The sequence below is a fragment of the Bradyrhizobium sp. BRP20 genome, from assembly GCF_020194215.1.
GTDB classification, from domain to species: Bacteria; Pseudomonadota; Alphaproteobacteria; order Rhizobiales; family Xanthobacteraceae; genus Bradyrhizobium; species Bradyrhizobium yuanmingense.
Genome location: NZ_JADYVY010000029.1, coordinates 1 through 54838, shown reverse-complemented (window position 1 = coordinate 54838; position 54838 = coordinate 1). Strand labels below are relative to the sequence as shown.

The following is a 54838-nucleotide window of genomic DNA, read 5'->3' as shown; positions in this document are numbered from 1 at the left end:
GTCCCGTCCGCCCGCGAATTCCGCTATTGAAGGACGCGGCAATCGTTCCGTCCTCTCCGCGAGCATTCCGCGTTCGTCGATCCGTCTCGCCGGTGCGCAGGTTCAATGCAGCTTTACCTCCCGATCGCCGATCTTCCGGTCAACGTCTTCCTGGTGCTCGCCATGGGCGCGGCGGTCGGCTTCGTCTCCGGCATGTTCGGCATCGGCGGCGGCTTCTTGATGACGCCGCTTTTGATCTTCATCGGCATCACGCCGGCGGTCGCGGTGGCCTCCGTGGCGAGCCACATCGCGGCCTCCTCCTTTTCCGGCGCCCTCTCCTATTGGCGGCGGCGCGCGATCGATCCGGCGCTGGCGAGCGTGTTGTTATGCGGCGGCGTGACCGGCACGACGCTCGGCGTCTGGACCTTCACCCAGCTGCGGGCGCTCGGCCAGCTCGACCTGATGATCGCGCTCTCCTACGTCGTGCTGCTCACCACGGTCGGCAGCCTGATGTTCTCGGAAGGATTGCGCGCCTTGATGCGGACCCGGCGCGGGGCGCTGCCGCCGCGCCGCACCCACAACTGGATCCACGGCCTGCCGCTGAAGATGCGGTTCAAGCGCTCGAAGATCTATCTCTCGGTCATCCCCGTGGTGATCGTCGGCATCGTGATCGGTTTCATCGGCGCCATCATGGGTATAGGCGGCGGCTTCATCCTGGTGCCGATCATGATCTATCTCTTGAGGGTGCCGACCTCGACGGTGATCGGGACCTCGATGGTTCTCACCGTCGTCACCATGCTGTTCGCGACCATGCTGCACGCGGCGACCAATCACCTCGTCGATGCCGTGCTGGCGCTGATCCTGATGGTCGGCGGCGTCACCGGCGCGCAGTTCGGCGCCCGTGCCGGCCAGAAGATCCGCGGCGAGCAGCTGCGGCTGCTGCTGGGCTTGCTCATCCTCTCGGTCGGAATCCGCTTCGCGATCGAGCTGGTGATCCAGCCCTCCGATCTCTTCACCATCCGTGAGCTCGGAGTGAGCCGATGAGGCGCATGCTTCTCGCCATCGTCCTCGTCCTGCTGCTCGGCGGCGCTGCGCGGGCCGAGCGGCTGATTGTGTCGGTCTCGAATCACCGGGTCACGGTGACGCCGAACTATTCCGGCGAGGAGCTGGTGCTGTTCGGATCGGTCGAGAAGGATACGACGACGCCCGCCGACCGTACCGCCTACGATCTCGTCGTCACCGTGATGGGCCCGCGCGCCGACATGGTGACGCGGCGGAAGGAGCGCACCTTCGGCATCTGGATCAACACCGACTACCGCCAGTTCCTGCAGGTGCCGAGCTATCTCGCGCTGTTCGCCAACCGCCCGCTCGACGCCATCACCTCGCCCGAGATCGCGCGGCGGCAGCAGATCGGGCTCAACAACGTGCTGCTGACGCAGCGGGTCAGCGGCGACTTTGCCGACGTGGTGCCCAACGATGCGTTCCGCTCGGCCTTCATTCGCCTGCGCACCCAGCGCGGGCTCTACCGCGAAGACGGAAGCGCGGTCACGTTCCTGACGCCGACGCTGTTCCGCACCGGCATTCCGCTGCCCGCGGAGGTGCCGATCGGCACCTATGAGATCGAGATCAAGCTGTTCGCCAACGGCGCGTTCATCGGCAAGACCGAGACCGCGTTCGAGATCGTCAAGGTCGGCTTCGAGCAGTTCGTCGCCACCACCGCCCGCCAGAACGGCCTGATCTACGGCCTCGCCACCGTGGCGATGGCGCTGATGACGGGGTGGATGGCCTCGATCGTGTTCAGGAAGGACTAGCCCCCCGTCATTGCGAGCGCAGCGAAGCAATCCAGACTGCCTCCGCTGCGGCAGTCTGGATTGCTTCGTCGCAAGAGCTCCTCGCAATGACGATAGTGAACAGCGGGGCCTACACCTACACCACCGCCTTCGCCGGCCGCGTCACCAGATAGATGCCGAGCGCGACCGGAATGATGCCGAGCAGGTCGCGCGCCTCGATGTGCTCACCGAGCACGAGGAACGCGAACAGCATGCCGAGCGGCGGCATCAGGAAATGATAGGCGCTGGCGGCGGTGGCGCCACACGTCTTCAAGAGACGAAACCAGAGCCAAGAAGCGATGATCGAGCCGCCGAGCACGAGAAAGGCGAAGGCGCCGATCAGGCTCGGCGTATAGTCGATCGCGTCGACATCGGCGAAGGTGAGCGCGACCGGTGTCAGCACGATGCCGGCCGCGAGGTTCTGCACGCCATTGCCGATCCACAGGGATCCCTTCGGCGCCAGCAGCTTGAACAGGATGGTGCCGGCCACGATCGAAGCGAGCGAGGCCAGCGTGAAAACGATGCCGTGCAGCGAATCGGTGCCGACCGACAGGCGGTGCCAGACGATTGCGGTCACGCCGATGATGCCGAGCAAGAGGCCGCTCGCCTTGCGCCAGGTCATGCCTTCGCCGAGCAGCAGCGCGGCAAGGCCCGCGGTGAACACCGGATTGGCTGACACGATCAGGCCGCCGAGGCCGGCGGAGACCGATTGCAGGCCGGTGTAGCCGAGGCCGAGATAAAGCGCGTTGTTGGCGATGCCGAGCACGGCGAAGATCGCGACATCGCGCCACGACAAGGACCAGGCTTCGCCGCGGATCAACGTGGCACCCAGGATCAAGATGCCCGCGAGCGAGAAGCGCGCCGCGAGCAGGATCAGCGGCGGGCAATGGGTGACGCCGATCTTGCCGGCGATGAAGGCGTAGCTCCAGAGCAGGCAGAACAGGCCGATCGCGAGCGGCAATGTGTTGAAGCGGCTGCGGGGGGCGGGAAGCGAGGTCGCGAGCGACATGAGGGGCATTCTCGGATGTTCTTTTCTGCCCTCGATCTAGGGAGGCCGCTTGTCATTTGGAAATTAAATGATTAACTCGCGTCCAGTGGATTTCTTAATGGAGGCGGCCGTGCTCGATCTTGAGCTGCTGCGCAGCTTCGTCTCGGTGGTCGAGGCCGGCGGCTTCACCCGCGCCGGCGAGCGCGTCCACCGCACGCAATCGACCGTGAGTCAGCAGATCAAGCGGCTGGAGGAGGATGTCGGTCAGGTGCTGCTGCACCGCGACGGCAAGGACGTGCGCCCGACCGAGGCCGGCGAGCGGCTGCTGTCCTATGCGCGGCGATTGCTCTCGCTGGCCGAGGAGGCGCGCGACGTGCTGCGCCAGCCTGATAGCGATGGCGCGATCCGGCTCGGCATCCCCGAGGACTTTGCCGCGTACCGGCTGGCAAAACTGCTGGGCGCGTTCTCGCGCTCGCATCCGGGATTGCGGCTGGACGTGCGCGCCGACCAGAGCAAGCATCTCGCCCGCGATCTCCAACGCGGCGAGCTCGACCTTGCGCTCTACAAGCGCGAGGCTGGCGCGAAGGACGCGATCGCGGTGTGGCCGGAGCGGGTGCACTGGGTCACCAGCAAGAGCCACCCGGTCGACGTCAACGTGCCGTCGGTGCCGCTGATCGGCTTTCCGCTCGGCTGCATCTACCGCGCCGGCGCCATCCACGCGCTGGAAACGGCCGGCCGCGCTTGGCACACCGCCTACACCTCATCGAGCCTCGCCGGCATTCAGGCCGCGGTCGCCGCCGGCATGGGCCTCAGCATCCTGTCGGAGATGGCGATCCAGACCGACCACCGCGTGCTGACGGCGAAGGACGGCTTTGCGCCGATCAACAAGACCGAGGTTGCACTGATGGCTTCGCCGGATGCGAGCCCGGCGACGCTGCGGCTTGCGGACCGTCTCGCGGAGTTTTGCGATACGGTGCAGAGCAAGGCGGCTTGAGCTCACCAAAGCTCCTACGGCTCTCAATTCGCTGCGGATATCAGCTTGTCGCCGCACGCGCTTGCGTAGAACTTGCCGCCGCATTGGCGCTTGATCGCAGCGCAGCGGGCTGCGGGCGACGCCTTCTGCGGCACCGTGAAGCCGCAGCTGAGGCCGTCGGCGCTGCGACCGGTCGTGCCGGCGGCAAACGCCGCACTGGTGGCGCTGATGCAGACGACGAGCAGGGCCGCAGTGGCGATTTCGATCAGCAGTCTCACGGTCCGCTTCTCCACACTGATGGCTGAATCTTTCGTAATCTAGCACCGAATCTGGGTTTCTCCGTGCTCCTCCGGGTTCCCAATTCGGCCCATTCCTTGCATAAATTTGCGCCAGCGCAGTGCACGGCCACGCGGGCGACAGTTCCGGTGCAAGGGCAGGACGCGTAGAGTTGAGAGTTGTTTCGACCTAGGAAGTAACGGCTTTGCAGGATTCATCGTTCCAGCCCAGTTATCCGGCCCCCGGGCAGCCCATCGACGAACTCGCGCTGGCCGAGATCAAGGGCGCAATCCTGGCGAAGCTGCGCCTTGCCATCGGCAAGGACGCTGGCATGGCGACCAGGCACGATTGGTACCAGGCCGCAGCGCTCGCGCTGCGCGACCGCATCGTGCATCGCTGGCTCACGGCCGAGAAGCACAGCTACGACGCCGGCCGCAAGCGGGTTTACTATCTCTCGCTCGAATTCCTGATCGGCCGGCTCTTCACCGACGCGCTCAACAACATGGGCCTGCTCAAGATCTTCGAGGTCGCGCTCGGCGATCTCGGCGTCTCGCTGCCGGAGCTGCGCAAATGCGAGCCGGATGCGGCGCTCGGCAATGGCGGCCTCGGCCGGCTCGCCGCCTGCTTCATGGAGAGCATGGCCACGCTGTCGATCCCCGCGATTGGCTACGGCATCCGCTACGATTACGGCCTGTTCCGCCAGATCATCAATCAGGGCTGGCAGCAGGAATATCCCGACGAATGGCTGAGCTTCGGCAATCCCTGGGAATTGCAGCGACCCGAGGTGATCTACGACGTCAATTTCGGCGGCGGCGTCGAGCATGTCGACGACAAGGGCCGCGACCGCTCGATCTGGCATCCTGCTGAAACCGTGCAGGCAATCGCCTATGACACGCCAATCGTCGGCTGGCGCGGCCACCACGTCAACGCGCTGCGGCTGTGGTCGGCGCGCTCGCCCGATCCGCTCAAGTTAGATGCCTTCAACAAAGGCGATTACGTCAGCGCCAGCGCCGAGCAGGCGCGCGCGGAGGCGATCTGCAAGTTCCTCTATCCGAACGACGAGAGCCCGGCGGGCCGCGAGCTGCGGCTGCGCCAGGAATATTTCTTCGTCTCCGCCTCGCTCCAGGACCTGGTGAAGCGGCATCTCGCCTCCGACGGCCAGCTGCGCAACCTCGCCGGCAAGGTCGCGGTGCAGCTCAACGACACCCATCCGAGCCTTGCCGTCACCGAGCTGATGCGCATCCTCGTCGACCTCCACAATTTCCGCTGGGACGAGGCCTGGAAGATCACGGTCGCCACCCTCTCCTACACCAACCACACGCTGCTGCCGGAGGCGCTGGAGACCTGGCCGGTCGAGCTGTTCGAGCGGCTGCTGCCGCGGCATCTGGAGATCATCTACCGCATCAACGTGCAGCATCTGGCGCTCGCCGAAGCGCGTTGCCCCGGTGACATCGACTTCCGCGCCTCGGTCTCGCTGATCGACGAGAAGAGCGGCCGCCGCGTGCGCATGGGCCAACTCGCCTTCGTCGGCTCGCACCGCATCAACGGGGTCTCGGCGATGCATTCGGACCTGATGCGCGAGACCGTGTTCCACGACCTCAACCATCTCTATCCCGGACGGATCACCAACAAGACCAACGGCATCACCTTCCGACGCTGGCTGATGCTGGCGAACCCGAAGCTGACCGATTTGTTGCGCGAGAGCTGCGGCGATGCCGTGCTCGACGATCCGACCCAACTCTCGCTGATCGAGGCGCGCGCCAGCGACGTCGAGTTCCAGAAGAAGTTCCGCAGCGTCAAGCACCACAACAAGGCCCAGCTCGCCCGCCTGATCGGCGAACGGCTCGGCATCAGGGTCGACCCGGGCGCATTGTTCGACGTGCAGATCAAGCGCATCCACGAATACAAGCGCCAGCTGCTCAACGTCATCGAAACGGTCGCGCTGTACCAGGCCATCAAGGACGAGCCCAACGGCAATTGGGTGCCGCGGGTGAAGATCTTCGCCGGCAAGGCGGCGGCGAGCTATCGCTACGCCAAGCTGATCATCAAGCTGATCAACGACGTCGCCGAAATCGTCAACAACGATCCCGCGATCGGCGGCAAGCTCAAGGTCGTGTTCCTGCCCGACTACAATGTCAGCCTCGCCGAGGTGATCATTCCCGCCGCCGATCTGTCCGAGCAGATCTCCACCGCGGGCATGGAAGCCTCCGGCACCGGCAACATGAAGCTGGCGCTGAACGGGGCCATCACCATCGGCACGCTCGACGGCGCCAATATCGAGATCCGCGACCATGTCGGCGCGGAGAATATCGCGATCTTCGGCATGGAAGCCGGCGACGTGATGATCCGGCGCAAGCAGGGGCTGGATGCTTCCGACGTGATCCGCCGGTCGCCGAAGCTGCAGCGTGCCATCAACGCGATCGGCGCCGGCGAGTTCTCGCCCGGCGACCCCGGCCGTTTCGAATCCATCGCGCACGCGCTGCGTTACCTCGACCATTACATGGTGAGCGCCGATTTCGATTCCTACTACGAGGCGCAGCGCGCGGTCGATGCGCGCTGGCAGGTGGCGCCGGCCTGGACCCGCGCCTCGATCCTCAATGTCGCGCGCATGGCCTGGTTCTCCTCGGACCGCACCATCCGCGAATATGCCGAGGAGATCTGGAACGTGCCGGTCAATCCGACCACGCCGCTGCTGCCGAACCTGCGCGACGCCGCGGGCTGATTTTCCGCGGCGTGGAAGCGGCCTTACCTGCGAGGTTATTGCTTTAGCAGGATAGCCATCATATCACGGCTTGAGATTTTTCTGGCCGAAGTTGATCGTGCCTGTCGGCGAGTATGTCACCCCGGATGGGCAGCTTCGATTCCTCGTCATCTGTCCCGATGGGGACTGGACGTTGGGTTTTGACGGCTTCCCCTGGCACACGCACGGCAGCATCCTCGCCAGCCTCTCCGGGAAGGACGAGGAAACTGCCATCGACGGCTTCGTCGCCCACCTGACGAGCGGCAAGAGCATCATCGCTGTAAAGCGCATAGGAGGCTCGATCACAGACGTCTGGGTTACAGACGATCCAGCGGATGATGCCTTGAGTTCGCGGCAATATGGCCCCGATGACGAGACGATGGAGTTTCGTCGTTGGGACGGAAGCTCAGTAGAGGTCTAACCCATGCACGCCAAGCTCCCGCATCCCTTCGACGAGGCCACGCGCGTCACCGCCGGTGACTCGAGCTGGCAGGGACACACCAGCGACGATTACTGGGCCTTTGTCGGCCCGTTCGGCGGCGCCACCGCCGCGACCATTTTGCGGGCGCTGATCGAGCATCCGCAAGCCGCCGGCGATCCGCTCGCCCTCACCGTCAATTATTGCGCGCCGATCGCCAAGGGTCCGTTCGATCTCGACGTGCGCCTCGTCAAGGCCAACCGCTCCAGCCAGCACTGGAGCGTCGAGCTCAGTCAGGGCGGCGGCGAGGTCGCAACGCTCGCCACCGCCGTGCTAGCCGAACGCCGTCCGTCCTGGGAGCACAGGGTGGCGCAATATCCGGATGCCAAGCCGTTCGAGGAGACGCTGCCGTTCCCAAAAATCTCGGCATCCTGGGCCAACCAGTACGAATTCCGCTTCGTCGAGGGCGAGATGCGGATCGGCCCGCCGCAAGCCGAGCCCGCCAGCACCTACTCGAAGATCTGGATCAGCGACCGCACGCCGCGCAAGCTCGACATGCTGTCGCTGATGTCGATGTCGGACGCCTTCTTCGGCCGCATCTTCCACGCCCGGCGGGAGCTGGTGCCGTTCGGCACGGTGTCGCTGACGACCTACTTCCACACCGACGCCGAGGAGCTTGCGGCTGAAGACATCACGCGCGTGCTCGCGACGGCGGATTCCAAGATCATGCACAAGAGCTACGCCGACCAGAACGCCGAGCTGTGGTCGCCGAACGGCCGGCTGCTCGCGACCACGACGCAGATCGCGTATTTCAAGGCGTAGCTGCTTCCACAAACTCGTCATTGCGAGCGCAGCGAAGCAATCCAGACTGTCTCCGCGGAGGGAATTCCTGGATTGCTTCGCTGCGCTCGCAATGACGGTGCAGAGATATGGCGCCAACAAAAAAAGGGCGGCCTCTCGGCCGCCCTTTTGCGTCAAGATAGAGCGTTTACTCCGCCGCGAGCTTCACGTCCGGCGCTGCCGCGCGCACCTCGGCGTCCACCTGTGCTTCGAACTTGGCAAAATTCTTCTGGAACATGCCGACCAGCGCGCGGGCGGTCTTGTCGAACTCGTCCTTGTCCTTCCAGGTGTTGACCGGGTTGAGGATCTCGGCCGGCACGCCCGGCAGCGCGGTCGGGACCGCAAAGCCGAAATACTTGTCGGTGCGGAATTCGACGTTGCGAAGCGAGCCGTCGAGCGCGGCGGTGAGCAGCGCGCGCGTCACCTTGATCGGCATGCGCGAGCCGACACCATACTTGCCGCCGGTCCAGCCCGTGTTGACCAGCCAGCAATCGACATTGTGCTGGGCGATGAGGTCGCGCAGCATGTTGCCGTAGACGGATGGATCGAGCGGCAGGAAGGGCGAGCCGAAGCAGGTCGAGAATTCCGGCTGCGGCTCGTTGCCGAGACCGCGCTCGGTGCCGGCGACCTTGGCGGTGTAGCCGGACAGGAAGTGATACATCGCCTGCGCCGGCGAGAGCTTGGCGATCGGCGGCAGCACGCCGAAGGCGTCGGCGGCCAGCATCACCACGTTCTTCGGCTGCGGCGCGCGGCCGGTGCGCGAGGCGTTCGGGATGAAGTCGAGCGGATAGGCCGAACGCGTGTTCTCGGTCTTGGAGCCGTCGTCGAAATCGACGACGCGGGTGTCCTCATCGAGCACGCAGTTCTCGAGCACCGCGCCGAAGCGGGTCGAGGCGGCATAGATCTCCGGTTCGGCTTCCTTCGACAGCTTGATGCACTTGGCGTAGCAGCCGCCTTCGAAATTGAAGACGCCGTTCGGGCCCCAGCCGTGCTCGTCGTCGCCGATCAGCGTGCGGTTGGGATCGGCCGACAGCGTCGTCTTGCCGGTGCCCGACAGGCCGAAGAAGATCGCGGTGTCGCCCTTGGCGCCGACATTCGCCGAGCAGTGCATCGGCATCACACCGCGCTCGGGCAGATAATAATTCAGCGTCGTGAAGACCGACTTCTTCATCTCGCCGGCATAATAAGACCCGCCGATCAGGACGATCTTGCGGGCGAAATCGATCGCGACCACGTTCTCCGAGCGGCAGCCATGGCGTTTAGGATCGGCGCGGAAGCTCGGCATGTCGATGATGGTGAGCTCCGGCACGAAGGTCGGCAGCTCGATCGCCTCGGGGCGGATCAGCAGCGTGCGGATGAACAGCGAGTGCCAGGCAAGCTCGGTGAAGACGCGCGTCTTGATCCGGTAGGCCGGGTCGGCGCCGCCATAGAGGTCCTGCGCGAACAGGCGCTTGCCTTCGGCGTGCTTGAGGAAGTCCTGGTAGAGCGTCTCGAATTGCTCTGCGGTGATCGACTGGTTGCCGGCCCACCACATCTTCTTGTCGGTGGTGGCGTCGCGCACCGTGAACTTGTCCTTCGGGCTGCGCCCGGTGAACTCGCCGGTGTCGGCGCAGAGCGCGCCGTCGGCGGAGAGCACCGCCTCACCCGCTGCCAGCGAGTATTGATAGAGTTGTGGCGCACCCAGATTCCAGTGAACCTGCTTGAGATTCTTTAAGCCGAATTTGTCGGCGCCGAAGGCACCGTTGCGCACGCCCGTCTCTTGCACGAAAAATCCCTCCTAGAACCCGCGACATCAAGCGCGGCCAAGTTTGGCGCCGTCGCGATCACCGTGAATATGGGCCGTTCGGCCTCGGCTGAACGACCTAATAATGATGAACGCCGGCGTTGCCAAGCTGATCCCGCAGGATTTGGTTTATTCAAGGACCGCGCCAAACGCCGCGCATGTCAGCTCTGAAAGGCCGCATCGAGAAAGTGCGGATGATCGCGCAACCAAATGCACATCTGCGCGTTATGTCCGGTTATTGCGACGCACAATCACTGCGTCAACACCCCTATCTTACCTCGCCCTCTCCGATCAACGCGAACGGTCCCCACATCGCGGGATAAGCGTTGCGCGGCGACGAGGCGTCGTCGAGATAGGTTAACATCGCGCGGCGCAAGGCTTCGGCGCGGCCGAGCTTTGGCTCGTTCTTCAGCAGCTCGAACGTCGACGTGGTCAAGCGGGTCGCAGCCTCCGAATCCACGGCCCAATGCGACACCAGGAGCGCGCGAGCACCTGCGTAGAAGAACGAGCGCGCCAATCCCGACAACGCCTCGGCACCGGGCTTGTCGCCCGCGATGGTGTTGCAGGCAGACAGCACAACCCAATCGGCATTGAGCTTGAGCTGGGCCACTTCGCTCGCGGTGAGAAGACCATCGTCGAGCTCCGTCGGCTGGTCGGGGATGGAGAGCGCCAGCGAGGGCTCCCCCAATCCCTTGACGTCGCCGGCGACAAGGCCGTGGGTGGCAAAGTAGATGATGCCGTATTGGGCAAGCGCTGCACGCTTGAGCGTCGTTTCGCTGGCGTCGCGGCCGAGATGGATGTCAGCCTCGGCAGCGCCGACGTCCCTCGCCACCGCGTTCAATTCGTCGGCGGTATCGGGCAGCTGCGGCAGCGCCTGGGCCAGCCGCGCACGATCCACGCCCGCGCCGCGCCAGAAGTCGGCATAGGCGATCGTCGCGATGCTGCGTGCGGCGACCTTGCCGTTCGCGGCACGCCGGTCGGCAGGCCCTTCGGCTGCAGGGTTGAACACGGGATCGCCGAAACCGGTCATCGGCTTGACGCTTTGATCCCTGCGGGCAAAAGCGCGCAGCGATTTCAGGCTGATCACCGACGGCAGGACCGAAACGGCCTGACGCCGCAGCAGCCAGGCAGCACTGCGATAGCCCTCGAGCCGGTCCGGGATCGCAGCCTGTGGCTTCTCCGTGACCAGCAGATGAAACGGCATTGCGGTCAATGCCGCCGACGGCACGACCAGCAGGTTGCGCTTGTCCTTGGTCAGCGCCTCAACCGGGCCGAGCAGCGCGACATAGAGCTCGTTGGCAAGACCGAGGTCGAACAATCCCGATTTGCCGGATGCATCGCGCGCCTTGCCGACATCGAGCCCCCTGCGGAAGGCCGTGACCTTCTGTGCGACCGCGTCCGCTCCGAGCGGAATCTCCTTCCAGTCGACGCTCTCGCGCGTGATCGCGACGACATAGCTCCGCCTGTCGACGACGGAATAGACCACCATCGCCTCGTCGGACGCCAGCAGCGGCTGGATGTCCTTGACGGTCAGCGGCAGCGGGTTGGATAGCGAGGAATAGTCGGGAAACTCGACGGCGAGCGTCTTCTGCAATCCATTGCGCGCGCCCGCGATCGCCGCGATCCGCACGCGGCTGCGCTGCTCGGCCGCGACGTCGCGCTGCGCCGATGGCTTCGACACTGCAGCGATGATCGCCTTGTCGAGCGCTTCGGACTCGGCCGCGAGATCCTGATCCTTGCGCACGAGCTCGGCGAGCCGGTCGCTGCCGGCGGCGAGCCGCACCGCGAGCTTGTTCACGGCAGAAGCGGCAGAGGATTGCGTGCCGCGCTGGATCGCAGCGAGCGCATCGTCGAGCGCCTTCTCGCTCGCCAGCAGCGATTGCTGCCGTGCCGCGAACAGGATCGGCAGCACGACGCGCAGCTGCGCACGATTGGCCGCGAGCGTCTTCTGCGCCAACGGCAAGGCATCCGCCGTCCGCCCCGTCGCCTGCAGAAATTCGGCAAGATTGCTCGTCGAAGTCGCAACATCAGGGTGATCCGGCCCGAGCGCGCGTTCGCGGATCGCCAGCGCGCGACGATACAGCGGCTCGGCATCGGCAAAACGCTGCTGGTGCTGGTAGAGCCCGGCGAGATTATTGAGCGACCGTGCGACGTCGGGGTGTTCAGGCCCCAGCACCTTTTCGCGGATCGCGAGCGAGCGCTTGATCGGCGCTTCGGCACCGGCGTCGCGATTGAGGTCGCGCTCGACCTGTCCGATGTTGTTCAGGACCGTGGCGACCGCGGGATGCTCGGGACCGGCAGCCTTCTGATAGATCGCGAGCGCACGGCGGAACAGTGGCTCGGCATCGGCCGGACGCTGCTGCTTGGCGTAGAGCGTGGCGATATTGTTGAGGGATTGACCGATGTCGGGATGCTCGCGCGGCAGCGCCTTCTCGCGCACGGCAAGTGCACGCTTGAACAGCGGCTCGGCCTCTGCGAAGCGACCCTGCCGCTGATAGAGCGCGGCAAGATTGGTCAGCTCGGCCGCAACCAGGGCGTTGTCGGAGCCGAGCGATTTTTCCATGAGTGCGATCGCGCGCTTGTAGAGCGGCTCAGCCAGATCGTCCCGTCCCTGACCGGCATGGACCTGGCCGAGATTGTTCAACGCGCCCGAGAGATCGCGGCCGTTGTCCTTCTCCAGGCTGGCGACCATCGCCTGCGCCAACGGCAGCGCTTCCGAATATTTTCCGGCACCGATGAGCGCGTTGAGCCGCGCGCTCTCGGCGGCGAGACCTTTCTGCGCAAGGGCTGGCGTGGCGAGCAAGGTGGTGATGGCGAGCGCGAGAGCCGCCGTCCATGCCAAACGTTGACGCGTCATGACCCCTCTCGCTGCGAGCCCGAAAACCATCACGGTCATGGGTCGCGGCGATCGGTAGCCGCGTTCAAGCGGTTGCGCCCTGGTCCACCTTCGTGCGCGCTTCGCCAGCGAGACGGACCAGCATCTTGCGAAGCGCCGTGCCATCCGTCACCGCCTCCGGGAAGTCCAGCCGCAGCGTTGCCTGGCCGACCTGCATGTCGAGGCCTTCAGGATCACAGCCGGTACAGCGCCAGTCGCCCTCGGTGGCGCCGAGCAGCTTCGTGGCATAAAGATTGAGGGCGTCGCGATGGTCGGCGTTCATGTGCTCGACGGCGCCCTCCTCCGCCGCCAGCAGGTCCTCGGCGCCGGTGAGGTCCGTCAGGAATTGCTCCGGCTTGAGGTCGACGATCCGGCCAAAGCCGGCGACCAGATGTGTTCCCGTGGGCCGGATCCGGAAGAAGGAGAAATCCTTAAAAGAAACAAAGCCTTCTGCCGAGGGATGAGCACTCAGATACCGTCGCTGGAGCAGATCCTTGTTGGAATCGGCCTGCTCGGCCCGGCCGGACAGCATGATCCGGGCGCCTTCCAGGGGATCGCCGGCCGCGCGCTCGTCCAGCATCAGCGAGACCCTGGAGTCCGCGAGGACGTTCTTGGTGTGCACGGCGAGGCGCGAGATCAACAGGATCGGCGAGCCGTCGGGATGGCTGGCCAGATTGACCAGGGAACAATAGGGATCGCCGCTGCCGGCCATCAGCGTCGCCAGAGCCCCTTGCCGGGACCGCCTCAGCAGCGATTTGGCGAGCTTTGCGGGGTCGAAATCGGGGGTCGGTTGCATTGGCTTTCTCGGCTCAGGTGGTTGCAAGGAGGGTCTTTTTTCGGGTAAACGGGGGCCCGGTTATGGGTCGAGATGCGGCGAATCTGCCGTGTTTCGTGGAACTTGGTCACACTTCAGCCCAGCTTGCATTGCTCGGTGACAAGGTTCGAACGCCACTTCGGCACCCATGTATGCGGCGCATCACTGATTGCTCGCCGTTTCAAGCCACGACCCAAACGGAAAGCAGAAAGCAGAGAGGCTCATGCCCACAATCGCTTTGGTCGACGACGACCGCAACATTCTCACATCCGTCTCGATCGCGCTGGAAGCCGAAGGCTACCGTATCATGACCTACACCGACGGCGCTTCCGCGCTCGACGGTTTCCGCACCACCCAGCCCGATCTCGCCATCCTCGACATCAAGATGCCGCGCATGGACGGCATGGAGACGCTGCGCCGTCTCAGGCAAAAGTCCGACCTGCCGGTGATCTTCCTCACCTCCAAGGACGAGGAGATCGACGAGCTGTTCGGCCTCAAGATGGGCGCCGACGACTTTATCCGCAAACCGTTCTCGCAGCGTTTGCTGGTCGAGCGCGTCAAGGCGGTGCTGCGGCGCTCGGCGCCGAAGGATCCGACCGTCGCGCCGAAGGAGAACGACGCCAAGGCGCTCGACCGCGGTCTGCTGCGCATGGACCCCGAGCGCCATACCTGCACCTGGAAGAACGAGCCGGTGACGCTCACCGTGACCGAATTCCTCATCCTGCAGGCGCTCGCGACCCGGCCCGGCGTGGTGAAGAGCCGCAACGCGCTGATGGACGCCGCCTATGACGACCAGGTCTATGTCGACGACCGCACCATCGACAGCCACATCAAGCGGCTGCGCAAGAAGTTCAAGGTGGTCGACAACGAGTTCGAGATGATCGAGACGCTCTACGGCGTCGGCTACCGTTTCAAGGAAGCCTGAGGGCGCCTCCTCCACGGCGATCGAGAGCATCTCCGGTTCTCGTTCCATCGGGACGAGGATCGCTCTAGGATGCGGGGACCTTCGCACGGGCCGTCCTAACGCGGGCGTAAGCATTGCTTGACCGAACGCAGCCTGACCCTAACCAGAGCGCCGGGGATATCGCATCCGACGGCGTTCAGGAGCACGTTGCCGACAACAAGCCGCAGGGCTTCCGGCCGCTGAACTGGTTGAAACGCGCCGGGCAGTTCTTCTTCGCGCTGTCCTTCTCGAGCCTGACCCGCCGCATCGTCTCGCTCAACCTCGCCGGCCTCGTCGCGCTTGTGGCGAGCATCCTGTACCTGTCGCAATTCCGTGCCGGCCTGATCGACGCCCGCGCCCAGAGCCTGCTGGTGCAGGCCGAGATCATCGCCGGGGCGATCGCGGCCTCTGCCACGGTGCAGACCAACGCCATCACCATCGATCCCGACCGGCTGCTCGACCTCAAGCCGGGCGAGACCTATGGCGGCTCGGACGAGTATTCGCCGCTGGACTTCCCGATCAATCCGGAGCGCGTCGCGCCGGTGCTGCGCACCTTGATCTCGCCGACCAAGACGCGCGCCCGTATCTACGATCCGAACGGCAGCCTGCTGCTCGACAGCCGCAACCTCGAAAACGTTCTGCGCTTTCCGCTGCCTCCGCCGGCCGAGCAACCCGGCATCATCGAGCGTGGCAAGGTCGCGGTGCGCACCTGGCTGAACCGCGGCGACCTGCCGCTCTATCGCGAGCTCGGGCCCGAGAACGGCAACGGCTATGCCGAAGTGGGCGACGCCCTCCAGGGCCAGAAACGCTCGATGGTGCGGGTCAATGCACGCGGCGAGGTGATCGTCTCGGTCGCCGTCCCCGTGCTGCGCTCGCGTGCGATCCACGGCGCCTTGATGCTGTCGACGCAAGGCGACGACATCGACCAGATGGTCACCGCCGAGCGCCTCGCCATCCTGAAGGTCGGCGGCGTCGCCGCCGCCGTCATGATCATGCTGTCACTGCTGCTGGCGAGCACGATCGCAGGTCCGGTGCGCCGGCTCGCCGACAGCGCCGAACGCGTCCGCCGCCGCATCAAGGCCCGCATCGAGATTCCCGATTTCACCCGCCGCCGCGACGAGATCGGCCACCTCTCCGGCGCGCTGCGCGACATGACCAGCGCGCTCTACAGCCGCATCGAGGCGATCGAGATGTTCGCTGCCGACGTTGCCCATGAATTGAAGAACCCGCTGACCTCGCTGCGCTCGGCGGTCGAGACGCTGCCGCTGGCGCGCAACGAGAACAGCCGCGCCCGCCTGCTCGAGGTGATCGAGCACGACGTCAAGCGGCTCGACCGGCTGATCTCCGACATCTCCGACGCCAGCCGCCTCGATGCCGAGCTGCAGCGCCAGGATGCGATCCCGGTCGATTTGCGCCGGCTGCTGACGACGCTGGTGTCCGTCGCCAACGAAACCAAGCTCGGCCACGACGTCGCGGTCGAAACGCGCTTCGAGGGCCGCAGCCCGACCGACACCTTCGCCGTGAGCGGCCACGATTCCCGGCTCGGACAGGTCGTCTCCAACCTGCTCTCCAACGCGCAATCCTTCTCCGAACGCGGCAGCAAGGTGCGCCTCACCTGCCGCCGCGTTCGCTCCGAGATCGAGATCGTGGTCGACGACGACGGCCCCGGCATTCGCGAGGACGCGCTCGAGCGCATCTTCGAGCGCTTCTACACCGACCGCCCGCATCAGGGCTTTGGCCAGAACTCCGGCCTCGGCCTGTCGATCTCCAAGCAGATCGTCGACGCCCATGGCGGACGGATCTGGGCGGAGAACCGCCCTGGCCCGCCGGACGCCGACGGCACTCCGACAATTGCCGGTGCGCGCTTCGTGGTCAGGCTGCCGGCGCTATGAACGAAGGCGGGCCCAGCGTTCACGCCTCTGCCGTCAAGGTCGGGCCTTACGCCGTGCTGATCCGCGGGCCCTCGGGGTCCGGCAAATCGCGGCTTGCCTTCGATCTAATCATGGCGGGGCGCTCAGGCGTTGTGGAAAGGGCCGTTCTGGTCGGTGACGACCGTGTCCATCTGGCGACACTCGGCCACGAAATTGAGGTCCGCCCCGCGCCTCGCTTGGCGGGCTTGATCGAGATCCGGGGCCTCGGAATCCGCCGCTGCGACTTCGTGGAGCATGCGACCGTCGGTCTCGTGGTCGATCTGGCTGCAGCCGACGCGGAGCGCCTGCCGCCGGCTGAAGCCCTGAAAACCAGCATTTTTGGTGTCGAAATACCGCGAATCCCTGTTGCCCGCGACTATTCGCCCCTTCCCCTGGTTGTTGCGGCCTTGACCACTACCAAGAGTTCATCTTCCGTTAACCCATCAGGCGATTGTTTGAAGGGAAATGGTAACCATATGAATCCCACTATCGCGACCGAATAGACCGGCGCAGCTCCCCTCATCCATCCGTCTAGATTCAGGGAGATACGCAACATCCCCTCTTGCGCGGGGGCTCTGGATGGTCAAAGTGGCGCGTTCGTGCGGTGCACCAAAAGCGCCCGCGAGGAGTTTTCCGATGATTGGTCTAGTACTTGTGACCCACGGGCGCCTTGCCGACGAATTCAAGGCAGCGCTTGAGCATGTCATGGGCCCACAAAAGCAAATCGAAGCGATCACGATCGGCGCCGAAGATGATTCCGATCTCTGCCGAAGCGACATCATCGAGGCGGTCAACCGCGTCGATTCCGGCGACGGCGTTGCGATCCTCACCGACATGTTCGGCGGCACGCCGTCGAACCTGGCAATATCCTGCATGAGCCGGCCCAAGGTCGAAGTGCTCGCGGGCATCAACCTGCCCATGCTGGTCAAGCTTGCCAAGGTGCGCGAGGAGCGACCGCTGCCCGACGCGATCGCGATGGCGCAGGAAGCTGGCCGCAAATACGTCACCATCGCCAGCCGGGTGCTCGCCGGCAAATGAGCGAGGAGGCGCCACAAGCCGCGACCGGCGTGCCCGCGGGCGCGATCTCCAAGGATCTCCTGATCATCAACAAGCGCGGCCTGCATGCGCGCGCCTCGGCGAAATTCGTCCAGGCGGTCGAGCGCTTCGATGCGCAGGTGTGGGTGACGCGCGGCGGCGAAACCGTCGGCGGCACCTCGATCATGGGCCTGATGATGCTCGCCGCGGGTCCCGGCACGACGATCACGGTGGCGGCGGCAGGGACCGACGCCGAAGCCGCGCTCGCGGCGATCACGGAGCTCGTTGAAAGCAAGTTCAACGAGGAAGGGGTTTAGGCCCTTCTCTCACCACGCGGCCAGGTGCGCTCCCTCGCCCCGTACTTGCGGGAGAGGTGAAGAAATCACTTCCCCGGCGGCGCGAAGTAGATGTTCCAGCTCATCGACGGGCCGGCCTTGCCGTTGGTGAAGCGGCGCGTTGTCATCACGATGCGCTCGGCGTTGGGCGCAACCTCCGCCACCCATTTCTCGAACGCGGGCAGGCGGCCGTCGGTCGGATCGAACACGCCGATGAAGCCGTACTTCCTGGCGTCGTCGCGCGAGGTCAGTCCGGAATCCCAGGCCTCCAACGGCAGCAGCGCGGACGGATGATCCGGGCTGTAGAACACCAGCGGCTGGATCTGCTCCATCGTGCCGGCAACGACGGCCCAGCGCGAGCCGAAGCGGGTGTGCCAGGCCTGGGTCAATTCGCGCGCGAGCTCCGAGCGCGCGCCATAGATCTGGGCATTGCCGGCATTGGCCGCCATCTCGCGCGCGGCGATCCAGGGCGAAGCGGCGAGCGTCGCGGCGCTGAGCACGAGCCAGATCGCAGCGATGTTGAACAGCGCGGCGCTCTGCACGCGCAGCGTCGGGATCGCGACCAGTGCGAGCGGCACCAGGAAGAACAGCGAGATGCCCCAATCCGTCTTCATGTAGATGCTGAAGGCGAGCGCCCCGAGCGGCGGGCCGACTGCGACGATGGCCTGGACGATCCAGACATTCAGCGCCTGCGAGACATTGACCCCTGCATTGGCGCCACGCGCCCAGGCGCGCGTGACGATGCGCAACGGCGCAGCCAGCAGCAATCTGCCCCATGGCGGCACCAGCGCCATGGCCAGCGCCGCGAGCGCCACCGGCAATGCCAGCAGCGCGAAGTTGTGCAGCACATAGCCCGCGACGAGCTGATGCACCTGGGCCTTGTCCTGAAGGCTGTAGGTGTCGCCGGCATAGGTCAGCGGCACGAAATGCGCATCCGCCAGCCAGACGAGGTGCGGGATCATCGCCGCGACCATCGTGGCAATCGCGACCCACGGCGCGGGCGACGACAGGAAGCGCAACCGGTCGGGATGGATCAGCGCGGCGAGGCCGATCGCGCCGATCATGGTCAGCACCCAATATTTGGTCATCAGCGCCAGCGCGCCGGCAAGCCCGAGCAGGATTCCGGATTGCCAGCTCCGCTTCTCGAAGGCGTTGAGATAAGCGAGCACCAGGAGCGGCAGCGTGACGAGCTGCAGCAGGTCCGGGTTGTACTTGAAGCCCTTGAAATTGAAGATCGGGTAGAGCGCGATCATCACCACGACCAGGAACGCGCGGCGCGCATCCACCACGCGCAAGGCGATCAGCCAGCAGATCACCATGCCGACGCTCACCGTCGTCATCGCCAGCGCATAGGTCGCCCAGTCCGCCGCCGGGAGCGCCTTGAACCAGAGGCCCGCCACCCAGCCCGACAACGGCGGGTGCTTGCCATAGCCCCAGAGGAATTTCTGGCCCCAGCCCCAGGCTTCTGCGACGTCCATATGAACGTCCTGCGCCGCCTTCAGATTGATCAGGATGAAGGTCCAGAGCACCGCATGCAGGATGGCAAATTGGATCACCAGCCACAGGCGCGCCTCGGGGCGGACCGCACAGGCAACCAGGAAGGCCCGGAAGCGGTTGTAACTCAAGCGGGTCTTTGCCCGCGCTCCGGCAGTGGGAAGAGAGGTCGTGGACATGGCCGTGCGTAGCGCGTTTTGGCCCGTCATGGAATCAGCTTGGCGTGAACAAAGGCCCTGAAAATACAGCAATATGGTTGCCGCACGGGGATGTGAGTGGTATCCCGCGCCCATGACGACCGTCCCTATTTCCAACATCCGCAATTTCTCCATCGTCGCCCATATCGACCATGGCAAATCGACGCTGGCCGACCGCTTGATCCAGATGACCGGCGGCCTCTCCGACCGCGAGATGGCGGGCAAGGAACAGGTGCTCGATTCCATGGACATCGAGCGCGAGCGCGGCATCACGATCAAGGCGCAGACGGTGCGCCTCGCCTACCGCGCCAAGGACGGCAAGGACTACATCTTCAACCTGATGGACACGCCCGGCCATGTCGACTTCGCTTACGAGGTCTCGCGGTCGCTGGCGGCCTGCGAGGGTTCCCTGCTCGTGGTCGACGCCAGCCAGGGCGTCGAGGCGCAGACGCTCGCCAACGTCTACCAGGCGCTCGACAACAATCACGAGATCGTCCCGGTCCTGAACAAGGTCGACCTGCCCGCGGCGGAGCCCGAGAAGGTCAAGCAGCAGATCGAGGACGTCATCGGCATCGACGCCTCGGACGCGGTGATGATCTCGGCCAAGACCGGCCTCGGCATTCCTGATGTGCTGGAAGCCATCGTCACCCGCCTGCCGCCGCCGAAGGGCGACCGCGACGCGACCTTGAAGGCGCTCTTGGTCGACAGCTGGTACGACGTCTATCTCGGCGTCGTCGTGCTGGTGCGCATCGTCGATGGCACGATGAAGAAGGGCCAGCGCGTGCGCATGATGGGCACGGGCGCGGCCTATGACGTCGAGCGCGTCGGCTTCTTCACGCCGAAGATGCAGCAGGTCGAGGAGCTCGGTCCCGGCGAGATCGGCTTCATCACCGCCGCGATCAAGGAAGTCGCCGACACCCGCGTCGGCGACACCATCACCGACGACAGGAAGCCGGTCGCCGAGATGCTGCCGGGCTTCAAGCCGGCGATCCCGGTGGTGTTCTGCGGCCTGTTCCCGGTCGACGCCGACGACTTCGAGACGCTGCGCGCCGCGATGGGCAAGCTGCGCCTCAACGACGCCAGCTTCTCCTTCGAGATGGAGACGTCGGCTGCGCTCGGCTTCGGCTTCCGCTGCGGCTTCCTCGGGCTGCTGCACCTCGAGATCATCCAGGAGCGGCTGTCGCGCGAATTCGATCTCAACCTGATCGCGACCGCGCCGAGCGTCATCTACAAGATGAAGCTCACCGACGGCCAGGAGATCGAGATCCACAATCCCGTCGACATGCCCGACGTGGTCAAGATCGCCGAGATCGACGAGCCCTGGATCGAGGCGACGATCCTCACGCCCGACGAATATCTTGGCAGCGTCTTGAAGCTGTGCCAGGACCGCCGCGGCGCGCAGAAGGAGCTCACTTACGTCGGCTCCCGCGCCATGGTGAAGTACGACCTGCCGCTCAACGAGGTCGTGTTCGACTTCTACGACCGCCTCAAATCGGTCTCCAAGGGCTACGCCTCGTTCGACTATCACCTCACCGACTACAAGCCGGCCGATCTCGTCAAGATGCAGATCCTGGTCAATGCCGAGCCGGTCGATGCGCTCTCGATGCTGGTCCACCGCACCCGCGCGGAGGGGCGCGGCCGTGCCATGGTCGAGAAGATGAAGGAGCTGATCCCGCCGCATATGTTCCAGATCCCGATCCAGGCGGCGATCGGCGGCAAGGTGATCGCGCGCGAGACGGTGCGCGCGCTGCGCAAGGACGTCACCGCGAAATGCTACGGCGGCGACATCACGCGTAAACGAAAACTTCTGGAGAAGCAGAAGGAGGGCAAGAAGAAGATGCGGCAGTTCGGCAAGGTCGACATCCCGCAGGAAGCTTTTATTGCCGCGCTGAAGGTCGACAGCTGAGGCGAGGCTCAGGACGGGCCAGCCGGGTCGCCGGGGCCGGCAAACAGGCGCTCTCCCGACGGCAAACAAAAAAGTGCGAAAACAACCCCATGCACAGTAGCCGCCCCCTTGGCGGCATTGTGCTTTTTCGATTTTACGAAGTCGGTTTGACCCGTCGGGCAAAACAGGGGTATGGTGGCATCATCGAACGCTTGCCTCTCAGCCGTGTATCTATTCCTCGCCCCTCTTCGCGATCCTGATGCCCTCGATGATCCGGTCGCTCGGGTGCAACACGACGCGATCACCTGCAGCTAGTCCGGAGAGAACTTCGGCCACGCGGTTATTCCGGTGGCCGATGCGGACCGGGACAGTTCTTGCACGGCCGTTCTCGTCGGCGAAAACCGCCCATTGGTCGCCTTTTCGGAACAAAGCGCTCACCGGCACGGTCAGCGACTCGGTCGCGCTCCATGTCGTCACGTGAACGATAACACGATAGTCGTGCCCGAGCGTGCCCCACTTCTCGGGCGGGTCGGTGAAATCGATGGTCACGCGGACCCGCTGCTCCTCGGTGCCGAGTGCGGAGACTTTCAGGAAACCGGCCGGGTCGACCCGGACCACCTTTCCCGCGATGGGCTGACCGCCCCAGCCATCGATCCGGACCGGCGCGCCGACCTTGATCTGGACCGCGTCAGTCGAGAGCAGGTCGGCCACGACCTCGAGATCGAACGGGTCGCCGATATCAACCAGCGGCGTCCCGGGCAGAACCGTCGTCTCGCTGTCCTGGATGATCTTCAATACCCGTCCGCTTGTCGGCGCCAGCACACGGATGCAGCAGGTCGGCTCCGCGGGAGGGATAGCGCTTGCCGGGTCCATCAGCCGGGCCGCCAGGCTGGTCCGCACTGCGCGGCGCATCTCGACCTGGGCCTTGGCACCTCTCAGGGCGGCCTCGTTGGTGGCGACCTCGAATTTCGCCTTGTCGTAGGCCTGGGCCGAGGTGGATTGCGTCCGCAACAGCGTCTGCACCCGCTGGAACTCGGTCCGCGAAAAATCCAGCGCGGCTTCGATCCGCTGCACTTCAGCTTCCTGCTGCTGGATCGCGGCGTCTGCGGCCAGGACCTCCGCCTGCAGCTGATCGCGCGATCGCGCATCGATGAAGCCGGGCAGCGTCGGTTGCATCAGGGCGACGGTCTGGTTAGCGACGACGTCGTCGCCGACATGGAGCGAAGGCCCCTGCTCGCCGAGCGGATGCGAGATTCTCAAGACCTTGCCCGCGATCGGCGCCGACACCGTGTAGACGTGGCGCACGCGGGTCTTGCCGTCGTCGTCCGCCGTGACCTCGATCGGCCCCTTCGCGACGGTCGCGAGATCGACCAGAACCGGTCGGGGCCAGGCGAACCAAGCGAGCCCTGCGAGGATCGCAGCAGCGAGCGCGGCGCCGATGATGCGTTTGGTCCAGTTGGCGGGCATGGCTAATCTCGCGTCTTGAGGACCGCAACAAGGTCCAATCTGTCGATGCGTTCTCGGATCACGGCGGCGGAAACGATGGCGGCCAGCACCACGACGGACGTGGCGATCACGTAAGTCGAGTGCTCGACGACGAGGCGGACGCGCATCAACTCGCCGGCAAGGTTCGTTTTCATTACCCAGGCGAGGCCGTAGCCCATCAGCCAACCGGGCGGTTGGGCGATCAGGGTGAGGATGGCGAGCTCAAGCAGCAGGATGCGCAGCACCTCGCCGCGCGTGAAGCCGAGCACGCGCAGGCTGGCCAGTTCGCGCGCCCGTTCGGACAGCGAAATGCGCGCATTGTTGTAGACGACGCCGAACGCGATCACGCCGGCAAGGCCCGTGTAGATACTCGCCATCGTGGTGACGAGCAGCGCGACGGTCTTGCGGAAGTTCGCCAGCGAAACGCGCTGCAGCGCCACGCCGCCGACCGTCGGTATGGACTTCACCGCCGTGTAGAAGTCCTCCGTCCGGTTCTCGTCGAGGCTGAGATTGACGCTAGTGACGACGGGCGCCTCGCGCATCAGCTTGTGCAACGCCTCGATCTCCATCATGCCCCTAATCCCGAAGTAGTCCTCGACGGTCGCGACGACCGGCACCGTCACGGATCGCCTGGCGCCCTCCAACAGATCGACCTCGACGCTATCGCCTGGTCCGACGCCGAGGATATGCGCGAGCATGCCGGAGATGGCGAGGCCCGTCTCCGGCAGGATGACCGGCCGAAGCTCGACGTCGATGATGCGCCTGAGGTGGGCAGCAGCCGGTCGGCCGCTGATGACGATGCGCCGTTCGACGTTGCCGTGGCGGATCCGGACCGGCACCTCGCGGAACGGCTCGGCGGCGAGAACGCCCGGAAGCCGGCTCACCTGCTCCACGACATTTGCGATCCGCTTCTCGGCAAAGCCGATGGTTGCGTCCTGCCGGTCGGCGAGGAAGTAGGTCACATCGGTCAGATGCTCCATGCTGTCCCGCGTGAACAGCGAGACGACTAGGATCGCGGTGGCCAGCGCCATGCCGAGCGCCGTGAAGAAGGCCCGTACCGGATGCCGGGCGATGTTGCGGATCATCATCAGCGTCGGCTGCGACACGATCCGGTCGAGCTGGATGCGCGCCGAAAGCAGCCGGCGATAGACCGGCGGGGCCGGCGCCTGCATGGCGACGGCCGGGGGCAGCTTCACCACCTCGCGCAACGCACGGAATGCGCCGATCGCCGCAGCCGCCGCGCTAAGCGCACCTGCCGTGAGATAAACGTCCGGTGCCTTCGCGAACACCAGGAACGGAAAGTGGAAGAAGTCGCCGAACAGCGCGGTGACGTGCAAACCGAGCCAGGTGCCCACGATGCCGCCCAACACGATGCCGACCACGACGATGAAGGCAACGAACTTGAAATAGTGCAGCACGATGCTGCCGTCTGAATAACCCAGCGCCTTCAGCAGGCCGATCTGCTCGCGCTCGAGCGCGACCAGCCGGGTCAAGGTGAGATTGACGAGGAAGGCCGCGACCAGCAGGAAGATCGGCGGCAACGTGCGGCTCATGTTGTTGAGCATGTCGAGTTCATGATCGAGCCAGGCGTGCGAGGTCTGGTCCTTGCGGCCATGCGCCGCCTGCCCGCCATAAGGATCGAGCAGGGCGTCCAGTCGCCGGACCACATCGCGCTCGGAGGCGCCGGGCTGCAGCTTGACCGCGACCGCCGAGAAGGCGCCGTCGAGATCGTAGGCAGCGCTAAGCACCTTCTCCGACATCCAGACGATGGCATAGCGGCGATCGTCCGGCATCAGGTCGCCCGGTCCGACCGTGTAAACGAACTCGGGCGACAGCGCGATGCCGACGATGACGAGCTCGCGCTTCCTGCCGTTGAGGATGGCGGAGAACCGCGCCCCCTCGACGAAACCGTGCGCCCGAGCGAACGGCTCGTTGACGACGACCTCTTCAGTCCGTCCCGGCGCCGGGAACCGCCCGGAGCGCATGTAGAGCCGGTTGAGATGCTGCTCACCCGTGTCGGCCAGCGAAACGAACTGCGCGCTGGCCGGCGCGGAGAAACCGGGAATGTCGAGTAGCGCCGGCTTGGCGATACGGGTGTCGATGGCGGCGACTCCTGGGATCTCGCCGATCCTGTCGGTGAGCGCCTTCGGTGCCCGCTTCGCCTGCGCGAACACATCGGCAAAGCCGTAACGCTCGTAATAAGCGATCCGGGTCTCCTCCAGCGATCGGTGCGAGCCCACCGCGAGCACCAGCGTCGCAACCCCGCCGCCGACGACCAGCGCGACCGCGAGCACCTGCGCCCAGAGCCGTCTGACGTCACGAAGCAGCTTGATGTCTAGCACCTTCATGTCGTCACCAGGTGAGCTCGGCGGCCTCCCGCCGGGCCTCGTTGGTCCGGATGCGGGAGATGCGACCGTCGGCGAAGAACAGCACTCGGTCGGCGACCTCCTGGATGCTGGCGTTGTGGGTGATGATGACTGTAGTGGTCCCGAGCTGCCGGTTGACGCCAAGCAGCGCCTCGATGACGCGGATGCCGGTCTTCGAATCCAACGCCCCGGTCGGCTCGTCGCAGAGCAGCACCGCCGGCCGCTTCGCGATCGCGCGGGCGATGGCGACGCGCTGCTGCTCGCCGCCGGAGAGCTGGGCGGGAAAGTGATGCATCCTCGCTTCGAGTCCGACCAGCGCGAGGGCGTCGGCCGGCCGCATCGGATTCTTGGCGACTTCGGTGACCAGCGCGACGTTTTCGTAGGCCGTGAGGCTGGGCACCAGATTGTAGAACTGGAAGACGAAGCCGACGTGATCGCGGCGGTACTTCGTGAGTTCGCGGTCCTCCAGGTCCGTTAGGTCCAGATCGCGGAAGAACAGCCGGCCGCTGGTCGGACGGTCGAGGCCGCCCATGATGTTGAGCAACGTCGTCTTGCCGCTGCCGGAGGGGCCGAGCAGCACGACCACTTCCTTCTCGGGAATGTCGAGGTCGACCTCGTTGAGGGCATGCACCATCACCTCGCCGGAGACATAGATCTTAGTCAGCGCCTTTGCGGTGAAGACGGGAACGCTCATTGACGTCCTTTAAAGCTAGCGCCGTTTGCAGGCATCTCCTCGCGAAGGTCAGCCGTGACGATAGCCGCCAGAAGAGCTATGACCGGATCGCCGGTTGAGATGGGGAATGAAGGCCGGCACCTGCGCGGCATACCGGGCATAGGCCTCGCCGAACTCGCTCCGGGCCTCACGCTCCTCGTCCCTGGCGAGCTTCACGTACATGACGGTCAACACCGGAAACATCGCCAAGGTCAGAATCGTCGGCCATTGCAACAGGAAGCCGAACATCACCAGCACGAAGCCGACATATTGCGGATGCCGGACGTAGCTGTAAGGACCGGTGGTGGCGAGGCTCCGGGTCTGCTGCGCCTCGTACAGCGTCCTCCAGGCGAGGGAGATCAGGATGAACCCGGCGCCGATGAAGATGAAGCTGACGACATGGAACGGCCCCGTGTGGGGATTGGTCTTCCAGCCGAACATCATCTCGAGCAGATGACCGGCGTCGTGCGAGAACCAGTCGACGTTCGGGTAGCGCGACTGCAGCCAACCCGACAGGAAATAGATGGTGAGCGGAAAACCGTACATCTCCGCGAACAGCGCCACCAGGAACGCGCTGAAGGCGCCGAAGGAGCGCCAGTCGCGCGAGGTCTGCGGCTTGAAGAAGCTGTAGGAAAACAGGATGAACACCGCCGAGTTGACGGTGACGAGGCTCCAGAGGCCGTAAGCAGGCGGAATGTCGTGCATCACGCGCTCCTCGAATCGTTTGGCCGGCCGCCACCGTGACGGTGACCATGGTCGCCATGCATGAAGAAATGCATCAGCGGACAGGCAAGGAGCGGCAGCCAGACCAGGAGCCCCAGCACGTGAGCCCTGTGCTCGCTGAACAGCAGCACGCCGGCGATGGCCAGGAATCCGATCAGGACCAGGCCAGCCTTGGCTCTCATGGACATGCCCGCGGCATGCCGCTGTCGATAAGCGGAATGATCCTGCACCGGCATGGGCGCGCTCCTCTTGATCCCCGCAGCATAGGAGCACCGCCGCCATCGCTTTTGACGCAGATCAAAGGCTCGCGGGAGCTGAGCGCGCGAGACAATTAGCAACCGATCGTACCTTGAGATTCGTCAAGACCGACGTTGCGCCGATGCGTATCGTGGACCTTCGCAACCTGGAGGACCGAACATGATCACCAAGACGCTTCTCGCCACAATCGGCATTGTTTCCCTGCTGGCCGTACCCGCCACGGCTCAATCCACCGACAAGGAAAAGAACGGCCATCACTACAGCGGCGGACCCAAGACAGAAGTTCCGCACCACATGGGCAAGAAAGAAAAGACCGGCACCTCTGCCAACGCTCAATCAGGCGGTCATCACTACACGGGCGGCCCCGGCACGTCGTCGCCTCATCACATGGGCAACAAGAAATAGTTCGATCTTAGCGGCACGCGAAGGCAAGAAGAAGATGCGGCAATTCGGCAAGGTCGACATGCCGCAGGAAGCTTCATGGCCGCGCTGAAGCATGGCACCTGCATCGCAGCGTGTGCGATGCAGGCATCCACGTTCGCTGCTAATCGATCACGATTTCCTCTTTGCCTCGACGTATCGCGCAAAATTGTCGAGGATCGCCTGCCAGCCGCCCTGCTGCTGTTCGACCGAGTGCGTGGTTTCGGCGTCGAAGACGACACGGACGACAACACTCTTCGGGCCGGGCACGAACTCGACCTCGGCCTTTCGATCGCCGAACGCGTATTCGATCCGCTTGTGCTCGACGATCTTGGTGTAGGTGCCGGCGAAGTCGAAGCCCATGCTGCCGTCCTTGGCCTCCATCCGCGACGAGAAGGCGCCGCCGTCCCGCAGGTCGACCGTCGCACTGGTCGTATGCCAGTCGTCGGACGCGGCATTCCACTTCACGATGTCGGCTGGCGTCGTATAGGCGCGCCAGACCTGATCGATCGGGGCGGCTACGCTGGTTTCGACGGTGATCCTCATGGGCATTGCTCCAGTTGCGACTTTGACGCTCGAATTGACGGAATCTCGCCAGCGTGCCGGGTCCATTTCCTGCACGTCCGGGACGTGTCGACCCGAGGACGATCGAGACCGGCCCATGCCGACATGGTTCGGCGTCAATGTGCCAAAAAAGTTGGAGAAGTTGTGGTGTGGGCAAGCGAAGTGTGCCTGCGCGCACGCCTCGTCCTTCGAGACGACGCTGACGCGTCTCCTCAGGATGAGGCTCATTGGGCGTCGGTGCCTGTTGAAACTGCTGCCGCGGACTCCGCCCTCATCCCTGTGAGGAGACTGCTCAAGCGGGCGTCTCGAAGGATGGCCGCAGGGAAAAACTCTCTAATGCGATAGCCCTGCCCGCCAGCTTCGCTCTTCGGGCTGCGGCGGACAAGTCGCACTACCATCCTGCGCTGCTCGTCAGATCGGCCTCGTCTTCCCTCGGATGGCCATCGACCGCTTCAGGGCCTGCTGGGCATCGGCATAGCGGCCTTGATACTTGTAGAGACCGGCGAGGTTTTCCAGAACGCCGGCGAGATCCGGATGGTCAGGGCCGAGGGTTTTCTCGAAAGTGGCCGCCGACCGCTTGAACAGCCGCTCGGCCTCCGCGTTACGGCCCTGGCGCCCATAGAGCGCAGCCAGATTGTTCTGTGCCTGGGCGATGTCGGGATGATCCGGGCCGAACGCCTTCTCGGTCACCGCCATCGACCGCTTCAGCAGCCGCTCGGCATCGGCATAGCGATTGCGATTGATATAGGCGTCGGCCAAATTGTTCATCAGCACCGTGGCTTCGGGGTCGTCGGGACCGAGCGCCTTCTGCAGCACGGCGAGGCCTCGCTTGAACAGCGGTATAGCCTCATCGTATCGGCCCTGATGGCTGTAGACAGCGCCCAGATTGCTCAACGCCATCACGATCGATGGATCACCGCTTTTCTCGTGAATGGCGATCGACCGCTTGAGCACCGGCTCCGCTTCGGCGTAACGCTCTTCCGCACGGTAGAGATCGCCGAGATTGTTCAGCACCATCGCGACTTCGGCATGATTCGGACCGAGTGTCTTCTCGTCAATGGCCAGCGCGCGCTTGTACAGCGGTTCGGCAACGGCGTATTGGCCGAGATTGTAATGGATCGTGCCGAGGTCGTTCAGCGGCATCGCGACGTGCGCATCATCGGGGCCGAACTCCTTCTCGCGAAGGGCCAGCGACTTCTGGGCCAGAGGCAGCGCTTCCATGTACTTCCCGGCCCGATAGAGCTGCTTCATCTGCCGGGCCAGCGTGCCCGCCTCGTCCTCTTCGGCATGGGACGGCACGCCGAACGACAGGCTCAAGGCGAGCGCCGTGACTGCAACACAGATCGATGCTTTCAGAGCCTTCATCGCGCCTTCCCTCGTCGCTGACATCAGGGACCTACGCGCCGTTGGTGCTCCCGGAAGCCGGACAGGTTCAATGCAACCGCGGCTTTCCGACGCGACCGACCGCGCCAGCGCGGCTGGATGCCATCGGCAGGCGTCAGCAATTCGTCATTGCCCGAGCTGCTGCAGCACAGCAGACCATAACGCGAGCGGCTCCCTGAAGGCTCCGGGTTCGTTCGGCTTCTGGCGAACGGCCGTGTGCACCATGACGAGCTTGGAGGCGGGATCGACCAGGATGAGCTGACCGCGAATGCCGATGAGGGCAAATCGGCGCTGCTCGCCGGGGAGGAGCCACACCTGATAGCCGTAGCCGAAATAGCGCGTGGCCACGCGCGGAGCGAGATGACCCTCCTCTGGCCTGACGGTCGTGGCATCCAGCAGCCACTGCCGGGGGATCAGCTGCCGGCCTTCCCAGGCGCCGTCATGGGCGAGCAACCGGGCCAGGCGCGCATAATCGCGCAAGGTTGCGTTGAAGCAGCAATAGGCGATCTCCTGCCCGGTGCCGTCGATCACCCAGGAGGCGTCCGCCTCGGTGCCGATGGGGTCCCAGATCCGGTCGCGGAGATAGTCAGCGACCGGCGTGCCCGTGGCGGCGCGCAGGACCAAGCCGAGTATCTCCGTTTCAACGCTGGCATAGTGGAATTTGGTGCCTGGCGGCGCGGTCCGCGTGTTGAACTGCGCGACGATGGCGGCGGGATCTTTCGGCGGGCCGGCGAACAAGGCCCGCCCAAGCCGGGCGATGTCGTCGTTCCCGTCATAGACTTCCGAGAATTCGACGCCTGACGACATGTTCAACAAGGCGCGGATGGACGTGTTGCCATATTCAGTACCGGCAAGGCCGCCGACATAGGTCGCGACAAGGTCGTCGATCGACTTGATCCGTCCCTCCGAGACCGCGATCCCGACCAGCATGGCCACCAGCGTCTTCGCCATGGACTGCGAGACAAAGCGGTGATGGTCGGTCCGCGCATATTGGTAGTGCTCGTACAGGATGGTGTCGTCCCTGGCGATCAGGAGGCCCGTCGCCGGGTTGCGCTTGAGGTAGTCCGCAATGCCGAGCTTTTCGGTGCCAAGACTGTAGGTGACCTGTGGCTCCGGCGCGCGCTTGAATTGCCAGGGCGCCGTCGCGCGAGCGACCCGGCGCGAGGGATAGATCTCGCCGAAATGGCTGTAGCTGCCGACGAGCTTGTCGAGCGGGGGAGCGGCTCCGCGCGTGCCGACCGGATAGCCCTCAGCCGCACCGTAGAGCTCGGCATCGGGACCGCTATCCGAAAAGACCGGTCCCGGCGCGGCGGGCACGCTTCGGACGTCCTGCGCGCACGCCAGGGGCGACCAGATCGCGGAAGCAAAAATGACGGGCAGGAAAAGCCGGCGGCACCCACGCGGCCTAAACGACGCTCCCCAGTTCATTGCACTTGCCTCCCCGCACGTTGGTGGGTGTGCGCTTCACGAGAACAACGTCGCAGGCTGGTGACGCGCGGCATGCTATCATTGCGGGCGGGCCGTGTCAGCCTGCGGTGGCAACCCGCCTTGCTCTCGCCCCGCGGATCAGTCACCATCCCTGCCGCGCACCATCAACAAGAGCAAAAGCGCCAAGGAAACGCATGAGCAAGCCGTCACGTTTCGACTATGGCTGGGTCGTTGTCGCCGCGGGCGCGCTGATGACCTGCATCGGGTTCGGCACGATGCTGTCGCTGGCGGTGTTCCTGCAGCCGATCTCGGAGGCGATGGGCTGGTCGCGCGCCGGGGTGTCGGCTGCCGCGACGCTGGATTTCCTCTTTATGGGATTCGCCGCATTCCTATGGGGCACGCTGTCGGACCGGTTCGGCACCCGCATCGTGGTGCTCTCGGGAAGCGTTCTGCTGGGACTAGGTCTCGTCACAGCGAGCCAGGCAGCAAGCCTGTGGCAATTCCAGCTTTGCTTCGGCGTGCTGATCGGGATCGCCGTGGGCAGCTTCTACGCACCGATGATGGCGCTCGCGAGCGCCTGGATCGAAAAGAACCGCAGCCTCGCCGTGGCGCTGGTCTCGGCCGGCATGGGCGTGTCGCCGGTGACGGTCGCGCCGGCCGCGAGCTGGCTGATCACGGCCTATGATTGGCGCACCGCGATGCTGACGATCGGCATCGCTTCGTGGGCGCTGTTGATCCCCGCCTGCTTCCTGGTACGTCCGGCGCCGCCAGCCGCTGGCTCCGCAACGACGGACGCGGCGCCAGAGGTCGAGATGGGCGCGGCGCAGGCGCTGCGCACGCCGCAATTCATCGCGCTCGCAGCGGCGCATTTCGCCTGCTGCGCGGCGCATTCCGGCCCGATCTTCCACATGGTGTCCTATGCGATGGTCTGCGGCATCGCTCCGCTCACGGCAGTGACGGTCTATAGCGTCGCCGGCGTCTCAGGCCTCGGCGGACGCCTGCTGCTGGGCGCGCTGGCCGATCGCATCGGGGCGAAACCGGTCCTTGTCGGCGGGCTGTTCGTGCAGGCGATGTGCATCGCGACCTATCTGGCCGTGGCGCAGCTCGGCGAGTTCTACGCGCTCTCGGTCGTGTTCGGCCTCGCCTATGGCGGGGTGATGCCGCTCTATGCGGTGCTGGTCCGCGAGTTCTTCGGCGCGCGCATCATGGGCACGGTGTTCGGCGCCGTGTCGGCCTTCGCCAGCCTCGGCATGGCGCTCGGGCCCTGGGCCGGCGGGATCGTGTTTGACACGTTCCAGCAATACACCTGGCTGCACGCCGGCTCCTTCGCGATCGGGCTTGCAGCAGTCGCGGTGGCGTTGAGCTTCCCGACGCGGCGCAGGCCATCGCTCGATCTTAGCCGCGCGACGGCGTGACACCGGATAGTGGCGAATACCGGATCTGACTTTGCATAAATGTAAGTTTGATGGATTTCGCCTCCCTCGGTCATCCTACTTCCTGCCTTCTGGCACCGATTATCTTCGTGTACCATTGCCCTTGTGATCAGATCGTTCTGGCATCGCGAGAGGCCAAATGAGGCGGCGGACGTTTCTGAGCTTCTTGGGAATGACGGCGATATCGGCGCGCGAAGCCTTGGCCCAAAAGCGCGTTCCGGTCGTGGGATTCGTCGGATTTGCCACGCCGGAAATCGACAATGCGGTGCTCGTTCCGTTCCGGAAGGCGCTGGCCGAGCTGGGTTACGTGGAGGGCCGCACCATCGTCATCGAGGCCCACTCGACGGCCGGCGATGTGTCGCGGGGCCTTGCATTGATCGACGACCTCGTGGCCAGACAGGTGGACGTGCTGCTTTCGCCCGGCCCGGCCGCAGCACGCGCGATGATCAGGAAAACCAATATTCCCGTCGTCGCCGTGGCGCTGCCTGCGGTGCAAAGCGACCCTGAATTGTTTCAGAGCCTCGCGCGGCCGGGCGGCAGCCTCACCGGCTTCGCCGCGTTCGGCGAGGAGATGTCGGCCAAGCGCATCGAGATGATCCGGGAGATCCTGCCCTCGCTGAAGCGGATCGGCGTCTTGAACAATGCGACGGACCCGACCTTCAGCGCCTGGGGCGCGCAAACCATCGAGGAAGCACGACGCGCCGGGCTGGAGCCGGTGCGCCTCGGACTGACGAGCGCATCGCCGGCGGCGGTTGCCGAGCAATTCAATGTGCTCGCGGCCGCCGGCGGCAACGCCGTGATTGTCATTCGCGACTACATGACCGCCGCGATGCAGGACGCAATTTGCCGTATCGGCATCGACATGAAGATCGCCGTCATCGGCCAGCAGAAGGAGTTCGCCCATGCCGGCGCTCTGATCAGCTATGGTGCCGACATCGGCGACCTGTTTCGTCGCGCCGCGGGCTATGTTGATCTGATCCTGAAGGGACAAAAGCCGGCAAATATGCCAATCCAGCTGCCAACCAAATTCGAACTGGCCGTCAATCTCAAGACCGCGCGGGCGCTCGGCGTGACGATCCCGCCCACCATCCTCGTGCTGACGGACGACGCGATCGAGTGACGGGTCGTTGAAAATCCGCCGATTGCCGCGCCGTGAGCGGGTTCATTCAGTCATTCGCGAAGCTTCGGGGAGCAATTCATGAAATGCAGCATCAGGCCCGCGCTCAACGATGACGCCGCGGCCATCAGCGCGGTCATCTTGCGTACGCTGCACACCATGGCAATCGCCGCGGAGAGCCCGACGCGTGGTGGTAGTTCGAGCTCTTGCGGAACCCATCGCCGACGGACGGGCGCGAGTATCTCGCCGTTCTTGCCAGTTCTGATTAGTAAGCACGAAGCCTGATGGTCCGGTCTCGATCTACCGATACGAGCTGAATTGCGCCAGTTGTGTTCGATGCGCGATTTGTAGCCGCAACGAAAGTCGAGTCGCGCTTCGAAAAGTGGAAATTAGTTTTGCGACATAATCGTAATGACTCCGACGCAAAAAAAGAAAATAGGGTGCAATCAACAAGAATATAATGGGAGGAGCAGATGGATACTGCGGGTCGCCTGCGCGCGATGGCATTATTGTGCCGTCAGACAGCCGCGCGTCATCCGGATCGAGGTTGGAAACTACTCGCGGAAGCTGAATATTGGGAGCACTTGGCCAATGATGCGCCGCTCGAGCATGTCGACCATTGCTCGGTTCGCTCACCGCTTCACCGTGAGCACGCTATGATACAATCGGCCACGGCCGACGCGAGGTGAGAGCGAAACAGAATAATTTGTTAGCTTCTGTGTGCCTAACCTGAAGAGTGCCGCCCACCGCCGATGCGGCACATTGGAATGGGAATGCCGGCCCCGGCTGTTACCCCATCCTGCGGCTGGGGCCGTTTTGAACTTTCGCAGCATCGTTCAAACCCGATCCACAACCATGCTCAGAAGCATCGCTATAGCGCTCTTCGGAAAAGGCATCTTGTCTCGGCTCGATCGAGCGCTCTCCCATGGTCGCAATACTGAGGCTGCGCCCAGCCTTGTGCGGGACATCGGCCGAGGCTTCGGGCTGTAGGGCGCCGTCCACGCGCCTCGTCGATCAGGCAGCGCCTGCCCTACCGGCGACTATTTCTTCAACAATATTCCTTTCGCTCGCGCCATTCGCCTGACTGATCCGGCGTGGCGGCCCAGTTCGGCGGCAATCTTCGATACCCCAATGCCCTGCCGGGCCAGCGTGACCAGCCGTCGAACCTCCTGCTCGGCCCATTGCTTCGGCTTCGGTGTCTTCATGGTGCGACCCCACGACCGCACGACTTAACGACGGCAGCTGACGGTCCGCACTTGGGAAATTTACGGGTGGCGCGCCCGGGCCATTATCCGTCCGAACCTCCAAACGGAAATTGACCGACGCCGCGCTGTCATGCGCCCCGGCCTTTGGCCTCGTTGTTGAGGCAGATCAAGGCTGCTGGCGCCGGGCAAGGCGGGAGAGGCCGATGGGCGAAGCGGTACGTTCTTAGATATCGTGGAGGCGAGCGGTCACGCCACCAGCGCGGCGTCCTCGTTGCGGTCGATGCCGCGCTGTGCGGCCAGCAGGCTGACGATCTCCGCATTCGGCCGGGCCTTGCTGAACAGGAAGCCCTGGCCCTCATGGCAGCCTTCGGCGCGGAGGCAGCTGAGCTCGGCTTCGGTCTCGACGCCTTCGGCGGTGATGGTGACGCCAAGGCCCTTGCCGAGGCTGACGATCGAGCGGATGATCGCCTGGGCCTCGCGGTTGGCCGCGAGATCGCGCACGAAGGACTGGTCGATCTTGATCTTGTCGAACGGGAAGCTGCGCAGGTAGCTGAGGCTGGAATAGCCGGTGCCGAAATCGTCCATGGAGATGCGCACGCCGAGCGCGCGCAGCGCATGCAACGTCGCCAGCACCTGCGCGCTCTTCTCCAGCAGCAGCGTCTCGGTGATCTCGAGCTCGAGCCGGCGCGGCGCCAGGCCGGAATGCTTCAGCGCGTCCGTGACCATCGAGAGCAGATTGCCGCTGCGAAACTGGAGCGGCGACAAATTGACGGCGACGCGGACGTCGTCCGGCCAGGCCGCGGCATCGAGACAGGCCCGGCGCAGCATCAGCCCGCCGAGCGGATTGATCAGGCCGGTGTCTTCGGCGACCGGAATGAACTCGGCCGGCGACACCATGCCGCGCTCGGCATGTGGCCAGCGCACCAGCGCCTCGAAACCGGTGATGCGGCCGCTCGATAGGTCGATCAGCGGCTGATAGTACGGCCGCAACACGTCGTTCTGGATCGCGTCGCGCAGCTCGACCTCGATCTTGCGGCGGCTCTGCGCCTTCGCATCGAGCGCGGCCTCGAAGAAGGCGAAGCTGCCGCGCGCGTCCAGCTTGGCGCGCGACAGCGCCATGTCGGCGCTCTTGAGCAGCTTTTCGGAATCCTCGCCGTCGCCGGGCGCCATCGCAATGCCGATCGAGGCGCCGATCACCACGGAATGACCGTCGAGCAGATAGGGATCGGCGATGGCCGCAAGGAGGCGTTTTGCGAGACCCACCGCATCTTCCGGCCGAGCCAATCCGCTCTGCAGAACCGCGAACTCGTCGGAGTTAAGGCGGGCCAGCCCATCCTCGTCACGCAAGGTGGAGCGTAGTCGCTTGGCGACGCCGCGCAGCAGCTTGTCGCCGACCGCGTGCCCCAGGGTGTCGTTGACCGCCTTGAAATTGTCGAGCCCTAGTATCAGCAGCGCGACCTTCTCGGAGCCGCGGCGCGTGTGCAGCAGCATCTCGTCCATCTGCTGCCGCAGCAGGTTGCGATTGGGCAGACCGGTCAGCCCGTCATGCTGGGCCATGAAGGCCAGCCGCGCCTCCGCGCGCTTGCGCTCGGTGATGTCCATCAGCGCGAGCAGCACCGCGGGCCGCTCGGCATAAGTCAATTCGCGGGAATAGATCGCAAGGTCGATCAGCGCGCCGTCGGCCTTGACGTGCTTCCAGGTGCGGCCGGCCTGATCCTCGCCGGTCCCATCGACGGTCCAGGGCGGCACGCTTTCGAATGCCTGCAAGGAGCGGATCTTCAATCGCTCGAACTCGGCGCGGCTGTAGCCATAATGCGCGACCGCGGCATCGTTGACGCTGAGGATGCGCTCGTCGTCCAGCGCGCAGACGATCATGGGCACGGGATTGCCGTCGAACAGCAGGCGGAACGAGGCCTCGCGCTGCTTGAGCTCGGTGATATCGACGCGCAGGCCGACGACGCCGCCGTCATCGGTCAAGCGCTCGTCGATCAGGATGACGCGGCCGTCCGACAGCTTCTGCTCGTGGCGCGCGCCGGGCTTGTAGAGTTTTTGCAGGCGCTCTGCGATCCAGGCTTCTTCATTGCCGATGGCCTCGGGATAGTCGCCGCGGGCGACGCCGATGCGCAGCGTGTCCTCGAGCCGCGCGCCCTCCTCGAACAGATCGGCGGTCTTGCTGTAGATCTCGGCGTATTTCCTGTTCCAGAGGACGTAGCGGCCTTCGGCGTCGAGAAACACGATGCCCTGCGGCAGGATGTCGATGGCCTGGCGCAGGCGCTCATGCGACTTGCGCGCCTCCGCGATCGCGGCTTCCGCCTCGGCACGGCTGCGCAGGATTTCGTCGTGTTCGGAAAGGGCACGGTGCGCGCGCGCGAAGCGCGGCTTGCGCGCCTTTTGGCCGGCGCGGGCAAGCATGCTTTGCTTTCGCTTTCTTGTTCTTCGAGACCCCAAACTCAACTTCACTCGTCCCAGTCGCGTCCAGCGGCCGCAAGTTTTGAGGCAAGTGTCTGAAAAAAAAGTAATCTTAGCCAGCCGCGGTCCGCGCGCGGCGCGCTTACTGCCTGTTTGCGCGGCGTGGCGGGCGGCGGCAGGCGCCATCAGACTGAGTGCGGCGCCGCAATCAATGAGCGATCTGGCGCAAAATTGCGCGCGCGCCTGAATCGGTTCCGAAATTGCGCGCGATTGCATGCGAACCGCAAAATTTTCTGCGCGCTGCGCACGAATTTTGGTCAATGCAGGATACGGTTATTACACCCTTAAGAAACGGCGGGTCGAGACGCGATTCGGGGCGCGCTGCGATGAGCCGGCGGCGGGCTCGTCGCCTCGTTCTTAACCCTGGTGCAGCATTGGGTTATAAGAGCGTCAGCATGAGTCGCCGCGGCATCACCCTCCTCCTGCTCTTGTTCGTCTGCCTGGGCGCCGGTGGCGCGCTGGCCCAGGACCGTGGCAGCATCAACCCGAAGCCGCTGCCGCCGCTCGCCAATCCCAACGACCCCGATCTCGCCGCCAAGGAATTGTTCGCGCGCAAGCTGCTGCCATCGAAGGGGCCGGCCCACGTCATCGGCTCCTACACCAGGGGCTGCATCGGCGGCGCCGCGCAGATGCCGGTCAACGGCGACAATTGGCAGGTGATGCGGCTGTCGCGCAATCGCAGCTACGGTCATCCCGACATGATCGCGCTGATCAGGCGGCTCGCCGCGAAGGCGCACAAGGACGCAGGCTGGCCCGGCATCCTGGTCGGCGACATCGCCCAGCCGCGCGGCGGGCCGGCGCTGTCAGGCCATGCCAGCCACCAGATCGGTCTCGACGCCGACATCTGGCTGACGCCGATGCCGGACCGCCGGCTCTCGCGCGAGGAGCGCGAGGAGATGTCGGCGGTGATGATGGTGCGCCAGGACCGGCTCGACATCGACCCCAAGGTGTTCACGCCAGGCCACGTGCTGGTGCTGCGCGCTGCGGCGCGAGAACCCGCCGTGCAGCGCATCTTCGTCAATGCCGCGATCAAGAAGGCGCTGTGCCGCGAGGCCAAGGGCGACCGCGCCTGGCTGTCGAAGATCCGCCCCTGGTGGGGCCACGACTACCACTTCCACATCCGCATGCACTGCCCGGCCGGGGCCGGCGAATGCGAGGGCCAGCCGTCACAGGCCGAGGACGAAGGCTGCAAGCCCGCCGATCTCGCCTATTGGTTCTCCGATGCGGTGCTGCACCCCAAGCCGCCGCCCGAGCCGCCCAAGCCGAAGCCGCCGATGACGCTCGCGCAGATGCCGGCAACCTGCAAGGCGGTGCTGCATGCAGGGGATGCGAAGCCGTAAGGGCTCGCCCGCGGACGTCGTCCCGGGGCGCGCAGCGAGCCCGGGACCCATAACCACAGGGAGTGATACTTGCGCGAAGCAGGTCACTCCGAGTCTTCGCCCAACGCAATCCTGTGGTTATGGATCCCGGGCTCGCGCTACGCGCGCCCCGGGATGACGAACTCGCCGGCCCGATAGAAGCTGGCCGACAAACGGCCGGCTTTGACCTGCGGCCACGGCCTGCTATGTTTGCACTGCGATATCCCCGCCGGCCGTAAGCCGTCGCCAGGGACCGTGGAACAGCGCGTCCGCCCGTCGCATCTGACCAGCCAACGCCAGATTTCGCGCGTGCAACCTTGCGCGCGCGAGCCCGCACGGAGCGCATCCATGTTTCGTCTGTCAGGACTTTTCACCGCCTTCGTCATTCTCGCCGGCACGGCCGTCGCGCCCGCCGCGGCCGAGGACAAGACCATCACCGTGTTCGCCGCCGCCTCGATGAAGAACGCGCTGGACGAGATCGACGCCGCCTACACCGCCAGGACCGGGGTCAAGTTCAGCGTCAGCTATGCCGCTAGCTCGGTGCTGGCCAAGCAGATCGAGCAGGGCGCGCCGGCCGACGTGTTCGTCTCGGCCGACACCGACTGGATGGACTACGCGATCGCCAAGAAGACCATCAACGAGCCTTCCAGAGTGAATCTGCTCGGCAACAGCATCGTGCTGATCGCGCCGAAGGATTCCAAGATCGACAGCGTGACGATCGCGCCAGGTTTCGATCTCGCCAAGCTCGCCGGCGACGGCAGGATCGCGACCGGTGACGTCAGGTCGGTACCGGCAGGCAAATACGCCAAGGCAGCGCTGGAAAAGCTCGGGGCCTGGCAGGCGGCAGAGCCGAAATTCGCCATGGCCGAGAGCGTGCGCGCGGCGCTGACACTGGTCGCCCGCGGCGAGGCCGTGCTCGGCATTGTCTATTCGACCGACGCCAAGATCGAGCCGGGCGTGAAGATCGTCGGCACCTTCCCGGCGGATTCGCATCCTGCGATCATCTATCCGGTCGCGGCGACCAGCATCGCCAAGCCGGAGGCGAACGGCTATCTCGCCTTCCTGCGCACGGCGGCGGCCAAGGCCATCTTGGAAAAATACGGCTTCAAGTTCCTGATCAGCCCCACAACCTGATTGTTACGACCTGATTCCTGCAAACCTGATTTTGCAACCTGTTTCTGCGACCTGATATGACGGCTTGATGTTCGACATCTCTCCCGCCGAATGGACGGCGATCCTGCTTTCGCTCAGGGTCGCCGTCATTGCCACGCTGGTCGCGACGCCGTTCGGCATTGCGCTGGCGTGGCTGCTCGCGCGGCGTGATTTCTGGGGCAAGTCGGTGCTCGACGCACTCGTGCACCTGCCCCTGGTGCTACCGCCCGTCGTCACCGGTTATCTGCTGCTGCTCAGCTTCGGTCGCAAAGGCCTCATTGGCAGCTTTCTCGCCGACCATCTCGGCATCGTCTTCGCGTTCCGCTGGACCGGTGCTGCGCTCGCCTGCGGCGTGATGGCGTTTCCGCTGCTGGTGCGGCCGATGCGACTGTCGATCGAGGCGATCGACCGCCGGCTTGAGCAGGCTGCGGAGACCCTCGGCGCAGCGCCGTGGAAAGTGTTCTTCACGGTGACGCTGCCGCTGGCGCTGCCGGGCGTGCTCGCCGGCATGGTGCTGGGCTTTGCCAAGGCGATCGGCGAGTTCGGCGCCACCATCACCTTCGTCTCCAACATTCCAGGAGAGACCCAGACGATTTCGTCCGCGATCTATTCGCTGATCCAGACGCCGGACGGCGATGCCGCTGCGGGAAGGCTCGTGATCGTCTCGATCGTGCTTGCGATCGGTGCGCTGATCGCGGCCGAATGGTTCGCCCGCCGCGCCACGCAGCGGCTGCACGGGAATTGACCATGCTGCGCGTCGACGTCGAAAAACAGCTCGGTGAATTCTCGCTGTCCGCTTCCTTCAGCAGCGAGGGGCGCGTCATCGGGCTGTTCGGCGCCTCGGGCGCCGGCAAGAGCTCGCTGGTCAACATGATCGCCGGCCTGCTGCGGCCTGATCGCGGCACCATCGCGATCGACGGCGAGATCGTCGACGACACCGCGGCCGGCATTCACGTGCCCACTTACCGCCGCCGCATCGGCTACGTGTTCCAGGATGCGCGGCTATTTCCGCATCTGAGCGTGGCGCAGAACCTCGACTACGGACGGCGAATGAACGGGCTTGCGCCCGATCCGGCGCAGCACAAGCGCATCATCGACCTGCTCGACATCGGCGCGCTCAGGGATCGCCGTCCCGGGAAGCTGTCCGGCGGCGAGCGCCAGCGCGTCGCGCTCGGCCGCGCGCTGCTGTCGAAGCCGCGCCTCCTGCTGCTCGACGAGCCACTCGGCGCGCTCGACGAGGGCCGCAAGCTCGAGATCCTGCCCTACCTGGTGCGACTGCGCGACGAGGCCAATGTGCCGATGGTCTATGTCAGCCACGACGTCGCCGAGCTGCGCCAGCTCGCGACGCAGATCGTGATGCTGAAGCAGGGACGGGTGACGTCGTTCGGCGGGGTGAAGGTGCTGACGTGATCGGGCCAACCCCCGCTACCAGCCGCGGTCGACGTTTCGCACTTCGCCGGTCCGGGCATCCACATCGACCTCGATCCAGCGGCCGGCGCGGTCGCGGCCCTCAATCTGCCATTCGTCGCCGAGGAAGTTCGTGTGCGACACCGTCGCAACGCCAAGATCAGTCGCGACGTCAAGCGCAACCTGCATCGAGATCTGATCGCCGGTGTCGTAGGCCATAGCCGGCGCCGCTGCGCCCAGCACGAGGACAGTCGCGATCGGAAGGGCGAACTTTCGCATTGGCGTACTCCTGTCAGTCCAAAGTTCTATACAGCTTAGAACGAGAGGCAATGCGGAGCGTTCCGGATCCGGATGTCACGAAGCCGCGCAAAACTTCGGCGGTTGCGGCGATTTGGTGGCAGTTCCTCTTCGCAAGTCAAACTCCAGCGACCGAAGTCCAGACATCGGCGAGCTTCTTTCTCACCGCCTGCGCGCGGGTCAGCGGCGGCGGCGTTTCGTCTTCTTCCGGCAGACGCAGGCCGACGACGTTGACGCGGCCGCCGGAGATTGATCGTGCGACCAGCACGATCTCGTCCAGCGGCAGCTCGGCGCCCTCTTTCGGCGCGTGGTCGAGATGGACGTCGAAATAATCTGCCAGGGTCAGCTTGCCGTCATCCTCGCCGACCTTCACACCGTAGATCGCAGCGAGCTCGGCGAGCGTGTGCTCGCCGGAGACCATGAAGTCGCCGAGCAGATGCGGATCGGGCGCGGTGCTCGGCTGCATGTCGACGAAGAAACGGTCGAGCGCTTCGGCCTTTTCCGGCGGCGCCAGCAGATAGATGTAGTCGCCCGGTGCGATCGGATCGGCCTCCGTCGGCGTCAGGATGTGCTCGTTGCGGATCACCAGTGTCGGCTTGGACCAGGACGGGATCAGGCCGCGACGGAAATACAGGCTCTTGGGCCGCACCGGATAGCCGACCAGCTGCTGCTCGAGCTGGCCGGGCAGATCGAGCTCGACGCGGCGGGGGCCGCGGTCGGCGCGGGGCAGCGCCACGTGCAGCTTGCGCGCGGCCGGCGCCAGGGTCCAGCCTTGCAGCAGAAGCGAGATGATGACGACGACAAAGGCCACGTCGAAATAGAGATAGGCCTTGGGCAGCCCAACCAGCATCGGGATCGAGGCCAGGAAGATCGCGACCGCACCGCGGAGTCCCGTCCAGGCGATGAAGATCTTCTCACGCCAGTTGAAGCGGAACGGCGACAGGCACACGAACACCGCGAGCGGGCGCGCCACCAGCATCAAGACCAGCGCGACGGCGACCGCCGGCAGCACGCTGGAACCCAACCGGCTCGGCGAAACCAGAAGGCCGAGCAGCACGAACATCACGATCTGCGCCAGCCAGGTCGCGGCGTCGAGGAACGTCACCACCGAATTATGCGCGCGGGTCGGCCGGTTGCCGATGATGATGCCGGCGAGATAAACGGCGAGGAAGCCGGAGGCGTGCATGATCTGCGAGCCGCCGAAGATCACGAGCGCGGCCGTGGTCACGAAGGGCGCATGCAGGCCCTGCGGTAGGGCGACCTTGTTGAGCGCGATGACGACGAGGCGGCCGCCGATGACGCCGACGACGGCGCCCAGCACCGCCTCCTGGATGAACTCCATCAGCACATGGCCGGGCGAGCTGGTACCGACCGAGATGTATTCCACCAGCATCAAGGTGAGGAAGATCGCGAAGGGATCGTTGGTGCCGGATTCCGCCTCCAGCGTCGCGCCGACGCGCGGGCGTAGACGCAGGCCCTGGGTGTGCACCAGGAGGAACACGGCCGCAGCGTCGGTCGAGGCCACCACCGCCCCGACCAGCAGCGACTCCGACCAGTTGAGGTCGAGCGCATATTTGGCGAACGGCGCCGTGACCAGCGCGGTCAGCAGCACGCCTGCGGTCGCGAGCACCACGGACGGCGCAAGCACGGTGCGGATGCTGGCAAAGCGCGTGCGCAGGCCGCCGTCGAACAGGATCAAAGCGAGCGCGACGGAGCCGACCAGATAGGTGGTGCGGACGTCGTCGAACTGGAGCTGACCTGGGCCGGAATCGCCGGCGAGCATGCCGATGATGAGGAAGACGAGCAGCAAGGGCGCGCCGAAGCGCAGCGCAAGCAGGCTGGAGAGGATGCCGGCCATGACGAGGACGGCGCCGAGCAATATGGCGAGACTGACGGAGTCGAGGGAAGCCATCCACCTTCCGGGTAAGAAATCGCTGGAATTTCATCCTTATCGTCGGTGGACTCGCGCGCCAACCCATTTTCGCTCTTCGCGGCAATCTGCCCGCATTTTACGGCCTTAACGCGCTTCACTTCACGGTGTATCGATGGCCCGGCCGCGTCCTTTGTGGGATTGTCCGGCGCCCTCGAATCAATTCCTCCCCGCTTGCCGACGAGACCCGATGGACATGGACCTCAAAGACTTCATGGAGCTCGTGCAGACCACCGCACGCAGCGTCGGGGCAGAATTCTCCTCACCCTGGTTCTACCTGCAATTCGGCCTCATCCTGGCCGCCGCCGGCATCGCCTATGCCGCGGAGGCCGCTATTCGCAGCCGTGTCGACCTGACCTCGCTGGCGATGCGCTGGCCGCTGCCGCTCCGGCATTTCGTCCGGGTCATGGTCGCCAGCGCCTCGACGGCGGTGTTCACGCTGCTCGTGATCGTCTCGCGCGTGGTGATGTATCACGCGACCTGGCCGAGCCGTTCCTATCTCCTGATGGTCGCAGCCAAGCTTGGTTTCGCATGGCTCGTGATCCGGCTCGTGACCTCGGTGCTGCGCAACGCCTTCATCGTCAAGCTGGTGTCGATCACGGCATGGTTCATCGCCGCGCTCTCCATCGTCGGCCAGCTCGATGCGACGGTCGACCTATTGGATTCCTTTGCGATCGTGCTCGGCGGCCTCAGGCTGACCCCGCTCCTGGCGCTCAAGGCCGGCGCACTGCTGCTGATCGCACTCTGGCTCACCAACATCGCCAGCAATTTCGCCGAGAGCCGGATCAATTCGACCACCGACCTGACGCCATCGGTGCAGGTGCTGCTGGTCAAGATCATCCGCATCGGGCTGCTCACGGTCGCCATCGTGATCGCGCTCGGCGCGGTCGGAATCGACCTGTCGGCGCTCGCGGTGTTCTCCGGCGCGGTCGGCGTCGGCATCGGTATCGGCCTGCAGAAGATCGTCGCCAATTTCATCTCTGGCATCATCCTGCTCGCCGACAAATCGGTGAAGCCCGGCGATCTCGTCACCATCGGCGACAACACCGGCCGCATCAGCGCGATGAAGACGCGCTATATTTCCGTCGCTGCCGGCGACGGGCGCGAATTCCTGGTCCCGAACGAGGATCTGGTGACGCAGAAGGTCGTTAACTGGACCTATACCGACAAGAACACGCTGGTGAAGATCGCCTTCGGCACCAATTACGACGCCGACCCGAAGCTGGTTTGTACGCTCGCCGCCGAGACCGCCGCCGCTCATCCGCGCGCGCAGAAGGGCAAGCCCCCGACCTGTCTCCTGAGCGAGTTCGCGGAAGCCGGGATGAAGTTCTCGCTGACCTTCTGGATCGCCGACCCCGACGGCATGGACAAGGTCAAGAGCGACGTGATGCTGGAGCTGTGGGACGCCTTCAAGCGTGAGGGCATCCGAGTTCCCTATCCCGTCCGCGAAATCCGCATCCGCGGCGGCGCCCTGCCGGTGGAAACCGCCGTGGAAGTGCCGAATTAGGTCACTTTCACCCCCCAAGCAGGCCCTTCGGCTTGCATGAAGCCTGCCAATCATTAGATTGGGGCCTGAAATCAAGCCTTTCCACCGACATCGAGATCAGCCCGAGAAGACCTGACACGCATGAGCTACGTCGACGCCACCGAGACCTCCCTGCGCAAGACCGGACAGATCAAGCTGCACGGGCCTGCCGCCTTTGCCGGCATGCGCAAGGCGGGCGCGCTGGTGGCCAGGTGCCTGGACGAGCTCACCGACATCGTCGGGCCGGGCGTGCCGACCTCCAGAATCGACGAATTCGTCCGCGACTTCGCCTTCAGCCATGGTGCCTATCCGGCGACGCTGATGTATCGCGGCTACCGCTACTCGACCTGCACCTCGCTCAACCATGTTGTCTGCCACGGTATGCCCGGCGACCGTCCGCTGAAGGAGGGTGACATCGTCAACATCGACGTCACCTTCATCGTCGACGGCTGGTATGGCGATTCCAGCCGGATGTATGCGATCGGCCCAATCGCCCGCAAGGCCGAGCGGCTGATCGAGGTGACCTATGAAGCCATGATGCGCGGCATCGCCGCGGTGAAGCCCGGCGCCACCACCGGCGACATCGGCCACGCCATCCAGAGCTTCGTCGAGCCGCAGGGCATGAGCGTGGTGCGCGATTTCTGCGGCCATGGCCTCGGCCGCATGTTCCACGACGAGCCGAACATCATCCATATCGGCCGGCCCGGCGAGGGCGTGCAGCTCAAGCCCGGCATGTTCTTCACCATCGAGCCGATGATCAATCTCGGCAAGCCGCACGTGAAGATCCTGTCCGACGGCTGGACCGCGGTCACCCGCGACCGCTCGCTGTCGGCGCAGTTCGAGCACTCGGTCGGCGTGACGGCGACCGGCGTCGAGATCTTCACGCTATCGGCGCGGCACGGCGAGAAGCAGATCGGGTGAGCCCGGTGCGTCGGCTATTGCTATCGGCGGCCCCCTTTGGCGGGTGGCGATTCTGCCTTTGCGCACCAACGCGTCGAGGACGCGCTTACTGACCTAGGCCCGAGTCCGGGTCTCGGTTGATCGTCCCAGATCTTGCCTTCGCCAGAAGGCCCCCCACAACAGCGCTGAGACGCACGCGACGGGCAACAGGCGGCCGACGTCGAGGTGAAAGCACGTGCATGATGGGAAAAGCATGACCACAATCACGTCGGTTTCGCTGACTGCGCAGGGAGTCGCACCTTTCCATGATCCGCCTCCGGTGTTCTAATGCAGGCGTCTTGACTGGGCATGGAGATATGGTCATGGCGGGTTCTGTCGAGCGGTGGCGGACGACATGAAGATCTACCTGCCGGACAACGAGCAGGCGCGGCAGCAAGCCCTCGAAACCTATCGCATTCTCGATACGCCGCCGGAGATCGCCTATGATGAACTGGCGGACTTGGCGGCGCAGATCTGCGGCTGCAGCGCCGGGCTGCTGACCTTCCTCGACGACAAGCGACAATGGCTCAAGGCCAAGTGCGGCCTGCCGCCTGACCTTACGCACGTGCCCAAGGAGATTTCGATCTGCCAGGCGACGATCTGCCATGACGATCTCATGTATGTGCCTGACCTCACGAAGGATCCGAGGTTCAGCGATTCGCCGTTGGTCGCCGGCGAGTTCGGGCTGCGCTTCTATTGCGGCATGCCGCTGATCAGCGAGGAGGGATACGCGCTCGGAACGCTGTGCGTCATCGATTTCGAGCCGCGCGAGCTCAGCTTCGAGCAGCAAGAAGCAGTGCGGCGGATCTCGCGTCAGGCCGTGGCTCAGCTCGAGCTCAGACGTAGACTCCGCGAGCGCGACGAGATGCTGGCCGAGCTCGACAAGGCGCGCGCAATGGCGGAGGCGGAGCGGAGCAAATCAGATGCGCTCCTGCTCAACATCCTTCCCCCTGCGATCGCCGAGGAGCTCAAGGCCAACGCGAAGGTGCGGCCGCGCTTCTACCAGTCGGTCAGCATCCTCTTCGTCGATTTCGCCGACTTCACCCGGCACGTCGAGGCGATCGAGCCGGCGCAGGTCGTGCACCAGCTCGACGAGTACTACAGCACGTTCGACGAGATCATTGCGCGCCATCGGCTCGAAAAGATAAAGACCATCGGCGATGCCTATCTCTGTGCCGGCGGCCTGCCCGAGATCAACCGGACGCACGCTGTCGATGCCGCGCTGGCGGCGCTCGAGATTCAGGACCTGCTCGCCAAGGCGAACCGTCAGCGCGAACGGCTGAGGCTGCCGCTCTGGATGGCGCGAATCGGCATCAACACCGGCCCGGTCATCGCTGGCGTCGTCGGAACGCGCAAGTTCAGCTACGATATCTGGGGCAACGCGGTGAACGTCGCCGCGCGTCTGCAGGCGGCCGCCGATCCCGGACGGATCAACATTGCCGAGGCGACCTGGAACGTGGTCAAAGCGCGCTTCACCTGCGAACCGCGCGGCAGCATCGAGGTGAAGGGCAAGGGGCCCACCCCGATGTACTTCCTCGATCGTATCAGGCCGGACCTGGCTGCCGATCCCGCAGGCGTCGTGCCCAACGATAGCTTCTGGCGTCACCAGGGCCCATGATCGCCAGCTGAGACGAAGGGCGGGAAAAACGGTCGGCTGATCATCATCCGCTTCATGCCGGAAGCGCACCTATGCAAGGCGCGCGCAATTGACGGTTGCAAAAACCACCATCCCCGGCAATGCTGGCGGCCGATGCCCGCCAAGCCGGACCACGACAAGAGCAGACCTGACGACACGCCGCATTATCTCGGCCATCGCGAGCGGCTGCGCGAGCGCTTCTATAGCGCGGGCGCGGATGCGCTCAGCGATTACGAGCTGCTCGAGATGGCGCTGTTTGCCGCGCTGCCGCGGCGCGACACCAAGCCGCTGGCGAAGACGCTGATCAAGACCTTCGGCTCGTTCGCCGAGGTCGTGCATGCGCCAGTGGCGCGCTTGCGCGAGGTCGAGGGGGTCGGCGAGTCCGCGATCAACCAGCTCAAGCTGATCGCCGCGGCCGCGCATCGCGTTGCCAAGGGCGAGGTCAACAGCCGCAACGCGCTGTCATCCTGGAACGAGGTGATCGCCTATTGCCGCACAAGCATGGCGTTTGCCGACAAGGAGCAATTCCGCCTGCTGTTCCTGGACAAGCGCAACCAGCTGATCGCCGACGAGGTGCAGCAGACCGGCACGGTCGACCACACCCCGGTCTACCCGCGCGAGGTGATCAAGCGCGCGCTCGAGCTGTCCGCGACCGCGCTGATCCTGGTGCACAACCACCCCAGCGGCGATCCCTCGCCCTCGCAGGCCGACATCCAGATGACCAGGGCGATCATCGACATCGCAAAACCGCTCGGGATTGCCGTGCACGACCACATCATCGTCGGCAAGAACGGGCATGCGAGCCTGCGCGGAATGCGGTTGATCTAGGCCAATCAGAACGCCTGGTTCTTGGCGGCTTTCAAGTGGTTTTCCACGGCTGTGATGCCGGCGAATGCCTTCAGCGTCAGAGCGGTCGGTTGCGGCTTCCATTCCGCAACCAGTTTCTCGGCCTTCTCGAGCTCAGGCTTCGATAACATCGAAGCCATCTCGTTGACATTCTTGGCCGGCGCCACCTTCGAGAGCTTGAAATAGGCATACGACAGGGACAGGTCCCTCGGCGTGCCCTTTCCTGCGGAATATGCGCGGGACAGGCTGAAGAGGGCGCTGGGGAGACCCTGGTCGCCCGCCATCTTCCACCATTTCAGCGCTTCTTCCGAATTCCCTTGTCGGTCATACATGAGAGCGACGTCGTGCTGGGCACGCGCGTAACCGGCCTTGGCGGACACAAGCTTGTACTTCAATGCCTGATCCGGATCCGTTGCGACGACGCCCACGCCTTGCCCGTCATAATAGCAGCCGAGCTTATAGGCTCCGAGCGGATCGTTGGCCGCGGCCGATTTTTGAAACCACTCGAATGCCTGGCTGCGATCCTGCTGTGTGCCGATGCCGTTATTGTGCATCATGCCGACATGATATTGCGCCTCCGCATCTCCGCGATTGGCCAACGCGACCATCGCATTGAAGGTGCGGCTGTCATTCGCGCTGGCGGGCGTCGCGACAAGCAGAAGGCACGAAAAGGCCAGGGCAACGAATTTCATGTCAAAGCCCGATCGAGTTTGAACGATTCCTTGTCTTGGTCTCTCCAGATGCGAGAAAAGTTCGAGCCGGCAATATTCCGGGGTCAAGGCGATTTTTGGCCCATCCGAGTTCGTCCCGTCAGGGCACGACCAAACGCCGCGCGGCCTTAGCGGTCTCGGCCGACGCCCTACTGCCGCAGCATGATCAGGGGATCGGCGGTGTCGGGGACGCGGCGCCACTGCGCGTTGTCGTCGGCCTCGAATTGCCAGGCTTCGCCCGATTTCGACATCAGGATGATCTGGCCGCGCTCGAGGCGCCATTGCGTCGGGTTGAACTGCGCGATCGTGGCGTCGCATCTCGGCTTGAGGAAAACTTGGAAATTGTCCGCATCAGCCTCGGTGTTGGTCAGCGTCAGCCCGCACACCGGCTGGCCGTTGCGGCGCACCATCGACCAATCGCCGATCATCTGGTCCATCGACTTCGCCATCGAGCGCGCGGCGGCGAGATCCTGCAGGATGTAGACGCCCTCGCCCTGGCGCAAGCCCTCGAAGATGCCGGCCTCGACCTCGGTGAAGTCGATCACGGCTTCGCCGGTCGCATCCTGCAGGCGCACGATGTCGAGGCCCCTCACGCTCCAGGCCACGATGTCCTTGGTGAAGGGCAGCGCGGTCTTGCAGGACGGCTCCAGCTCCAGCTTGAAACCCTGGCCTGCGGCGTCAGCCTTCAGCGTGACGACGCAGGTCTTGCTGCGCTCGGTGGTCGAGAGCTCCCACTGTCCTGGCATCTGCTTCTTCAGGCTCGCCGCATCCTGCGCATGCGCGATGCCGATCGCGGCCAAGGAGGCCGCGACGGCGCCGATCGCGGCCAGGCAGGCCGCGACGACATATGCGAGAAGGCGACGAGCGATCATCAGCGTCCCTTGACCGGCGTTTCCGCAACCGGCGTCAGCGGCGCCTTGCCGGCGAACCAGGCCTTGAGATTGTCGACCACGAGCTGGTCCATGGCGTTGCGCGTCACCACCGAGGCCGAGCCGATATGCGGCAGCAGCACGACGTTCTGCATGGTCTTGAGCTCGTCGGGCACGTTCGGCTCGGCCGCGAACACGTCGAGCCCGGCGGCGAGAATGGTGCCGGATTTCAGCGCCTGGATCAGCGCCGGCTCGTCGATCACCGAGCCGCGGGCGACGTTGACCAGCACGCCGCGCGGGCCGAGCGCCTTGAGCACCTCTTCATTGATCATCTTGTTGGTGCTGGCACCGCCGGGCACGATCACAACAAGCGTGTCGACCGCTTTCGCCATCTCGATCAGGTCAGGATAGTGCTTGTACGAGACGTCCTTGGAGGGATTGCGGGAGTGGTAGACCACCGGCACCAGCGAGGCATCTAACCGGCGCGCGATGGCCTGGCCGATCCGGCCCATGCCGACGATGCCGACCTTGCGGTCGCGCAGCGAGCCGACGCTGAGCGGATAGTTCTGGGTCTGCCAGAGCCCGGAGCGGACATAGCGGTCGGCCTTGATGAACTCGCGCAAGGTGGAGATCAGAAGGCCCATCGCGACGTCGGCGACCTCCTCGGTCAAGACGTCGGGCGTGTTGGTCACGATAATGCCGTGCTCGGCCGCATATTTGGCATCGATGTGGTCGTAGCCGACGCCGAAGCTCGCCACCATCTCCAGCTTCGGCAGCTGCGACAGCGAGTCCTTGTCCGCACGCACGGTGTGGTAGGTCACCGCGACGCCGCGGATCTTGTCGCGGACCGCCGGCGTCAGCCGCTCGAGATCGCCGCGCGTCTCTGCCTTGTGCACGACGAAATGATCGGAAAACCCGTTCTCGAGGATCGGCCGCACCGGCCCATAGATCAGAAGGTCGATTTTTTCGGACGAAATCGAACCGGCAGCCATCAGTTTTCCTTTCCAAGCGCGCTCTCATGCCAGCGCCGTAAAACGAGGTGGGAAACTAGCGCCAGCACCCCATAGATGACAATCCCGGCCAGCGACAACAGAAGCAGCGCGGCAAACATGCGGGGTATGTTCAAGCGATAGCCTGACTCGGCGATCCTGTAGGCGAGCCCGGAGCCGGCGCCGGCCGTTCCGGCCGCGATCTCGGCCACGACCGCGCCGATCAGCGACAGGCCGCCGGCGATGCGCAGGCCGCCGAGGATGTAGGGCAGCGCCGCCGGCAGCTTGAGGAAGCGCAGGGTTTGCGGTTTCGATGCGCCATAGAGCTGGAACAGGCCGGCGAGGTTGCGGTCCACCGAGTTCAGCCCGAGCGTGGTGTTCGACAGCACCGGGAAGAAGGCGACGATGAAGGCGCAGACGACCACCGCGGTCTGCTGCTCCAGATAGATCAGCAAGAGCGGCGCGATCGCGATGACAGGCGTCACCTGCAGCACGATTGCATAGGGGAACAGCGAATATTCCACCCATTTCGACTGGTTGAACAGCAGCGCCAGTGCGATGCCGCCGATGCTGGCGGCGACAAAACCTTCGAGCGTGGTGACAAGCGTGGTCGCCAGCGATTGTGACAGCACCGCCCAGTCCTTGATCAGTGTCAGCACGATGACGGAGGGCGCCGGCAGCACGTAAGGCGGGATCTCCCTGATGCGGACCACGAGTTCCCAGGCAAAGAGGCCGGCTGCGAAGACGATGACGGGCAGCACGAAGCGCATCGCGCGTTGCGCGCCGGACGATTTTGCGGGCACGGGAGCTTGAGCGTTCATAGCGTCGACTGCCCCGAATAGGACGGCGCCAGCGCGGCCGACACGCGTCGGCAATAATCGGAATAGGCCGTCGAGGTGCGAAACTCCTCGCCCCGCGGCTCGACCGTCTCGATGCGGATGTCGGCCTGGATGCTGCCGGGGCGCGCCGTCATGACGACGACGCGCTGCGACAGATAGACGGATTCGAACACCGAATGGGTGACGAAGATGACGGTCTTGCGTAAGCCTCGCCACAGCGCCAGCAGATCGTTGTTGAGGCGGAAGCGCGTGATCTCGTCGAGCGCGGCGAACGGCTCGTCCATCAGGAGGATATCGGGATCGGTGACAAGCGCACGCGCCAGCGACACCCGCATCTTCATGCCGCCGGAGAGCTCGCGCGGAAAGGCATCGGCGAAATCAGCAAGGCCGACGCTGGCCAGCGCCGCGTCGGCACGCGCGCGCCCCTCCGCCTTCGGCACGCCGCCGAGCTTCAGCGGCAGGCGCACGTTCTCGCGGACATTGGCCCAGGGCATCAGGGTCGGCTCCTGAAACACGAAGCCGATGCCGTGACCTGGCTGTGGCACGCCCTCGTGCCGTGCCACCCGCACCGTGCCCGACGACGGCGCGCTGAGCTCGGCGATCAGCCGCAACACTGTCGACTTGCCACAGCCGGAGGGGCCCAGCAGCGAGATGAACTCGCCCTTGCAGACGGCAAGGTCGAACGGGCCGAGCGCCATCACGCCGTTGTCGTAAGTTTTCGTCACGCCACGCAGGCTGACGGCGAGATGCGTCAGGCTGGCCTCGACGGCGGGCGCGGTTCTGCTCTCTGTCATCACGCGCTGAACATGGCGGGGCACGTCACCTCCCCCCAGCGGGGAGAGGTCGGCGCGCAGCGCCGGGTGAGGGGCCTCAGGTCCAACGAGGGAGCGTTACCCCTCACCCGCACCGCATCTGGCGATGCGATGCGACCTCTCCCTTCGGGAGAGGTGGGCGCCAGCCTCACCGGCGTGCCTGATCTCAACATTTACGGCTTGTTCGGGCGCAGCTCGACGCCGACGCCCTTGTTGACGAAGCGCAGCGTGTAGGATTTGCGGTAGTCGAGATCCGCCTTCACGACCCCAGCCTTGACCATCTTGTTGAAGAAGGAGGCATAGCGCTCGTCGCTCATTGCGCCGATGCCGTTTTTCAAGCTGTCGCCGGAATCGACGATGCCGTGCTCCTTCATCTTGACGACGGAATAGGCCAGGAGATCGTCGGTCATCTCCGGGTTGAGCTGCTTGATCAGGGCGTTGCCGGCGGAATTGTCGCGGTAGAGGTAATTGTACCAGCCGATCATGGAGGCATCGACGAAGCGCTGCACGAGGTCAGGCTTCTTCTCGACGATCTCGCGGCGGGTTTCGATCAGCGTCGAATAGGTGTTGAAGCCGTAATCAGCGAGCAGCAGCACATTGGGCTTGAAGCCGGCGGCCTTCTCCACCGCAAACGGCTCGGAGGTGACGTAACCCTGCATCGCGCTCTTCGGGTTGGCGATGAAGGGCTGCGGATTGAAATTATAGGGGCGGACGTTCTTGTCGCTGAAGCCGTATTCGGATTTCAGCCACTGGAAGTAGCTGGTCATGCCTTCCTTGGAGACGAACAGCGTCAGCGGCTTGAGGTCCTCGATCTTGGCGACCTTGGCGTCCGGCTGCGTCAGCATCACCTGCGGATCCTTCTGGAAAATCGCGGCGATGGTGATGACGGGAACGTTGTTGGCGACGGCATCGAACGACATCAGCGTGTTCGCGGCCATGAAGAAATCGATCTTGCCGGCGATCAGCAGCATCCGGTTGTTCTCGTTCGGGCCGCCAGGGACGATGGTGACGTCGAGGCCGTATTTCTTGTAGGTGCCGTCGGCGACCGCCTGGAAGAAGCCGCCATGCTCGGCCTCGGCGACCCAGTTGGTGCCGAAGGTGACCTTGTCGAGCGTTTGGGCGCGCGCCGGCGCAAAGGAGGCAAGAGCGGCCAACAAGCCCGCAACTAACGCTCGCCGCAGATGAAAGGGGGTCATATTGGCACTCCGTCGATCGTGGCTGGCCCAATCGCGACTGGTCCGGGTGAAGGCAACGCGATAGAACCGCATGACATCAGGGGATGCGAGCCGCCCGGGCCCGCATCCCCTCATACCGCAAATTACGTGACAAATTCGGGCAAGGAAACCTCGATGACGCCCTCCCGCGACTGGATCGACATCGACTGGGCTGATGCGAGCCCGGACGAGGCGTCGCGCTGGATCGCGGTGCTGCCGCTGGCGGCAACCGAGCAGCACGGCCCGCATCTGCCGCTGACGACGGACGTGCTGATCGCGGACGCCTATCTGGCACGTGTGCGCCAGCTGTTACCCACCAGCATTCCGGCGAGCTTCCTCCCGGTCGAACGGGTCGGGATCTCCACCGAACATATCGACTATCCCGGCACGCAGACGCTGCCGACTGAAATCGCGCTGAGGAAATGGGCAGCGATCGGCGCGGACGTTGCACGCCACGGCGTGAGGAAGCTCGTCATCGTCACCAGCCATGGCGGCAACAGCGCGGCGATGATGCTGGTCGCGCAGGATCTGCGTGCGCATCACAAGCTGTTCGTGGTGACGACGTCGTGGTCGCGGCTCTCAGGCGCCGACAAATTGTTCCCGGCCGATGAAGTGCGGCACGGCATTCACGGTGGCGCGGTCGAGACCTCGATCATGCTGGCGCGCTATCCGGATCAGGTGCGCAAGGATGCGATCGCCGATTTTCCCGCGAGCAGCATCGCGATCGAGCAGCAATATCGCTGGCTGTCGACGCAGCGGCCGGCGCCGTTCGCCTGGCAGGCGCAGGATCTCAACACCAGCGGTGCTGTCGGCAACGCGACGCTGGCGCAGCCAGAGAAGGGCGAGCAGTTGCTCGATCAGGGCGCGACGGCGTTCTGCGAGCTGCTGGGTGAGGTCGATAACTTCGACGTGAACAGGCTTGCCAAGGGTCCCCTCGGCTAGGGGGCATCTTCCTGGATTCATTCAGGAAAGATCTATTCTTCGCGAGCGCATTTGCAGTCTTCGAACCGGACGCGAGCAGCCTCCGTCCAACTGGGCACGCGGGCCACAACGGACCGCCTCAACCCCGGATGGAGTTTCACATGTCGATCAAGACCAAGATTGCCGCCGCAGCTCTCGCTGCTCTCACTGTTGCCGGCAGCATCGCATCCACCACCACCTCGGCCGAAGCCAAGCAGCCCGGCTGGGTCTGGGGAGTCGGTGCCGGCATCGCCACCGCCGCCGTCGTCGGCTCCGCGATCGCCGCCAGCAACGATCCCTATTACCACGGCTACCACCGCTGCGGCTGGGTCGCCCAGTACAACGCCTTCGGCCAGTACGTCGGCCGCGTTCGCACCTGCTACTGATCTGACTATCTGAGGCCGATCTCCACGTGGATCCCGCGTCCGACACGGGCGCCTCATCCACCCCGTGTCGGACGCGGGATCCACGTGGAGAT

49 protein-coding genes are annotated in these 54838 nt (G+C 64.7%); 25 read left to right on the top strand and 24 right to left on the bottom strand.

The features are described 5' to 3' along the window. The first annotated feature begins 105 nt into the window (after positions 1-105). The gene (locus I6F33_RS35610) at positions 106-1023 is read left to right on the top strand and encodes a sulfite exporter TauE/SafE family protein (RefSeq protein WP_074448058.1); all 918 of its coding nucleotides are present in this window, start codon (positions 106-108) and stop codon (positions 1021-1023) included. Continuing rightward, positions 1020-1790: a TIGR02186 family protein gene (locus I6F33_RS35605; RefSeq protein ID WP_036014162.1), complete on the top strand. Its 771-nt coding sequence runs from the start codon at positions 1020-1022 to the stop codon at positions 1788-1790. Before I6F33_RS35610 ends, I6F33_RS35605 begins: the two co-directional genes overlap by 4 nt. A gap of 115 nt (positions 1791-1905) precedes the next feature. Here I6F33_RS35605 and I6F33_RS35600 read toward each other — a convergent pair whose 3' ends face one another. Next, on the bottom strand, positions 1906-2817 hold the full coding sequence (locus I6F33_RS35600) for a DMT family transporter (RefSeq protein WP_225145601.1): 912 nt from the start codon (positions 2815-2817) through the stop codon (positions 1906-1908). A 109-nt stretch (positions 2818-2926) separates the two neighbouring features. Here I6F33_RS35600 and I6F33_RS35595 point away from each other — a divergent pair, with 109 nt between their 5' ends. Next, on the top strand, positions 2927-3790 hold the full coding sequence (locus tag I6F33_RS35595) for a LysR substrate-binding domain-containing protein (RefSeq protein ID WP_225127163.1): 864 nt from the start codon (positions 2927-2929) through the stop codon (positions 3788-3790). A gap of 23 nt (positions 3791-3813) precedes the next feature. Here I6F33_RS35595 and I6F33_RS35590 read toward each other — a convergent pair whose 3' ends face one another. After that, a complete protein-coding gene (locus I6F33_RS35590) occupies positions 3814-4047 on the bottom strand; it encodes a hypothetical protein (RefSeq protein ID WP_036014169.1) in 234 nt (77 codons plus the stop codon). Between the two features lie 203 nt (positions 4048-4250). Between I6F33_RS35590 and I6F33_RS35585 the strand changes: the two genes are divergently transcribed. The 3 genes from I6F33_RS35585 to I6F33_RS35575 all read left to right on the top strand — a co-directional run bounded on the left by I6F33_RS35585 (position 4251) and on the right by I6F33_RS35575 (position 8025). Next, positions 4251-6767: a glycogen/starch/alpha-glucan phosphorylase gene (locus tag I6F33_RS35585; RefSeq protein WP_109145472.1), complete on the top strand. Its 2517-nt coding sequence runs from the start codon at positions 4251-4253 to the stop codon at positions 6765-6767. Positions 6768-6864: 97 nt separating this feature from the next. Beyond that, on the top strand, positions 6865-7206 hold the full coding sequence (locus I6F33_RS35580; protein ID WP_225145600.1) for a hypothetical protein: 342 nt from the start codon (positions 6865-6867) through the stop codon (positions 7204-7206). 3 nt (positions 7207-7209) lie between these two features. Beyond that, on the top strand, positions 7210-8025 hold the full coding sequence (locus tag I6F33_RS35575) for an acyl-CoA thioesterase II (RefSeq protein ID WP_225127029.1): 816 nt from the start codon (positions 7210-7212) through the stop codon (positions 8023-8025). 166 nt (positions 8026-8191) lie between these two features. Here I6F33_RS35575 and I6F33_RS35570 read toward each other — a convergent pair whose 3' ends face one another. From I6F33_RS35570 to I6F33_RS35560, 3 genes are all read right to left on the bottom strand, one after another. Then, complete coding sequence (locus I6F33_RS35570) at positions 8192-9808, bottom strand: phosphoenolpyruvate carboxykinase (RefSeq protein ID WP_225114585.1); 1617 nt, start codon at positions 9806-9808, stop codon at positions 8192-8194. 286 nt (positions 9809-10094) lie between these two features. Then, on the bottom strand, positions 10095-12683 hold the full coding sequence (locus tag I6F33_RS35565; protein WP_225145599.1) for a CHAT domain-containing tetratricopeptide repeat protein: 2589 nt from the start codon (positions 12681-12683) through the stop codon (positions 10095-10097). A gap of 64 nt (positions 12684-12747) precedes the next feature. Then, the gene (locus I6F33_RS35560) at positions 12748-13497 is read right to left on the bottom strand and encodes a HugZ family protein (RefSeq protein ID WP_225145598.1); all 750 of its coding nucleotides are present in this window, start codon (positions 13495-13497) and stop codon (positions 12748-12750) included. A 241-nt stretch (positions 13498-13738) separates the two neighbouring features. On the opposite strand from I6F33_RS35560, the gene I6F33_RS35555 reads away from it, so the two are divergent. The 5 genes from I6F33_RS35555 (at position 13739) to I6F33_RS35535 (ending at position 17720) form a co-directional block, all read left to right on the top strand. Then, a complete protein-coding gene (locus tag I6F33_RS35555) occupies positions 13739-14440 on the top strand; it encodes a response regulator transcription factor (RefSeq protein WP_008542552.1) in 702 nt (233 codons plus the stop codon). A 113-nt stretch (positions 14441-14553) separates the two neighbouring features. Next, entirely contained in the window at positions 14554-16350 is a 1797-nt protein-coding gene (locus tag I6F33_RS35550; protein ID WP_225130995.1) for a sensor histidine kinase, read from the top strand. Beyond that, the gene (locus I6F33_RS35545) at positions 16347-16871 is read left to right on the top strand and encodes an HPr kinase/phosphorylase (protein ID WP_036026439.1); all 525 of its coding nucleotides are present in this window, start codon (positions 16347-16349) and stop codon (positions 16869-16871) included. The genes I6F33_RS35550 and I6F33_RS35545 overlap by 4 nt, the downstream gene beginning before the upstream one ends. A gap of 133 nt (positions 16872-17004) precedes the next feature. Next, a complete protein-coding gene (locus tag I6F33_RS35540) occupies positions 17005-17406 on the top strand; it encodes a PTS sugar transporter subunit IIA (protein WP_007597752.1) in 402 nt (133 codons plus the stop codon). Continuing rightward, on the top strand, positions 17403-17720 hold the full coding sequence (locus I6F33_RS35535) for an HPr family phosphocarrier protein (RefSeq protein WP_036014186.1): 318 nt from the start codon (positions 17403-17405) through the stop codon (positions 17718-17720). Before I6F33_RS35540 ends, I6F33_RS35535 begins: the two co-directional genes overlap by 4 nt. Positions 17721-17785: 65 nt before the next feature. Here the strand turns inward: I6F33_RS35535 and I6F33_RS35530 are convergent, their stop codons facing one another. After that, positions 17786-19411, bottom strand: coding sequence for a glycosyltransferase family 39 protein (locus I6F33_RS35530; RefSeq protein WP_225145597.1), 1626 nt, complete (start codon positions 19409-19411; stop codon positions 17786-17788). A gap of 112 nt (positions 19412-19523) precedes the next feature. Between I6F33_RS35530 and lepA the strand changes: the two genes are divergently transcribed. Then, complete coding sequence (gene lepA, locus I6F33_RS35525) at positions 19524-21335, top strand: translation elongation factor 4 (protein WP_036041840.1); 1812 nt, start codon at positions 19524-19526, stop codon at positions 21333-21335. A gap of 210 nt (positions 21336-21545) precedes the next feature. Here the strand turns inward: lepA and I6F33_RS35520 are convergent, their stop codons facing one another. Genes I6F33_RS35520 through I6F33_RS35500 form a run of 5 tightly spaced genes read right to left on the bottom strand, consistent with a single transcriptional unit; the run spans position 21546 to position 26836 of the window. Continuing rightward, the gene (locus I6F33_RS35520; protein WP_036026436.1) at positions 21546-22781 is read right to left on the bottom strand and encodes an efflux RND transporter periplasmic adaptor subunit; all 1236 of its coding nucleotides are present in this window, start codon (positions 22779-22781) and stop codon (positions 21546-21548) included. Positions 22782-22783: 2 nt separating this feature from the next. Then, entirely contained in the window at positions 22784-25147 is a 2364-nt protein-coding gene (locus I6F33_RS35515; protein WP_036026435.1) for an ABC transporter permease, read from the bottom strand. Positions 25148-25151: 4 nt separating this feature from the next. Continuing rightward, a complete protein-coding gene (locus I6F33_RS35510) occupies positions 25152-25859 on the bottom strand; it encodes an ABC transporter ATP-binding protein (RefSeq protein ID WP_036026433.1) in 708 nt (235 codons plus the stop codon). Positions 25860-25907: 48 nt separating this feature from the next. After that, positions 25908-26582, bottom strand: a complete 675-nt coding sequence (locus I6F33_RS35505) for an isoprenylcysteine carboxylmethyltransferase family protein (protein ID WP_036014198.1) — start codon at positions 26580-26582, stop codon at positions 25908-25910. Further along, positions 26582-26836 carry a DUF2933 domain-containing protein gene (locus tag I6F33_RS35500; protein WP_036014201.1) on the bottom strand — a complete coding sequence of 85 codons (255 nt, stop codon included), beginning with the start codon at positions 26834-26836 and terminating at the stop codon, positions 26582-26584. Before I6F33_RS35500 ends, I6F33_RS35505 begins: the two co-directional genes overlap by 1 nt. A 181-nt stretch (positions 26837-27017) precedes the next feature. Here I6F33_RS35500 and I6F33_RS35495 point away from each other — a divergent pair, with 181 nt between their 5' ends. Then, positions 27018-27263: a hypothetical protein gene (locus I6F33_RS35495; RefSeq protein ID WP_036014203.1), complete on the top strand. Its 246-nt coding sequence runs from the start codon at positions 27018-27020 to the stop codon at positions 27261-27263. Positions 27264-27410: 147 nt separating this feature from the next. Here I6F33_RS35495 and I6F33_RS35490 read toward each other — a convergent pair whose 3' ends face one another. The 3 genes from I6F33_RS35490 to I6F33_RS35480 all read right to left on the bottom strand — a co-directional run bounded on the left by I6F33_RS35490 (position 27411) and on the right by I6F33_RS35480 (position 30542). Beyond that, complete coding sequence (locus tag I6F33_RS35490; RefSeq protein ID WP_036026452.1) at positions 27411-27824, bottom strand: SRPBCC family protein; 414 nt, start codon at positions 27822-27824, stop codon at positions 27411-27413. A gap of 429 nt (positions 27825-28253) precedes the next feature. Then, entirely contained in the window at positions 28254-29207 is a 954-nt protein-coding gene (locus I6F33_RS35485) for a tetratricopeptide repeat protein (protein WP_225145596.1), read from the bottom strand. Between the two features lie 144 nt (positions 29208-29351). Then, complete coding sequence (locus tag I6F33_RS35480; RefSeq protein ID WP_225145595.1) at positions 29352-30542, bottom strand: serine hydrolase; 1191 nt, start codon at positions 30540-30542, stop codon at positions 29352-29354. A gap of 305 nt (positions 30543-30847) precedes the next feature. Here I6F33_RS35480 and I6F33_RS35475 point away from each other — a divergent pair, with 305 nt between their 5' ends. Beyond that, positions 30848-32068: an MFS transporter gene (locus I6F33_RS35475; protein WP_036026423.1), complete on the top strand. Its 1221-nt coding sequence runs from the start codon at positions 30848-30850 to the stop codon at positions 32066-32068. A 190-nt stretch (positions 32069-32258) separates the two neighbouring features. Beyond that, a complete protein-coding gene (locus I6F33_RS35470; protein WP_225145594.1) occupies positions 32259-33206 on the top strand; it encodes an ABC transporter substrate-binding protein in 948 nt (315 codons plus the stop codon). A gap of 1037 nt (positions 33207-34243) precedes the next feature. Here I6F33_RS35470 and I6F33_RS35465 read toward each other — a convergent pair. Together I6F33_RS35465 and I6F33_RS35460 are read right to left on the bottom strand one after the other, a co-directional pair. After that, positions 34244-34408, bottom strand: a complete 165-nt coding sequence (locus I6F33_RS35465; protein ID WP_162130849.1) for a helix-turn-helix domain-containing protein — start codon at positions 34406-34408, stop codon at positions 34244-34246. 246 nt (positions 34409-34654) lie between these two features. Further along, entirely contained in the window at positions 34655-36820 is a 2166-nt protein-coding gene (locus tag I6F33_RS35460) for a bifunctional diguanylate cyclase/phosphodiesterase (RefSeq protein ID WP_225145593.1), read from the bottom strand. Between the two features lie 452 nt (positions 36821-37272). Here I6F33_RS35460 and mepA point away from each other — a divergent pair, with 452 nt between their 5' ends. The 4 genes from mepA (at position 37273) to modC (ending at position 40797) form a co-directional block, all read left to right on the top strand. Continuing rightward, positions 37273-38217, top strand: a complete 945-nt coding sequence (mepA, locus tag I6F33_RS35455; RefSeq protein WP_225145592.1) for a penicillin-insensitive murein endopeptidase — start codon at positions 37273-37275, stop codon at positions 38215-38217. A 366-nt stretch (positions 38218-38583) separates the two neighbouring features. Further along, complete coding sequence (gene modA / locus I6F33_RS35450; RefSeq protein ID WP_225145591.1) at positions 38584-39369, top strand: molybdate ABC transporter substrate-binding protein; 786 nt, start codon at positions 38584-38586, stop codon at positions 39367-39369. Positions 39370-39436: 67 nt separating this feature from the next. Next, positions 39437-40132, top strand: coding sequence for a molybdate ABC transporter permease subunit (modB, locus tag I6F33_RS35445; protein WP_225114603.1), 696 nt, complete (start codon positions 39437-39439; stop codon positions 40130-40132). A gap of 2 nt (positions 40133-40134) precedes the next feature. Next, positions 40135-40797, top strand: coding sequence for a molybdenum ABC transporter ATP-binding protein (modC, locus tag I6F33_RS35440; protein ID WP_036014214.1), 663 nt, complete (start codon positions 40135-40137; stop codon positions 40795-40797). Between the two features lie 15 nt (positions 40798-40812). On the opposite strand, the gene I6F33_RS35435 is transcribed toward modC, so the two are convergent. Together I6F33_RS35435 and I6F33_RS35430 are read right to left on the bottom strand one after the other, a co-directional pair. Next, entirely contained in the window at positions 40813-41073 is a 261-nt protein-coding gene (locus tag I6F33_RS35435) for a PepSY domain-containing protein (RefSeq protein WP_036014215.1), read from the bottom strand. A gap of 136 nt (positions 41074-41209) precedes the next feature. Then, positions 41210-43003, bottom strand: a complete 1794-nt coding sequence (locus tag I6F33_RS35430) for a potassium/proton antiporter (protein ID WP_036026415.1) — start codon at positions 43001-43003, stop codon at positions 41210-41212. Between the two features lie 208 nt (positions 43004-43211). On the opposite strand from I6F33_RS35430, the gene I6F33_RS35425 reads away from it, so the two are divergent. The 4 genes from I6F33_RS35425 (at position 43212) to radC (ending at position 47949) form a co-directional block, all read left to right on the top strand. Continuing rightward, the gene (locus tag I6F33_RS35425; RefSeq protein WP_225145590.1) at positions 43212-44528 is read left to right on the top strand and encodes a mechanosensitive ion channel family protein; all 1317 of its coding nucleotides are present in this window, start codon (positions 43212-43214) and stop codon (positions 44526-44528) included. 120 nt (positions 44529-44648) lie between these two features. After that, positions 44649-45467: a type I methionyl aminopeptidase gene (gene map / locus I6F33_RS35420; protein ID WP_036014218.1), complete on the top strand. Its 819-nt coding sequence runs from the start codon at positions 44649-44651 to the stop codon at positions 45465-45467. A 373-nt stretch (positions 45468-45840) separates the two neighbouring features. Then, the gene (locus tag I6F33_RS35415) at positions 45841-47103 is read left to right on the top strand and encodes an adenylate/guanylate cyclase domain-containing protein (RefSeq protein WP_225141005.1); all 1263 of its coding nucleotides are present in this window, start codon (positions 45841-45843) and stop codon (positions 47101-47103) included. A 132-nt stretch (positions 47104-47235) separates the two neighbouring features. Continuing rightward, positions 47236-47949, top strand: coding sequence for a DNA repair protein RadC (gene radC, locus I6F33_RS35410; protein WP_225141007.1), 714 nt, complete (start codon positions 47236-47238; stop codon positions 47947-47949). 5 nt (positions 47950-47954) lie between these two features. Here the strand turns inward: radC and I6F33_RS35405 are convergent, their stop codons facing one another. The 6 genes from I6F33_RS35405 to I6F33_RS35380 form a co-directional block, all read right to left on the bottom strand. Next, positions 47955-48659 (bottom strand): tetratricopeptide repeat protein, encoded by a 705-nt coding sequence (locus I6F33_RS35405; protein ID WP_225145589.1) that lies wholly within the window; start codon positions 48657-48659, stop codon positions 47955-47957. 167 nt (positions 48660-48826) lie between these two features. Then, the gene (locus I6F33_RS35400) at positions 48827-49549 is read right to left on the bottom strand and encodes an AprI/Inh family metalloprotease inhibitor (protein ID WP_036014220.1); all 723 of its coding nucleotides are present in this window, start codon (positions 49547-49549) and stop codon (positions 48827-48829) included. Further along, positions 49549-50538 (bottom strand): 2-hydroxyacid dehydrogenase, encoded by a 990-nt coding sequence (locus I6F33_RS35395; RefSeq protein WP_057027479.1) that lies wholly within the window; start codon positions 50536-50538, stop codon positions 49549-49551. Before I6F33_RS35395 ends, I6F33_RS35400 begins: the two co-directional genes overlap by 1 nt. Continuing rightward, on the bottom strand, positions 50538-51356 hold the full coding sequence (locus tag I6F33_RS35390) for an ABC transporter permease (protein WP_057027478.1): 819 nt from the start codon (positions 51354-51356) through the stop codon (positions 50538-50540). The genes I6F33_RS35395 and I6F33_RS35390 overlap by 1 nt, the downstream gene beginning before the upstream one ends. Next, positions 51353-52168, bottom strand: coding sequence for an ABC transporter ATP-binding protein (locus I6F33_RS35385; protein ID WP_225145588.1), 816 nt, complete (start codon positions 52166-52168; stop codon positions 51353-51355). Before I6F33_RS35385 ends, I6F33_RS35390 begins: the two co-directional genes overlap by 4 nt. A 191-nt stretch (positions 52169-52359) precedes the next feature. Further along, positions 52360-53382 (bottom strand): ABC transporter substrate-binding protein, encoded by a 1023-nt coding sequence (locus I6F33_RS35380; RefSeq protein WP_036014224.1) that lies wholly within the window; start codon positions 53380-53382, stop codon positions 52360-52362. A 153-nt stretch (positions 53383-53535) separates the two neighbouring features. Here I6F33_RS35380 and I6F33_RS35375 point away from each other — a divergent pair, with 153 nt between their 5' ends. Continuing rightward, complete coding sequence (locus tag I6F33_RS35375; protein ID WP_225145587.1) at positions 53536-54342, top strand: creatininase family protein; 807 nt, start codon at positions 53536-53538, stop codon at positions 54340-54342. 140 nt (positions 54343-54482) lie between these two features. Then, positions 54483-54746, top strand: coding sequence for a hypothetical protein (locus I6F33_RS35370; RefSeq protein WP_036014244.1), 264 nt, complete (start codon positions 54483-54485; stop codon positions 54744-54746). The last annotated feature ends 92 nt before the right edge of the window (positions 54747-54838 follow it).

Bases quoted from the DNA above. Each gene is read 5' to 3' on its own strand.
- I6F33_RS35610 (WP_074448058.1), top strand. From the start codon at position 106: ATGCAGCTTTACCTCCCGATCGCCGATCTTCCGGTCAACGTCTTCCTG.
- I6F33_RS35605 (WP_036014162.1), top strand. From the start codon at position 1,020: ATGAGGCGCATGCTTCTCGCCATCGTCCTCGTCCTGCTGCTCGGCGGC.
- I6F33_RS35600 (WP_225145601.1), bottom strand. From the start codon at position 2,817: ATGTCGCTCGCGACCTCGCTTCCCGCCCCCCGCAGCCGCTTCAACACA.
- I6F33_RS35575 (WP_225127029.1), top strand. From the start codon at position 7,210: ATGCACGCCAAGCTCCCGCATCCCTTCGACGAGGCCACGCGCGTCACC.
- I6F33_RS35565 (WP_225145599.1), bottom strand. From the start codon at position 12,683: ATGACGCGTCAACGTTTGGCATGGACGGCGGCTCTCGCGCTCGCCATC.
- I6F33_RS35560 (WP_225145598.1), bottom strand. From the start codon at position 13,497: ATGCAACCGACCCCCGATTTCGACCCCGCAAAGCTCGCCAAATCGCTG.
- I6F33_RS35555 (WP_008542552.1), top strand. From the start codon at position 13,739: ATGCCCACAATCGCTTTGGTCGACGACGACCGCAACATTCTCACATCC.
- I6F33_RS35545 (WP_036026439.1), top strand. From the start codon at position 16,347: ATGAACGAAGGCGGGCCCAGCGTTCACGCCTCTGCCGTCAAGGTCGGG.
- I6F33_RS35540 (WP_007597752.1), top strand. From the start codon at position 17,005: ATGATTGGTCTAGTACTTGTGACCCACGGGCGCCTTGCCGACGAATTC.
- I6F33_RS35535 (WP_036014186.1), top strand. From the start codon at position 17,403: ATGAGCGAGGAGGCGCCACAAGCCGCGACCGGCGTGCCCGCGGGCGCG.
- I6F33_RS35530 (WP_225145597.1), bottom strand. From the start codon at position 19,411: ATGTCCACGACCTCTCTTCCCACTGCCGGAGCGCGGGCAAAGACCCGC.
- lepA (WP_036041840.1), top strand. From the start codon at position 19,524: ATGACGACCGTCCCTATTTCCAACATCCGCAATTTCTCCATCGTCGCC.
- I6F33_RS35520 (WP_036026436.1), bottom strand. From the start codon at position 22,781: ATGCCCGCCAACTGGACCAAACGCATCATCGGCGCCGCGCTCGCTGCT.
- I6F33_RS35515 (WP_036026435.1), bottom strand. From the start codon at position 25,147: ATGAAGGTGCTAGACATCAAGCTGCTTCGTGACGTCAGACGGCTCTGG.
- I6F33_RS35510 (WP_036026433.1), bottom strand. From the start codon at position 25,859: ATGAGCGTTCCCGTCTTCACCGCAAAGGCGCTGACTAAGATCTATGTC.
- I6F33_RS35505 (WP_036014198.1), bottom strand. From the start codon at position 26,582: ATGCACGACATTCCGCCTGCTTACGGCCTCTGGAGCCTCGTCACCGTC.
- I6F33_RS35500 (WP_036014201.1), bottom strand. From the start codon at position 26,836: ATGCCGGTGCAGGATCATTCCGCTTATCGACAGCGGCATGCCGCGGGC.
- I6F33_RS35495 (WP_036014203.1), top strand. From the start codon at position 27,018: ATGATCACCAAGACGCTTCTCGCCACAATCGGCATTGTTTCCCTGCTG.
- I6F33_RS35490 (WP_036026452.1), bottom strand. From the start codon at position 27,824: ATGAGGATCACCGTCGAAACCAGCGTAGCCGCCCCGATCGATCAGGTC.
- I6F33_RS35485 (WP_225145596.1), bottom strand. From the start codon at position 29,207: ATGAAGGCTCTGAAAGCATCGATCTGTGTTGCAGTCACGGCGCTCGCC.
- I6F33_RS35475 (WP_036026423.1), top strand. From the start codon at position 30,848: ATGAGCAAGCCGTCACGTTTCGACTATGGCTGGGTCGTTGTCGCCGCG.
- I6F33_RS35470 (WP_225145594.1), top strand. From the start codon at position 32,259: ATGACGGCGATATCGGCGCGCGAAGCCTTGGCCCAAAAGCGCGTTCCG.
- I6F33_RS35465 (WP_162130849.1), bottom strand. From the start codon at position 34,408: ATGAAGACACCGAAGCCGAAGCAATGGGCCGAGCAGGAGGTTCGACGG.
- I6F33_RS35460 (WP_225145593.1), bottom strand. From the start codon at position 36,820: ATGCTTGCCCGCGCCGGCCAAAAGGCGCGCAAGCCGCGCTTCGCGCGC.
- mepA (WP_225145592.1), top strand. From the start codon at position 37,273: ATGAGTCGCCGCGGCATCACCCTCCTCCTGCTCTTGTTCGTCTGCCTG.
- modA (WP_225145591.1), top strand. From the start codon at position 38,584: ATGTTTCGTCTGTCAGGACTTTTCACCGCCTTCGTCATTCTCGCCGGC.
- modB (WP_225114603.1), top strand. From the start codon at position 39,437: ATGTTCGACATCTCTCCCGCCGAATGGACGGCGATCCTGCTTTCGCTC.
- modC (WP_036014214.1), top strand. From the start codon at position 40,135: ATGCTGCGCGTCGACGTCGAAAAACAGCTCGGTGAATTCTCGCTGTCC.
- I6F33_RS35435 (WP_036014215.1), bottom strand. From the start codon at position 41,073: ATGCGAAAGTTCGCCCTTCCGATCGCGACTGTCCTCGTGCTGGGCGCA.
- I6F33_RS35430 (WP_036026415.1), bottom strand. From the start codon at position 43,003: ATGGCTTCCCTCGACTCCGTCAGTCTCGCCATATTGCTCGGCGCCGTC.
- I6F33_RS35425 (WP_225145590.1), top strand. From the start codon at position 43,212: ATGGACATGGACCTCAAAGACTTCATGGAGCTCGTGCAGACCACCGCA.
- map (WP_036014218.1), top strand. From the start codon at position 44,649: ATGAGCTACGTCGACGCCACCGAGACCTCCCTGCGCAAGACCGGACAG.
- I6F33_RS35415 (WP_225141005.1), top strand. From the start codon at position 45,841: ATGAAGATCTACCTGCCGGACAACGAGCAGGCGCGGCAGCAAGCCCTC.
- radC (WP_225141007.1), top strand. From the start codon at position 47,236: ATGCCCGCCAAGCCGGACCACGACAAGAGCAGACCTGACGACACGCCG.
- I6F33_RS35405 (WP_225145589.1), bottom strand. From the start codon at position 48,659: ATGAAATTCGTTGCCCTGGCCTTTTCGTGCCTTCTGCTTGTCGCGACG.
- I6F33_RS35400 (WP_036014220.1), bottom strand. From the start codon at position 49,549: ATGATCGCTCGTCGCCTTCTCGCATATGTCGTCGCGGCCTGCCTGGCC.
- I6F33_RS35395 (WP_057027479.1), bottom strand. From the start codon at position 50,538: ATGGCTGCCGGTTCGATTTCGTCCGAAAAAATCGACCTTCTGATCTAT.
- I6F33_RS35390 (WP_057027478.1), bottom strand. From the start codon at position 51,356: ATGAACGCTCAAGCTCCCGTGCCCGCAAAATCGTCCGGCGCGCAACGC.
- I6F33_RS35385 (WP_225145588.1), bottom strand. From the start codon at position 52,168: ATGACAGAGAGCAGAACCGCGCCCGCCGTCGAGGCCAGCCTGACGCAT.
- I6F33_RS35380 (WP_036014224.1), bottom strand. From the start codon at position 53,382: ATGACCCCCTTTCATCTGCGGCGAGCGTTAGTTGCGGGCTTGTTGGCC.
- I6F33_RS35375 (WP_225145587.1), top strand. From the start codon at position 53,536: ATGACGCCCTCCCGCGACTGGATCGACATCGACTGGGCTGATGCGAGC.
- I6F33_RS35370 (WP_036014244.1), top strand. From the start codon at position 54,483: ATGTCGATCAAGACCAAGATTGCCGCCGCAGCTCTCGCTGCTCTCACT.